The sequence below is a fragment of the Streptomyces sp. NPDC096048 genome (assembly GCF_044763415.1).
Taxonomy (GTDB): Bacteria; Actinomycetota; Actinomycetes; order Streptomycetales; family Streptomycetaceae; genus Streptomyces.
In genome coordinates, this window is record NZ_JBIWGG010000007.1 from 316,216 (window position 1) to 372,479 (window position 56,264).

The following is a 56,264-nucleotide window of genomic DNA, read 5'->3' on the forward strand; positions in this document are numbered from 1 at the left end:
TGACCCGACCGGCGACCCGACGGGCGACCCGACGACGCCCACGGACGACCCGACCGGCGACCCGACCGGTGACCCGACGGGCGGCACCGACGGCGGCGCGACCGGCGACCCGACGGGCGGCACCGACGGCGGCCCCACCGGCGACCCGGGCGGCGAGCCGGGCGGCGAAGGCTGACAGGCTGACCCGAACCGCTCCCGACGCGCGCGTGCGGCCCCGGAACGGGCTCCCCGCGCGCGTCGCGTTTCGGCAGGTCACAGAGAGCCGGCGGCGCCGTCCGTGAAGTGCACCGAGCCGAACCGCGGCTCGAGCCGCAGGTAGACCGGCTCGAACGGCACGCCGTCCACCTGGCGCGGCGCGGGGCCGAAGCGCTCGATCTCGGCGGCGCTCGGCTCATGGGCCTCGCACCGGCCCACGACCTGCACGGTCCACAGGCTCTCGCCGGGTCCGGCGGAACTCAGGTTGTCGGCGCCGTACGCGACGACGCTCCCGGCGCACACCTGGTGGTACCCGCAGCTCCTGGGCATGCGCAGCAGGACCCGGCCGTCGGCCACGATGTGCCGTGCGAAGGCGAGGAAGGGCAGGGCACGCAGGCTGGTGGCCGCACGGCCGTGGGCGGTGCGGCCGAGCAGGCCGACGGCGAGCTGTTCGTCGGAGGGCATGGCCCTACCGTGCGGGAGCGGGAGGCGACGGGAACAGAGTCGCCCGCCCCGCCATGAGGGGACGTAAGTCCCGAATAAGGCCCGGCTCGTGATTCGGACCGCGATTCGGCTCGTGATTCGGACCGCGTTTCGGACCGCGTTTCGGCCCGCGTCCCTCAGCGGTTCTCGGCCTGCAGCCGGGCCACGAACGCGGCCGCCTGCGAACGCCGCCGCATCTCGAGTTTCGCCAGCAGACTCGACACGTAATTCTTGATCGTTTTCTCGGCCAGGTGCAGTTGCTCGCCGATCGCGCGGTTGGTCAGCCCCTCGCCGATCAGCTCCAGGATGCGCCGCTCCTGGGCGGTGAGGCGGGCGAGCCGGTCGTCGGTCCGGGTGCCGCCGTCGCGCAGCCGCTCCATGACGCGCGCGGTGGCCGCCGGATCGAGCAGGGACTTCCCCCGGGCCACCTCCCGTACCGCGCTCAGCAGCTCGGCGCCCCGGATGTCCTTGAGTACGTAGCCGGAGGCGCCCGCCATGATCGCGTCGAAGAGGGCCTCGTCGTCGGCGAAAGAGGTCAGCATGAGGCACCGGACGGTCTCGTCCCCGGAGCGGATCTCGCGGCACACCTCCACGCCGCTGCCGTCCGGCAGCCGGACGTCCAGCACCGCCACGTCCGGACGGGTGGCCGCCACCCGGGCCGGCGCCTCGGCCGCCGTGCCGGCCTCGCCGACCACCTCGATGTCGGCCTCGCCCGCGAGCAGATCGTGCACCCCCCGGCGGACGACCTCGTGGTCGTCGAGGAGGAATACCCGGATTTTTCCGTCTTCGCGCACGGGCTCAGTCTCACACACCGACTCTTCCCGTGCCCGGGGTGGCCGGGATAACGTGCCGTTGTTCCGGCCCCCTGCGAGGCTGTGACCAGTAAAACTTCCGTACTTCGCCGATTTACTTGGAAATCCGAGTAAAAACGCAGGTCAGGTGGGGTTTCACAGAAATGTGGAGCACTGGGTAACGTGCTGTTCGCAGGGCGCTCGCCGGGGCACCTGTCACGCCTGTTCCCGATCGGGCCGCACCCACCCTTGTGCGACCTCCGGGCCGCAGGTGAGCCGCACTGGCTTCCGGCGAACCCGGGGGCCGGACCGACGGAGGAGCACACGTGACCGAGAGCACTGCCGCGCGCAAGCCGCGACGCAGCGCCGGAAGCAAGGCGACCGGTACCACCGGCACCAAGGCCGGCGCCACGGGCGCCAAGGCCGGCACCACCGGCACCAAGCGCACTACCCGCACCGCTGCCGCCAAGAAGGGCTCCGAGACGGAGCTGGTGCAGCTGCTGACCCCCGAGGGCGAGCGCGTCGAGGATCCGGCCTACGCCGAGTACGCCTCGCACGTCGCCGACATCACCCCCGACGAGCTGCGCGGCCTGTACCGCGACATGGTGCTCACCCGGCGCTTCGACGCCGAGGCCACCGCGCTGCAGCGCCAGGGCGAGCTGGGCCTGTGGGCCTCGCTGCTGGGCCAGGAGGCCGCCCAGATCGGCTCCGGCCGGGCCACCCGCGAGGACGACTACGTCTTCCCGACCTACCGCGAGCACGGCGTCGCCTGGTGCCGCGGGGTGGACCCGACCAACCTGCTCGGCATGTTCCGCGGCGTGAACAACGGCGGCTGGGACCCCAACAGCAACAACTTCCACCTCTACACCATCGTGATCGGCTCGCAGGCGCTGCACGCCACGGGCTACGCGATGGGCATCACCAAGGACGGCGCCGACTCCGCCGTGATCGCCTACTTCGGCGACGGCGCCTCCAGCCAGGGCGACGTCAGCGAGGCGTTCAACTTCGCGGCCGTCTACAACGCCCCCGTGGTGTTCTTCTGCCAGAACAACCAGTGGGCGATCTCCGAGTCCAACGAGAAGCAGACCCGGGTGCCGCTCTACCAGCGCGCCCAGGGCTTCGGCTTCCCCGGCGTCCGCGTCGACGGCAACGACGCGCTGGCCTGTCTCGCGGTCACCCGGTGGGCCCTGGAGCGGGCGCGGCGCGGTGAGGGCCCGGCGCTGATCGAGGCGTACACGTACCGCATGGGCGCCCACACCACCTCGGACGACCCCTCCCGCTACCGGCACGACGACGAGCGGGCCGCCTGGGAGGCGAAGGACCCGATCCTGCGCCTTCGCCGCTTCCTGGAGTCCGCGAACCACGCGGACGAGGGATTCTTCGGGGAACTGGAGGCGGAGAGCGAGACGTTGGGCAAACGAGTGCGCGAAGTGGTCCGTGCCATGCCGGACCCGGACCGTTTCGCCATCTTCGAGAACGTGTACGCGGACGGGCACGCGCTCGTCGACGAGGAGCGAGCCCAGTTCGCCGCCTACCAGGCGTCGTTCGCGGATGCAGAGGGGGTCTGACATGGCAGCGGAAAAGATGGCGCTGGCCAAGGCGATCAACGAATCGCTGCGCCGCGCGCTGGACTCGGACCCCAAGGTCCTGATCATGGGCGAGGACGTCGGCAAGCTCGGCGGCGTCTTCCGGGTCACCGACGGTCTCCAGAAGGACTTCGGCGAGGACCGGGTGATCGACACCCCGCTCGCCGAGTCCGGCATCGTCGGCACCGCCATCGGCCTGGCCCTGCGCGGCTACCGCCCGGTGGTGGAGATCCAGTTCGACGGGTTCGTCTTCCCGGCCTACGACCAGATCGTCACGCAGCTGGCGAAGATGCACGCCCGCTCGCTGGGCAAGGTCAAGATGCCGGTCGTCATCCGCATCCCCTACGGCGGCGGCATCGGCGCGGTCGAGCACCACTCCGAGTCCCCCGAGGCGCTGTTCGCGCACGTGGCGGGCCTGAAGGTGGTCTCCCCCTCGAACGCGGCGGACGCGTACTGGATGATGCAGCAGGCCATCCAGAGCGACGACCCGGTGATCTACTTCGAGCCCAAGCGGCGCTACTGGGACAAGGCCGAGGTCGACACCGAGGCGATCCCGGGCCCGCTGCACGCCGCGCGTGTGGTGCGCGAGGGCTCCGACCTCACGCTGGCCGCGTACGGCCCGATGGTGAAGCTCTGCCAGGAGGTCGCCGACGCGGCGGCCGAGGAGGGGCGGTCCCTGGAGGTCGTCGACCTGCGCTCGATCTCCCCGGTCGACTTCGACACCATCCAGGCGTCGGTGGAGAAGACCCGCCGCCTGATCGTGGTCCACGAGGCGCCGGTGTTCCTGGGCTCGGGCGCGGAGATCGCGGCCCGGATCACGGAGCGCTGCTTCTACCACCTGGAGGCCCCGGTACTGAGGGTCGGCGGCTACCACGCCCCGTACCCGCCGGCCCGCCTGGAGGAGGAGTACCTGCCCGACCTGGACCGGGTGCTGGATGCCGTCGACCGCTCGCTGGCGTACTGAGGAGAGGGTCGTGACGACGATGACCGAAGGGTCCGTACGCGAGTTCAAGATGCCCGACGTGGGCGAGGGACTCACCGAGGCCGAGATCCTCAAGTGGTACGTCCAGCCCGGTGACACCGTCACCGACGGCCAGGTGGTGTGCGAGGTCGAGACGGCGAAGGCCGCCGTCGAGCTGCCCATCCCCTACGACGGCGTGGTCCGCGAGCTGCACTTCCCCGAGGGCACCACGGTCGACGTGGGTACGTCGATCATCGCGGTGGCCGTCGGCGACGCGGCGGCGGCGCCGGAACCGGCGCAGGCACCCGTCGAGGGCGCCGCGGACACGGCGACCGCACCAGCGGCGCCCGAGGCCGAGGAGAAGAAGCCGGAGGGCCGCCAGCCGGTCCTGGTCGGCTACGGGGTGTCCACCTCCTCGACCCGCCGCCGCCCCCGCAAGGGGGTTCAGACCCCGGACCAGGAGGCCTTGGCCGCCTCCGCCGCGATCCAGGCCGAGATGAACGGCCACGGCTCCGCACCGGCCGCCCCGACCGGGCGCCCGCTCGCCAAGCCCCCGGTGCGCAAGCTCGCCAAGGACCTCGGCGTCGACCTGGCGACCGTGGTCCCGTCCGGCCCGGACGGCATCATCACACGCGAGGACGTGCACGCGGCGGTGGCCCCGGCACCGGCACCGGCCCCGGAGCCCGAGGCGGCGCCGGCGGCACCCGCCCCCGCGGCCCCCTCCCCGGCGACCGCGGCGTCGTACGACACGGCGCGCGAGACCCGTATCCCGGTCAAGGGCGTCCGCAAGGCGACGGCGGCGGCGATGGTCGGCTCGGCGTTCACGGCGCCGCACGTCACCGAGTTCGTGACGGTCGACGTGACGCGCACGATGAAGCTGGTCGAGGAGCTGAAGCAGGACAAGGAGTTCACGGGCCTGCGGGTGAACCCGCTCCTGCTGATCGCCAAGGCCCTGCTGGTCGCCATCAAGCGCAACCCGGACGTCAACGCGTCCTGGGACGAGGCGGCGCAGGAGATCGTGGTCAAGCATTACGTCAACCTGGGCATCGCCGCGGCGACCCCGCGAGGCCTGATCGTCCCGAACATCAAGGACGCCCACGCCAAGACCCTGCCGCAGCTGGCGGGGTCCCTGGGCGAGCTGGTGGCGACGGCCCGGGACGGCAAGACCTCCCCGGCCGCCATGCAGGGCGGCACGGTGACCATCACCAACGTCGGCGTCTTCGGCGTCGACACCGGCACACCGATCCTCAACCCGGGCGAGTCCGCGATCCTCGCGGTCGGCGCGATCAAGCTCCAGCCGTGGGTGCACAAGGGCAAGGTGAAGCCGCGTCAGGTGACCACCCTGGCGCTGAGCTTCGACCACCGTCTGGTCGACGGCGAGCTGGGTTCCAAGGTCCTCGCCGACGTGGCGGCGGTCCTGGAGCAGCCGAAGAGGTTGATCAGCTGGGCGTGAAGCCACGGATCGACTAGATTCATGACGGGAGGGGCGCCGCAAGTTCCAGTTGCGACGCCCCTCTTGTCGTGCCGGGCTCAGCTCCGGTTCAGCACGTACACCGGAGCCCCGTTCTCGGCCCCGCCCCGTGAGCGGATGCAGGCGTGGGCGCGCAGCAGCCGCAGGCACTCGTTGACCCGCCGTACGGAAAGCCCGGTACGGGCGGCGATCGACTCCAGCGGCTCCCGCAGCTCACCCTTCTCGACGAGCACCGGCGCGATGACCAGGGCGACCGTCCACACGTCCTCCGTCACGGACAACCGCTGCCGCCAGTCGGCCAGGACGGACTCCGTGGTGGGTTCCGGGGCGAGTCGGCCGACGGTTCCGCCCTGGTGGAGGACCAGGGTGTCGAACCGGTCCGCGATGCGCTCCAAGGCGTGCACCATGGCCTGTTGCACGGCGAGGGTGGCCTGCTGGGCGGCGAGGGTGGCCTGCTGCGTGGACAGCATCTCCTTCTGCAACGCGATCGACGTACGTTGGCCCTCGGCCAGCTCCTCGTCCAGCTTCAGATTGTGCGCCTCCAGCCGGACGATCGCCTCGGCCACCTGGTCCGGCATGGCGTAGGCGATGGGCGCGCCGGGCGCGGCGGGCTGCACCTCGGCCTCGTCCAGAGAGTACGAACCCTCGCGCTGCACGGTCTCGATGACCTCGGCGACCCACTGCTTGAAGGGGGCGCAGGCCGGTTTGGTGCAGGCGTTGACGAGGAGGATGAGACCTTGGAGATCGATGAGTTGTAGGTCTCGGCGCCAACTCCTACCTGCGGGAACGCCGAGACTGTGACTTCCAGTCACAGTCTCGAGATTGTCTCGATGCTCCTCCGGAACGTGATCGAGAAGCGCCTTGCGGGTCGTGGTGTATCCCAACTCTTTGCACACGTCCGCCGCCGGGAACCAGTGGCTTCCGTCGGGCATGGTCAGCCTCCGCACTCGGGCGCCGGTGGCCGCGTACACGAAATCGTTGACGTCGATCGCCTCGTGCCGCTCGGCGGAGTTCCGCCGCTTGCTGGGTTCGTTCATGTGAACCACCTCCGTCGCGGAACGTAGGGCCGGGCCGAGGGCATATGCCAGCGGTCTCCGGGATGTTCACGACTGCGAGCGAAAATGATCGAGAACCGCTGCGTCGACCGCTGGGCCGGGTGTATGGCGAAGGGGCCCACCGGCACACGGGTGAGCCCCTTCGGACGGCTTCGTGTCTGTCAGACCCTGCCGAACCCGTAGTTCATGAGCCGCGTCGCGTCCTTGGCGCGCTGGGCCGAGGACGAGGAGGTCAGGACCGTGCCGATGACGGTCTTGCCCTTGCGGGTCGCGGCGAAGACCAGGCAGTACTTGGCCTCCGGGCCCGACCCGGTCTTCACGCCGATCGCTCCGCTGTAACTGCCGAGCAGGGTGTTGGTGTTGGTCCAGGGCGCCATCGTGCGGGTGCCGCCCTTCTTGGTGACCGTCTTCGCCGTGTACTTCTTCGTCTTGACGATCGTGCGGAAGGTGGAGCTCTTCATCGCACTGCTCGCGAGCTTCGTCAGATCGCGCGGCGTGGAGTAGTTCTTGCCGTTGCCGATGCCGTCGAACGAGTCGAAGTGGGTGTTCTTCAGGCCGAGGCTCTTGGCGGTGGAGTTCATCTTGCCGATGAACGACTTCACCCGGGCCGCCCGCGTCTTGCCCGAGCCGAACCTGTCGGCCAGCGCGTACGCGGCGTCGCAACCGGACGGCAGCATCAGGCCGTACAGCAACTGCCGGACCGTCACCTTGTCGCCGACGATCAGACGGGCCGAGGAGGCGTTCTTCGAGACGATGTAGTCGCTGTACGCCATCTGGATCGTGACCTTGGCGTCCAGGTTCAGCTTCGGCTGCGAGAGCACGACCTTGGCGGTCATGATCTTGGTCGTGGAGCCGGTGGAACGCCGGGTGTCCGCGGCCTTGGTGTAGAGCGACTTGCCGCTCGCGTTGTCCATCGCGAAGCCGCCCTTGGCGACGATCGAGGGCGCGGCGGCGGCGGCTCGCGCGGGCGCGGCCTGTGCGGACGCCGGCTGCGCGGATGCGGCCTGCGCGGGCGCGGCCTGTACGGGCGCGGCCTGTACGGGCGCGGCCTGTACGGGCGCGGCCTGTACGGGCGCGGTGGAGAGGGCTCCGGTCGCGAGCACGGCGCCGCTGGTCAGGGCGACGGCGATGGCTCTGCGGAGACGGATGCCCTGAATGACGTTTATCAAGTCGAGTACCCCGATTGTTGTGAATTCCCCTGATGTGCGGCCGAGTTGTGGTCGAAGCGTCTCGGGCCGTGTCTGTGCGACACGTGAATAGCACGGATGGTTGTGCGGCGGTCGTCAGGGGGTGCCTGGTCCCCCTCACGGGTGGCCCGGCGTCCGGATGATGGACGGGGCGCCGCTTGCGTCCCTGTTGTATCTATCCTGTCGGCATGACCACGGCAGTGAAGCAACCACCGGCGGCGGACCGCGTCTACACCCACGTCAAGCAGGGCGTCCTCGAACGCCGCTACGAGGGCGGGACCCTGCTCACCGAGGGCGAGCTCGCCGAGGCCGTGGGCGTCTCCCGCACGCCGGTGCGCGAGGCGCTGCTCCGGCTCGAGGTCGAGGGCCTGATCCGGCTGTACCCGAAGAAGGGGGCGCTGGTCCTGCCCGTCTCCGCGCAGGAGATCACGGACGTGGTGGAGACCCGGCTGCTGGTCGAGGAGCACGCGGCCAGGAAGGCCGTACCCGCGCCGCACGGCCTCGTCGAACGGCTGGAGGAACTGCTCGCCCGGCAGAAGGAGCAGGCCGCCGCCGGCGACCTCGCCGGCGCCTCCGTCACCGACCGCTGCTTCCACGCCGAGATCGTCCGCAGCGGCGGCAACGAGATCCTGTCCCGCCTCTACGACCAGCTCCGCGACCGCCAGCTGCGCATGGGCGTCGCCGTCATGCACTCCCACCCCGACCGGATCGCCAAGACCCTCGCCGAGCACGAGGAGATCCTCGACGCGCTGCGTGCCGGGGACGCGGAGGCGGCCGTCGGAGTGGTCCACCGGCACGTGGGCTGGTTCTCGCACCTGGCCCGGGGGGAGGCCCGATGAGTTCGGCCACGTCGGCCGGAAAGACCCTGCCCGGCGACCCTCCCCCAGAGGGGACACCCCCAGGCGGTCGGCGCGCGATCGCCGTGTGGAGCATCGGCGTCGCCGTCTACTTCGTCGCCGTCATCTTCCGTACGTCCCTGGGGGTGGCCGGCCTCGACGCCGCCGACCGCTTCCACGTCAACGCCTCCGCGCTGTCCACCTTCTCCATCCTCCAGCTGCTGGTCTACGCCGGTATGCAGATACCCGTCGGCCTGCTGGTCGACCGGCTCGGCACGAAGAAGGTGCTGGGTATCGGGGCGGTGCTGTTCACGGTCGGGCAGCTGGGCTTCGCCTTCTCACCGTCGTACGGCATGGCGCTCGCCTCGCGGGCGCTGCTCGGCTGCGGGGACGCGATGACGTTCATCAGCGTGCTGCGGCTGGGCACCCGCTGGTTCCCGGCCCGGCGCGGGCCGATGGTCGCCCAGCTCGCCGGACTGGTCGGCATGGCGGGCAACCTGGTCTCCACCCTCGTCCTGGCCCGGCTGCTGCACGGCGTCGGCTGGACGGCGGCGTTCGCGGGCAGCGCGCTGGCGGGCGTGATCGTCTTCGTCCTGCTGCTGCTCTTCCTGAAGGACCACCCCGAGGGGCACGAGCCGGAGCCGCTGCCGCACCAGGGGGCCGCGTACGTACGGCGGCAGATCGCCACGTCCTGGCGGGAGCCGGGGACTCGGCTCGGGCTGTGGGTGCACTTCACCACCCAGTTCCCGGCGATGGTGTTCCTGCTGCTGTGGGGGATGCCGTTCCTGGTCGAGGCGCAGGGACTGTCCCGGGCCACGGCCGGCGGGCTGCTCACCCTCGTCGTGCTGTCCAACATGACGGTCGGCCTGGTCTACGGCCAGCTCATCGCCCGGCACCACGCGGCGCGGCTGCCGCTGGCGCTCGGCACGGTGGGCGCGACGGCGCTCCTGTGGGCGGCGACGCTCGCCTACCCGGCCGACCACGCGCCGATGTGGCTGCTCGTCGTGCTGTGCGCGGTGCTGGGCGCGTGCGGGCCGGCGTCGATGATCGGCTTCGACTTCGCGCGGCCGGCGAATCCGCCGGAGCGGCAGGGGACGGCGTCCGGGATCACGAACATGGGCGGTTTCGTGGCGTCGATGACCACGCTGTTCGCGGTGGGGGTGCTGCTGGACGCGACCGGGGACGACTACACCGTCGCGTTCTCGTCCGTGTTCGTGCTCCAGGCGGTCGGGGTGTCGCAGATTCTGCGGTTGCGGAAGCGGGCGGCCCGGCGGGAGCGGGAGCGGTTGGTGACGAGCCGGGTGGAGACGGTGCACGTGCCGGCGTAGGTGCCCGGCGCGGGTGCGGGCCTGGCCGGGGGCTGCCGCCCCCAGACCCCGGCTCCGGCCTGAACGGCCTCGTCCGCGAACGCCGGACGGGCTGGTCTCGTACCGGCGCTACCGCGTCACCGTGAAGTTCCGCAGGATCGCCGCCGTCAGGTCCTGGTCGCCCTCCGTCTTGATGCGGTCCGCCGCCGCTTCCGGGGTCACACGGCCGCAGGCCAGGCGGACGTAGGTCTCCCAGTCGAGGGTGAGGGTGGCGGCCGGGCCGAGGGCGGGGGCCGTCTCCAGGGTGCCGCGGCCCTGGATGTCGACGCGGATGGTGCGCAGGAACTCGACCGGGCCGTGGACGTCGAAGACGACGGCGGAGCTGCGGGGAGCGTCCGCGCGCTCGGCGACGACACCCGGCAGCTCGTCGAGCAGCACGTCACGGGCGACGTGCGCGCCGGGGGAGTCGAGGTTGCCGGGGCGGCCGAGGGCCGTGCGCAGGTCCTGTTCGTGTGCCCAGACGTCGAAGGCGTGCCGGCGCATCGCCTCTCCGAGGGTCAGCTCGGTGCCGAGCGGGCCGCGCACCTTCGTGCCGGGGTCGCGCGACTCGTTGCGCAGCTGGCGGTTGCGCCGGATGATCATGTACTCCAGCTCGGACGTCATCTCCGGCGCCGTGTGGTGGCGGCGGACGTCGACCTGCATCTCCATGTAGCGCTGGTGGTCGTTGGTGACGTGGAAGAGGTCGCGCGGGAGGGTGTGGATGGGGCGGGGGTCGCCGAGCATCTCGGAGTCCAGGCCGAGGACGTGGGAGACGACGTCGCGCACCGACCAGCCCGGGCAGGGGGTGCGGCGGTTCCACTCTGCCTCCACGAGGGGCTGGACCAGCTCGGATATCGCCTCGATGGAGTGAGTCCAGGCGTCGGCGTAGGGCTGGAGGGTGGGATGCAGACTCACGGAACGGGACCCCTCGGCGGTCGGTACACGGGCGGTTGTTTCGGCGGCGGTGCCTGTGGGAGGTGGCGGCGGTCAGTGGGCGTGTCGAGACGTTAAGTTACGCTGCTGTGCGGCACCCCGGCAGTGCTTTCGTGTGACGATCGTAGGCCGTGTGGACACCCTCGGGGACGGCCCGGATGGCAGGACGGTGGTAGCGTGCGCGCCTCTTTGATCCAAATCGCCGTGAACGCGGATGAATCCGTCGAAGCGCGCCGTCGGCGAGCGGCGGCGCTGGTACGGGATCAGGCGGGCGCCGATCTCGTCGTACTGCCGGAGCTGTGGACCACGGGCGCGTTCGCCTTCGAGGAGTTCGGCGCGTGGGCCGAGCCGCTCCAGGGCCCGACGTACGAGGCGATGGCGAAGGCGGCGAGCGACGCGGGCGTCTGGCTGCACGCGGGGTCGATCCCCGAGCGTGGCCCCGACGGACAGCTGTACAACACCTCTCTCGTCTGCTCCCCCTCCGGTGAGCTGGCCGCCTCCTACCGCAAGATCCACCGGTTCGGCTTCGACAAGGGCGAGGCCGTGCTGATGGGCGCGGGGCGCGAGCCGGTGACGGTCCGTCTGCCGGAGACGACCCTCGGCGTGGCGACCTGCTACGACCTCCGCTTCCCCGAACTCTTCCGCGCACTCGTCGACGCGGGTGCCGAGACCCTCGTCGTACCGGCGGGCTGGCCGGAGCGCCGCCGGTCCCACTGGACGCTGCTGGCCCAGGCACGGGCGGTGGAGAACCAGGCGTTCGTCCTCGCGTGCGGAACGGCCGGGACGCACGCCGGAGTTCCGCAGGCCGGTCACTCGATCGTGGTCGATCCGTGGGGCGAGGTGCTGGCGCAGGCCGGCGCGGACGAGGAGGTCCTCACGGTGGAGTTCGACCCGGCGAAGGTGGCGCGGACCAGGGAACAGTTCCCCGCGCTGAAGGACCGGGTGCTGGGCCTCGCGGCGCCGCGGCGCTAGCGAGGGCGCCCCCGGACAGACGGTGTGCCCTCCGGACACACGGTGTGAGGCCCCGCCCCCGCCCTAGACTCCCGCGCATGGCACCCACCGGTACCCCTGTCATCCGTCGTGTCCGGGTGGACCCCGCCGGCACCCACTTCGCGTCGGCGTTCGAGCTCCCGACCGCCGGACTGCCCCGGCTGACGCCCGAGCAATGGGCCCGCGCCAGCTTCGAGGACGTCCCGGCGGTGCTGCGTGAGCTGTTCCGGACGGGCTGGGCCGGCGTGCTCGGCCTGCGGCTGGGACCGCGGTCCTCGGCGCGGCACGTGGTCGGGTGGCGCATGCTGGAGTCCGGGCCGGACCGGCTCGCCCTGGAGGCCCGCGCCCCGTCGCTGACCGTCCGCAACGTATTGACCCTCGACGGCTCACGGCTGCTCTGGGCGACGTATGTGCGCTACGAGCGTCCGGCCGGCCGGGCGCTGTGGTCCCTGGCCGCACCGGTGCACCACCTGGCCGTGCCCCTGCTCCTGGGCCGCGCCGTCCGCCGCGCGGCGTGAGGCGCCGCCGGGCCCCCCGGGGCGTCGGGGCGTCGGCGGCCCGCGCCTGTCACTCGTCCTCCCGCTCCTTCTCCGCCAGGTGGATCACGCACACCGTCAGCGCGATCAGCAGCGCCGGGTCCGCGTCGTCCCGGACGACGTCCACGCCGTAGGTGTCCCGGAGGGTCAGCCACCGGCGCGAGACGACGGCCAGCAGCTCACCGTCGTACTCGATGGCGAACTCCCGGTCGAGGATCTTGCCGCTGACGTCCAGTTCGGTGCCGTCGGCCAGCGAGACCCGGTAGTGGTTGCGCAGCAGGGAGAGACGTTTCCGCTTGATCCGGGCCAGTGGCTCGTCGCCCCGCTCGATCACCATCGTGTCGCGCAGGGCGAACATCTTCTGGTGGATGTCGACGAGCACGCGCCCCTGGACGTCCTTCAGCTCCCAGGTGTCCCGCAGCCGCATCGCCTTGCCGTCGACGAGGTACACCTTGTTGCCGTTGTCGTCCTCGATCCAGTAGTCGTCGCCGAAGCCGAGGAGCCGGTCGTACACGAGGAATCTCATGGCGTGATCGCTTCCCCGGCGTCCGCTCCGAAACGCCGTCGGTAGGCCGACGGGCTGAGCCCGGTCTCGCGCCGCAGCCGCGCCCGGAGGTTCGCGGCGGTGCCCAGGCCGCTGCGGGCCGCCACCACGTCCAGGCGCTCCTCCCCGCGCTCGATCAGCCGTCGCGCGAGGGTCACGCGCTCGGCCGTCAGCCAGGCGAGCGGTGTCGTCCCCAGCTGCGTCCGGAACCTCCGGTGCAGGGTCGCCGGTGACATCGCCGCGCGGTCCGCGAGGTCCGTCACGGTCAGGGGCTGGTCCAGCCGCTCCTGCGCCCACTCCAGCAGGGGCGCGAGCGACTCGTCGGGTACGTGGGGCACGGGCCGCTCCACGAACTGGCGCTGCCCGCCGTCCCGGTGGGCGGCGAACACCAGCCGCCGGGAGACGGCGTTCGCGATCTCGGCGCCGTGGTCCTTGCGCCAGATGTGCAGTCCCAGGTCGAGCGCCGCCGCGCTGCCCGCCGCGGTGAGAAGTTCACCGTCGTCCACGAACAGCACGTCCGGCTCCAGCAGCACCCGCGGGTGCAGCCGGCGGAAGGAGTCCGCCCACAACCAGTGCGTGGCGGCCCGCCGCCCGTCCAGCAGTCCGGCCTCGGCGAGGGCGAAGCTGCCGGTGCACAGGCTCATCACGCGGGCGCCACGCGCGTGCGCGCGCCGGATGGCGTCCAGGACGGCCGGGCCGCGCGGTACGACGTTGTCCGGCCGGCCGGGGACGACGAGCGTGTCCGCCCCGTCCGCGGCCTCCAGACCGGGCACGTCGGTGAGCGTGAAGAACCCGTGGTTCATCCGGATCCCCGGCGTCGGCCCGCACAGCGTCACCTCGTACAGCGGTCCGGGCAGCCCCAGCTCGGGTCGCGGCAGCCCGAACAGCTCGGTGGCGCAGCCGACCTCGAACGGGTTGGTGCCCTCGTCGACGATCACGGCGACGCGGTGGGTCCGCGGGTACTGAGAGGATCCTTGCGGCATGTGCGATTTCTAGCACTCGTGCGGCGGACACGGCACCCCGCACGATGACGTCATGACAAAGGAACCCGTCTCCCTCGCCTCCGCCCTCGCGTCCTTCACCGAGCAGTGGAGTCCCCGCATCGTCACCTCCGTCAACGACTACGACGTCCGCATCGCCAAGGTCGAGGGCGAGCACGTCTGGCACGTGCACGACCACACCGACGAGTTCTTCCTGGTCCTCGACGGCGAACTGCACATCGCCCTGCGCGAACCGGCCGGGGAGCGAACGGTGGTCCTGCCCAAGGGTTCGGTCTTCACCGTTCCGCGCGGCACGGAACACAAGCCCTACGCCCCCGCCCCCGCGGCGATCCTGCTCCTCGAACCGACGGGGACGTCGACCGTGGGGGACCGGCACGACGAGGTGCCCGGCCATGTGGACGTGACGACGGGGCACGCCTTGACGTGATGTCAGCGGGGCTCAGGCACCGTAGCCGTTGTGGTACCCGTCCCGGGTGGGGTGGTGGGGCCGTTCCTCGACGACCGGGGTCGTCGGCGGCATCACGACGCGGCGGCGCCGGGCGATGCTGCTGAACGTCGCGACACCGATCAGGCCGACGATCATGAAGATGACGCCGACCAGGTCGAGGTTCACGCCCTGCATGTCCCAGTCGGTCGCGAACGTGAGGATGGCTCCCACGGCGATGAGGATGATGCACCCGCCGAGGCCCATGAGTGTCGCCTCCCTGTAGATCCGGTCGGTTCCGGGTCTCCGGTCGATCCGGTTCCGTTCGGGTACCCCCGGCCGGAACACACATGCGACACAGGGGTGTTCCGGCCGGGGCACGCTCGGGGACTCAGCCCTCCAGGAACGCCACCAGCGCGTTCGCCAGCAGGTGCGGGTCGTCGGCGCCGCACAACTCCCGGGCGCTGTGCATCGAGAGGATGGCCGCGCCGATGTCGACGGTGCTGATGCCGTGCCGGGCCGCGGTGATGGGGCCGATGGTCGTGCCGCACGGCATGGAGTTGTTGGAGACGAACGTCTGGAAGGGGACGTTCGCCTTCTCGCAGGCGGCGGCGAACACCGCGCGGCCCGAACCGTCCGTGGCGTAGCGGTTGTTGACGTTGACCTTGAGGATGGGGCCGCCGTTGACGCGCGGCTGGTGCGTCGGGTCGTGCCGCTCCGCGTAGTTGGGGTGGACGGCGTGGCCGGTGTCGGAGGACAGGCAGACCGTGCCGGCGAAGGCGCGTGCCCGGTCCTCGTACGAGCCGCCCCGCGCGAACACCGAGCGTTCCAGCACGCTGCCGAGGAGCGGGCCGTCGGCGCCGGTGTCCGACTGGGAGCCGGTCTCCTCGTGGTCGAAGGCGGCCAGGACCGGGATGTACGGGAGGTCCGCGCCGGAGGTGGCGACCGCGGCCAGGGCGGCCACGCCGGCGTGCACGGACAGCAGGTTGTCCATGCGGGGCCCGGCCACCAGGTCCCGGTCGCGGCCCAGGTACGCCGGGGGCTCCACCGAGTGGGTCATCAGGTCCCAGCCGGTGACCTCGCCGCGGGCGAGACCCGCCTCCTCCTCCAGGAAGGCGATCAGGTCGCCGTCGCGGACGGTGTCGCCCAGGCCCCAGACCGGCTGGAGGTGGCGCTGCTTGTCGAGCTTGAGGCCCTCCGCGGACACGTTGCGGTCCATGTGGATGGCGAGTTGCGGGACGCGGAGCAGCGGGCGGTCGACGTTGACCAGGCGGGTCGAGCCGTCGCGCAGCGTGAGCCGGCCGGCCAGGCCCAGGTCGCGGTCCAGCCAGGAGTTCATCAGCGGACCGCCGTAGATCTCCACGGCGACCTGGCGCCAGCCGTGCGCCCCGGTGTCCGGGCGGGGCTTCACGCGCAGGTTGGGGGAGTCGGTGTGCGCGCCGACGATGCGGAAGGGGGTGTGCGGGGCCGCGCCCTCGGGGACGTACCAGGCCACGATCGCGCCGCCGCGCAGCACGTACGTGCCGCCGGTCGTCCCTTCCCACGCGTCCGTCTCCGAGACCTGCCGGAAACCGGCCTTCTCCAGCCGCTCGGCGGCGGTGGCCACCGCGTGGTACGGCGTGGGGCCGGCCGCGAGGAAGGACATGAGGTCGTCGGTGTGGCCGCGGCCGAAGGTGAGAGGCGCGCGCGCAGCGCTCCGGGCAGAGGCGGCGGCGGGAGACGGGCGGGAGGGTGCGCTCATGGGATTCACCTTAACGACGTACGAGGGCCCGCTCCCCGTATGGCGGGAGCGGGCCCTCGTCAGGCTGTGTGGAATTGGTGGAGGAGGCGGACGGGTTCTAGAAGGCCGCCTCGTCCAGCTCCATCAGGTCCAGCTCGACACCCTGGGCGACCTTGCGGGCCATGGTGACGCCGGGCAGCACGTTGGCCGCGAAGAACTTCGCCGCGGCGATCTTGCCGGTGTAGAAGGCCTTGTCCTTGGCGGAGGCGGTCGGCAGCTTCTCGGCGGCGATCGCGGCGCCCTTGAGGAGCAGGTAGCCGACGATCACGTCGCCGGAGGCGAGCAGCAGGCGGGTGGTGTTGAGGCCCACCTTGTAGATGTTCTTGACGTCCTGCTCGGTGGCCGCGAGGTCGGTCAGCATGAGACCGACGATGGCCTCCAGCTCGACGGCGGCCTTGGCCAGGTGCTCGCGGGCGCCGGACAGCTCCTCGCCGCCGGTGCCGAGGGCGAGGAACTTCTTGATGTCCTCGGCGAGCGAGTTCAGCGCGGCGCCCTGGTTGCGGACGATCTTCCGGAAGAAGTAGTCCTGGCCCTGGATCGCCGTGGTGCCCTCGTACAGGGTGTCGATCTTGGCGTCGCGGATGTACTGCTCGATCGGGTACTCCTGGAGGAACCCGGAGCCGCCGAAGGTCTGGAGCGACTGGGCGAGCTGCTCGTAGGCCTTCTCCGAGCCGTAGCCCTTGACGATCGGCAGGAGCAGGTCGTTGAGGGCGTGCTCGGTGGCGGCGTCCTCGCCGTTCGCCTCCTTGACCTGGATCTCGTCCTGGACGGAGGCGGTGTACATCACCAGCGCGCGCATGCCCTCGGCGTACGCCTTCTGCGTCATGAGGGAGCGGCGGACGTCCGGGTGGTGGGTGATGGTGACCTTGGGGGCCGTCTTGTCCATGAAGTTGGCCAGGTCGGGGCCCTGGACGCGCTCCTTGGCGTACTCCAGGGCGTTGAGGTAGCCCGTGGAGAGGGTGGAGATCGCCTTCGTGCCGACCATCATGCGGGCGAACTCGATGATGCGGAACATCTGGCGGATGCCGTCGTGCTTGTCGCCGATCAGCCAGCCCTTGGCGGGGTGGCGGTCGCCGAAGGTCATCTCGCAGGTGTTGGAGGCCTTCAGGCCCATCTTGTGCTCGACGTTGGTGGCGTAGACGCCGTTGCGCTCGCCCAGCTCGCCGGTCTCGAAGTCGAACTCGTACTTCGGGACGAGGAAGAGGGACAGGCCCTTGGTGCCGGGCCCGGCGCCCTCGGGGCGGGCGAGGACGTAGTGGAGGATGTTCTCCGACATGTCGTGCTCGCCGGACGTGATGAAGCGCTTGACGCCCTCGATGTGCCAGGAGCCGTCCTCCTGCTGGACCGCCTTGGTGCGGCCGGCGCCGACGTCCGAGCCCGCGTCCGGCTCGGTGAGCACCATGGTGGAGCCCCACTGCTTCTCCACGGCGAAGGACGCGATGTGCTTCTGCGCCTCGTTGCCCTCCTCGAAGAGGATGCCCGCGAACGCCGGGCCGGAGGAGTACATCCACACGGCCGGGTTGGCGCCGAGGATCAGCTCCGCGTAGGCCCAGATCAGGGAGCGCGGCGAGGTGGTGCCGCCGATCTCCTCGGGCAGGCCCAGGCGCCAGTACTCGGAGTCCATGAAGGCCTGGTAGCTCTTCTTGAAGGACGCCGGGACCGGCGCGGTGTTGGTCTCCGGGTCGAAGACCGGCGGGTTGCGGTCGGCGTCGGCGAAGGACTCGGCCAGCTCGTTCTCCGAGAGGCGGGTCAGCTCCTCCAGGACGCTCTTGGCGGTGTCCGTGTCCATCTCCGCGAACGGGCCGGTGCCGTACACCTTGTCACGGCCGAGCACCTCGAAGAGGTTGAACTCGATGTCCCGGAGATTCGGCTTGTAGTGCCCCATGGCGACGGCTCCGTTGAGAGATCGGCGAGGCACTGGCTCCTCGCATCTGTTACACGTACCTACTTCACGTACCAACTAGTAGCTACGATGATGCTACCCGTCGGTAATAAGAAGCAACCCCGAGCGGGTCATCTGTGACTCGTTACTCGTTACTCTTTGCGGCATGTACGGCTACGACCAGACCGCGGGTCCTCAGCAGCAGCAGTACGCCCCGCCGCAGCAGCCGATGTCCGGCGGATACGGGCAGCAGCCGCCGCTGTACCCCGAGCCGTCCCCGCCCTCGCTCGCGGACGCGGTGCGCGCCTTCACCACCGGCCAGATGTCCGCCGAGGACTTCCAGCAGATCTTCGCGACCTCGAAGGTCTACTGCCCGCGCGGCGACAACCCCGGCTTCCTCGCGCTGCACAACACCCAGCAGCCGGTGATCCCCATGTTCACCGGACTCAAGGAACTGCGCCGGTACGCGGGCAAGGAGTCCAAGTACTTCGTGATCACCGGCGCGGAGGTGATCGACCTCCTGCCGACCGGCTACGGCTTCGTACTGGACATGGAGGGCGAGCACCGGATGGTCTTCGACGCGAAGGCCGTCGAACAGATGGTCGATTTCGCGATGCGCCGGATGTATGGCTAGACGCCAATGCCGCGCGCACGGCTGATCGGTGGCGCTCGACTCTGTGAGCCCGGGGGGAATGCCCTCCGGGCTTTCGCGGTTCTGGGTGACAAGAAGTTCAACGCTCAACTAAAGTGGGGCGCACGCCGCCCGAGGAGGACGACATGCCTGCCGTGACCGTCGAGAACCCGTTGACGCTGCCCCGCGTATCCGCACCCGCCGACGCCGTCGCACGTCCCGTGCTCACCGTCACGACCGCGCCCAGCGGTTTCGAGGGTGAGGGCTTCCCGGTTCGCCGCGCGTTCGCCGGGATCAACTACCGCCATCTCGACCCGTTCATCATGATGGACCAGATGGGTGAGGTGGAGTACGCGCCCGGTGAGCCCAAGGGCACGCCCTGGCACCCTCACCGCGGTTTCGAGACCGTCACCTACATCATCGACGGGATCTTCGACCACCAGGACTCGCAGGGCGGTGGCGGCACCATCACCAACGGGGACACCCAGTGGATGACGGCGGGCTCCGGTCTGCTGCACATCGAGGCGCCGCCGGAGCAGCTGGTCATGTCCGGCGGGCTCTTCCACGGGCTCCAGCTGTGGGTGAACCTGCCGGCCCGGGACAAGATGATGGCCCCCAGGTACCAGGACATCCGCAGCGGCTCCGTCCAGCTGCTCACCTCCCCGGACGGCGGCGCGCTGATGCGCGTCATCGCCGGTGACCTGGACGGTCACGAGGGGCCCGGCATCACCCACACGCCGATCACGATGATCCACGCCACGCTCGCGCCCGGCGCCGAGATCACCCTGCCCTGGCGGGAGGAGTTCAACGGCCTGGCGTACGTGATGGCCGGACGCGGGTCCGTGGGCGCCGAGCGGCGGCCGATCCACCTGGGGCAGACCGCCGTCTTCGGCGCCGGAGGCTCGCTGACCGTCCGCGCGGACGAGAAGCAGGACGCGCACACCCCCGACCTGGAGGTCGTGCTGCTCGGCGGGCAGCCGATCCGGGAGCCGATGGCGCACTACGGGCCGTTCGTCATGAACACCCGTGAGGAACTCCAGCAGGCCTTCGAGGACTTCCAGAAGGGCCGCCTGGGCACGGTTCCGGCCGTGCACGGGATGTCCGCGGCGGGGCCTGACGCCTGACGCCTGACGCCTGACGTCGGCTGACTGGGCGTCACGCTGACGCCGTGTCCCCCGGGCGGGCCGTCCGCGCAGGACAGCCCGCCCGGTGCGTGATCGGCTGGGAGCGTGCAGCTGCTTCCCGGTCCGGTCCGTCGGTTCGCCGCCTGGTGTGCCGTCATCCTGCTCGCCAGCGGTGTCGTCTACGTCGCGATCCGGCTCTGCGTCGAGTTCCGCACCGCGGTGACGCCGGCACTGCTCGCGCTGCTCGGGACCGCCCTGCTCAGACCGCTGCACCGGTGGCTGGTGAAGGCGCACGTGCAGCGGTCGCTGGCCGCCGGGCTCACCTGTGTCGCCGTCGTCGCCGTGGTCGGCGGGGCCGTGTACATCGTGGTGGCCGCGCTCGTCGAGACGGGCGACCAGATCATCGCCTCGCTGCGGAACGCGGCGCGGGACATCGCCGACCACTTCGGGGCGGCCGGGACCTCGCTGGACGACATGGCGTCCAACGCGAGGGAGCTGCTGGGCAAGTTCGGCGGTACGGCCGCCTCGGGGGTGGTCACCGGGATCAGCGTCGTCGGCGAGATGCTGGCCATGGCCGTGCTGGCGCTGCTGCTCGTCTTCTTCTTCCTGCGCGACTCCGACCGGGCCGTCGGCACGGTGCGCGCCATCGCCCCGCCCGGCGGCGCCGACATGGTCGAGGCGATGTCCCGGCGGGCCTTCGGGGCCGTCGAGGGCTTCATGCGGGGCACCACCCTCATCGCCCTCATCGACGCGGTCTGCATCACCGTCGGGCTGCTCGTCCTGCGTGTCCCCGGCGCCGTCGGGCTCGGCGCGCTGGTCTTCGTCGGGGCGTACATCCCCTACCTCGGGGCGTTCATCTCGGGAGCCGTCGCCGTGCTGGTCGCGCTGGCCGACCGGGGGTTCGTGATCGCGCTGTGGGCCCTCGGGGTGGTCCTGGCCGTGCAGGTGCTGGAGGGGCATGTGCTCCAGCCGATGATCCAGAGCCGGACCGTGCAGATGCACCCGGCCCTCGTGCTGCTCGCGCTCACCGCGGGGGCGTCGGTGGCGGGCATCCTGGGCATGCTGCTCGCCGTTCCGCTGACCGCGGCGGCGTTCGGGGTCGTCCACGAGGTCCAGGCGCGTTACGCCGCGTCGGGGTCGCCGACGGGGCCGAGGCCGTCTCCGGGGCCGTCCTCCGGTCCCGCGGACTCGTAGACCTCGTACCAGATGCTCTTGCCCTCGCCGCGCGGGGCGACTCCCCACGCGTCCGCGAGCAACTCGATCAGCATCAGGCCGCGTCCGGAGGACGCCATCTCCCCCGGCCGGCGCTTGTGCGGCAGGTCGTCGCCGGTGTCGGTGACCTCCACCCGGATCAGCCGCTCGCCCGGCACCCCGACGACCTCGGCGACCAGCAGGGCGTCGGCGTCGGTGTGCACGAGGACGTTGGTCAGCATCTCGGAGAGCAGGAGCACCGCGGCGTCCCGCTGCTCCTCGTTCGGCCAGTCGTGCAGCAGGTCGCGCAGATGCTGCCGGGCGGTGGCGATCCGCGCGGGCTCGGCCTGCGCGACCGTCAGCATCGTGCGGCGCACCGACGGCCTGGCCACGGTGCTGTCGCCGCAGCCGCAGCCCTCGCCCTGCCGGCACAGCAGCAGCAGGGCGATGTCGTCCTCCCGCCGGTCGGCCAGCGGGCCGGTGGTGTGGTGCGAGGAGGGCCCGTGCACCGCCTGGATCAGCGCGTCGGCCAGTTCCTCCAGACCGCCGTCGTGCTCCTCCAGGACGACGCGGAGGCGGTGCCAGCCGGTCTGCAGGTCGTGGCCGCCGGTCTCCACCAGGCCGTCCGTGCACAGCATCAGGGTGTCCCCGGGTTCCAGGGCGAGCCGCGTGGTCGGGTAGTCGGAGTCCGGGTCGATGCCGAGGGGCAGTCCGCCCGCCGTGGCGAGGATCAGCGCCGTCCCGTCCGCCAGGCGCACGACCGGGTCCAGATGCCCGGCGCGGGCGCTCTCCACGGTGCCGGTCGCGGGGTCGACCTCGGCGTAGTAGCAGGTCGCGAAGCGCGTGTCCCCGGGGTCGTCGTCGGACTGGGCGAGACCGTGGAAGAAGTGGGAGGCGCGGGAGAGCACCGCGTCGGGACGGTGGCCCTCGGCGGCGTAGGCGCGCAGGGCGATGCGCAGCTGGCCCATCAGCCCGGCCGCGCGTACGTCGTGTCCCTGGACGTCGCCGATGACCAGGGCGAAGCGGCCCCCGGGCAACTGGATCATGTCGTACCAGTCGCCGCCGACCTGGAGGCCGCCGCCGGTGGGGACGTAGCGGGCGGCGACGCCCATGCCGGGGATCTCCGGGCCGAGCACGGGCAGCATGGTGCGCTGCAGCCCTTCGGACAGCTCCCGCTGGGTCTCGGCGGCGCCCGCCCGGGACAGGGCCTGCGCCAGCATCCGCGCCACGGTGGTCAGCACCGACCGTTCGTCCGGCGTGAACGCGACCGGGTAGGCGAAGGCCGCCATCCAGGCGCCCATCGGGCGGCCCGCCACGGTCAGCGGCAGGAAGGCCCAGGAGCGGCGGCCGAAGCGCTCGGCGAGCGGCCAGGTGAGGGGGTAGCGGGCCCGGTACTGCGCGGGGGAGGAGAGATAGACGGCACGGCCGGTGCGGACCGCCTCGGCGGCCGGGTAGTCCGTGTCCAGCGGCATGTTCACGAACGGGTTCATGTCGTTCTGCGGCTGTCCGTGGTGGCCGATGACCGTCAGGCGGTCGCCGGAGACCCCGAACACCGCGAGCCCGTCCGGGGAGAACCCCGGCATCGACAGTCCCGCCGCGACCCGCAGCACCTCTTCGGTGGACCGGGCCTCGGCCAGTGCCCGGCCCGCGTCCAGGAGGAACGCCTCCCGGGAGCGGCGCCAGTCGCCGGTGACCGCGCTGCGCCCGGCGGGCGTGCCCGGCGTCGGCTCGGCGACCTCCTGAAGGGTGCCGATCAGCTCGTAGGCCTTGCGCACGCGGTCGAACGACGGCTTGGAGCGGCTGCGCACGATCCGGACGATGTGTCCCAGCTCGTCCATGATCCGGATCCGGACCTCGGCGAGGGTGCCCTCGGCGACGGCGAGCTGGACCACCCCGGTGATCTCGTTCCAGTCCACCGGATGCAACCGGGCCCGCACCTGGGCCTCGGTGAGGCACGCCGGTTCCGCGGGCAGCCCGAGCAGGCGGGCCGCCTCCGCGTCGACCGTGACCTCTCCGGCGGCGGTGTCCCAGCGCCACAGACCGGTCGCGAGAGCGGCAAGGACGTCCCCCACCTCGGGCAGGGGCTCTCCAGTGCGCATTTCCCCACTGTAAGAAGAGGAGATCGAACGCTGCCACCGGTCGGCCTCCCGCCGCCCTCCCGCCCGCCCCGTGCCCGCCCTGGCGCCCGCCCTCGTGTCAATGGGGAGGAAGACAGCTGTGGGTGCCCGGTACGCTGGGGTTGTTTCACGTGAAACGCGAAACGCCATCCCCGATCCACGAAGGCTGGATGAACGACGATGCATCGGTACAGGTCCCACACCTGCGGCGAGCTCCGCTCCTCTGACGTCGGCACCGACGTCCGACTGAGTGGCTGGCTGCACAATCGGCGCGACCTGGGCGGCATCCTCTTCATCGATCTGCGCGATCACTACGGCATCACGCAGCTCGTCGCCCGTCCGGGCACCGAGGCCTACGAGGCGCTGGACAAGCTGACCAAGGAATCGACCGTCCGTGTCGACGGCAAGGTCGTCTCCCGGGGCGCCGACAACATCAACCCCGACCTGCCCACCGGCGAGGTCGAGGTCGAGGTGGGCGTGGTCGAGCTGCTCGGCGCCGCCCAGCCGCTGCCCTTCACCATCAACGCCGAGGACGGGGTCAACGAGGAGCGGCGCCTGGAGTACCGCTTCCTGGACCTGCGCCGCGAGCGCATGCACCGCAACATCATGCTGCGCACGGCGGTCATCTCGGCGATCCGTCACAAGATGGTGGCCCTCGGCTTCAACGAGATGGCGACGCCCATCCTCACCGCCACCTCCCCCGAGGGCGCCCGCGACTTCGTGGTGCCCTCGCGCCTGCACGCGGGCCGCTTCTACGCTCTCCCCCAGGCGCCGCAGCAGTTCAAGCAGCTGCTGATGATCTCCGGCTTCGACCGGTACTTCCAGATCGCGCCCTGCTTCCGCGACGAGGACGCCCGTGCCGACCGCTCGCCGGGTGAGTTCTACCAGCTCGACGTCGAGATGAGCTTCGTCGAGCAGGAGGACGTCTTCCAGCCGGTCGAGCGGCTGATGACGGAGCTGTTCACGGAGTTCGGCGGCGGCCGCGAGGTCACCTCGCCCTTCCCGCGGATCCCGTTCCGCGAGGCGATGCTGAAGTACGGCTCCGACAAGCCGGACCTGCGCGCCCAGCTGGAGCTCGTCGACATCACCGACATCTTCGCGGGCTCGGAGTTCAAGGCCTTCGCCGGCAAGCACGTCCGCGCGCTGCCCGTCCCGGACGTCTCGGGCCAGCCCCGCAAGTTCTTCGACCAGCTCGGCGACTACGCCGTCTCGCAGGGCGCCAAGGGTTTGGCCTGGGTCCGCGTCGGCGAGGACGGCCAGCTGTCCGGCCCGATCGCGAAGTTCCTCACGGAGGAGAACGTCGCGGAGCTGACCAAGCGGCTCTCCCTGGCGCCCGGGCACGCGGTGTTCTTCGGCGCGGGCGAGTTCGACGAGGTATCGAAGATCATGGGCGCGGTGCGGGTCGAGGCCGCCAAGCGCGCCGGGCACTTCGAGGAGAACGTCTTCCGGTTCTGCTGGATCGTCGACTTCCCGATGTACGAGAAGGACGAGGAGACGGGGAGGATCGACTTCTCCCACAACCCCTTCTCCATGCCGCAGGGCGGCATGGACGCCCTGGAGAACCAGGACCCGCTGGACATTCTGGCCTGGCAGTACGACATCGTCTGCAACGGCGTCGAGCTGTCCTCCGGCGCGATCCGGAACCACGAGCCGGACATCATGCTCAAGGCCTTCGCGATCGCGGGCTACGACGCCGAGACCGTCGAGCGCGAGTTCGCCGGCATGCTGCGCGCGCTCCGTTTCGGCGCCCCGCCGCACGGTGGCATCGCCCCGGGCGTCGACCGGATCGTCATGCTGCTCGCCGACGAGCCCAACATTCGCGAGACGATCGCCTTCCCGCTCAACGGCAACGCCCAGGACCTGATGATGGGCGCGCCGACCGAGCTGGACGAGACCCGGCTGAGGGAACTGCACCTGACGGTGCGCAAGCCGCAGCCGAAGTAGTCCGCCTACGGCACGGCACAGGGGCCCGGCACCGGAGATCGATCCGGTGCCGGGCCCCTGTGCGTTCCGTCGCGGGCCTACCGCGCCACGAACTGGGTCAGGATCGCCTGGACCTCGTAGATGTCGACGCCCTTGGTGAAGGTCTTCTGGATGGGGGCCGGGGAGCCGGAGAGCCAGATCTTCAGTTCGGCGTCGAGGTCGAAGGTGCCGGCCGTCTCGACCGCGAAGTGCGTGATGCTGCGGTACGGGATCGAGTGGTACTCCGTCTTCTTCCCGGTGATGCCCTGCTTGTCGACCAGGATCAGCCGCCGGTCGGTGAACAGGATGGTGTCGCGGATCAGCAGGTACGCGGCGTGGACCTGCTCGCCGTGGCCGAGAAGGCGTGCGTACTCCTGCTGTGCCTGGGCCGGGTCGATGCTGTGTGCGTTGCCGAACAATGCCATTGGATGGTCCCCCCACGTGAGCCGGCTGCTCGTCCGATCCTCGCAAAGCGCGAGGCCCGGGAGAAGCTCTGCCTCTCCCGGGCCCCGTGCTGTAGCGAGCGCGTTACGCGGTCGGCTTCTCCTCGAGACGCGGGAAGAGCACCGCGCCCTTGGTGACCGTGGAACCGGCGGGCAGCCGGCCCCAGTAGCCCGCCTCCTGGACCTTCTGGTCCGGGAGACCGCCGAGGGACGCCTCGGCGCCGAGCGAGTCCCAGAGCTTCTGGGAGGTGTCCGGCATGATCGGGTTCAGGAGGACCGCCACCGCGCGGAGGGACTCCGCGGCCGTGTAGAGGATCGTCGCCAGGCGGGCCTTGCCCTCCGGTGAATCGTCCTTGGCGACCTTCCAGGGCTCCTGCTCGGTGATGTAGCCGTTGACCTGCTTGACGAAGTCGAAGACGGCGAGGATGCCGCCCTGGAAGTCCAGCTCCTCGCCGATCTTCCGGTCGGCCTCCGTGACGGCCTTGGTCAGGCCGTCGTGGATGGCCTTCTCGGCGTCCCCGTCCGCCGTGGCGGCCGGCAGCTCGCCGCCGAAGTACTTGCCGACCATGGCCGCGACGCGGGAGGCGAGGTTGCCGTAGTCGTTGGCCAGCTCGCTGGTGTAGCGGGCGGAGAAGTCCTCCCAGGAGAACGAGCCGTCCTGGCCGAACGCGATCGCGCGCAGGAAGTACCAGCGGTACGCGTCGACGCCGAAGTGCGAGGTCAGGTCCTGCGGCTTGATGCCGGTCAGATTCGACTTGCTCATCTTCTCGCCGCCGACCATCAGCCAGCCGTTCGCGGCGATCTTCCCGGGCAGGGGGAGGCCCTGCGCCATCAGCATCGCCGGCCAGATGATCGCGTGGAAGCGGAGGATATCCTTGCCGACCAGGTGGACGTCGGCCGGGAAGGTGGCCTCGAACTTCTCCGGGTTCTCGTTGTAGCCGACCGCCGTGGCGTAGTTCAGCAGGGCGTCGATCCACACGTAGATGACGTGCTTGTCGTCCCAGGGGACCGGCACGCCCCAGTCGAAGGTCGAGCGGGAGATGGAGAGGTCCTGCAGGCCCTGGCGGACGAAGTTCACGACCTCGTTGCGCGCGGACTCGGGCTGGATGAAGCCCGGGTTGGCCTCGTAGTGGGCGAGGAGCTTCTCGCTGTACTCGCTCAGCTTGAAGAAGTAGTTCTCCTCGCTGAGGATCTCCACCGGCTTCTTGTGGATCGGGCAGAGCTTCTGGCCCGCGTACTCGCCCTCGCCGTCGAGCAGCTCACCGGGGAGCTTGTACTCCTCGCAGCCCACGCAGTACGGGCCCTCGTAGCCGCCCTTGTAGATCTCGTCCTTGTCGTACAGGTCCTGCACGAACTCCTGGACGCGGTCGGTGTGCCGCTTCTGCGTGGTGCGGATGAAGTCGTCGTTCGCGATGTCGAGGTGCTCCCACAGGGGCTTCCAGGCCTCGGTGACGAGCTTGTCGGCCCAGGCCTGCGGGGTGACCCCGTTCGCCTCGGCCGTGCGCATGATCTTCTGACCGTGCTCGTCCGTGCCGGTGAGGTACCACACCTTCTCGCCGCGCTGGCGGTGCCAGCGGGTGAGCACGTCGCCTGCGACGGTCGTATAGGCGTGGCCCAGGTGAGGAGCGTCGTTGACGTAGTAAATGGGGGTCGAGACGTAGAACGCCTTCGCCCCCTGCTTCTCGTTTCCAGTGGCCGCCATGGTCGAAATCCTACTGGTCCGATGGAGATCGACTCACACGCGTTTCGGGGGGCGGACAGGGGTGACCTCCCCTGTCCGCCCCCCGTCGGGCGGTTCCGGTGCCCTGGTGTCCTACGGGCGCCAGGTGGCCAGTACGCCCTCGTAGAGCTCCTTGTCGGTGAGCTCCTTGGGGGTCTCGCCGGCGAGGAAGTGGGACGCGTTGCCCGTCTTGAGCTTGCGGAGGTAGTCGAAGGCCTTGTTCTCCGGGTCGCCGAAGGCGACGAAGGAGAAGTGGACGTTCGGGTGCTCGGCCGCCGCCTTGGTGAGGGACTGGGTGGCCGGGGTCTTGGCGTCGGGGGCGCCGTCGGTCTGGAAGACCACCAGGGCGGGGGTGCCGGGGGCCTCCTTCGCGTGGTGCGCGAGGACCGCGTCCACGGCGGCGTGGTAGCTGGTGCGGCCCATGCGGCCGAGCGCTGCGTGCAGCTCGTCGATCTTGTTCTCGTGGTCGGCCAGGGTGAGGTCGCCGGTGCCGTCCACTTCCGTGGAGAAGAACGTGACGTGGACCGTGGCCTCGGGGTCCAGGTGGGCGGCGAGCGCGAGCGTCTGCTCGGCGAGGGCCTGGGCGGAGCCGTCCTTGTAGTAGGGGCGCATGGAGGCGGAGCGGTCGAGGACCAGGTGGACCTTGGCGCGGGCGCCGGTGAGGTCGTGCTTCTTGAGGGCGGTGCCGGCGGCCTTGTAGGCGGTGGCCAGGCCGGGGGCGCGGGAGCGGAGGCGGGCCGCAGGTGTTGCCGGTTTTGCGGGCTCGGTCTCGCCGGGTGCGTCTGCCTCCGGCTGGGGGGTCGGTTCGGCCTCGGCTTCGCCTTCGGCCCCTGTGTTCCCACCCGCACCGCCCGTGCCGCTTTCGTCGTCGGGTGCGGGTGGCCCCTGGGGGGCTTCCTCGCCGTCGGCGGCTGCGGGTTCCGGCTGCGTCTCGGACTCGGACTCGGACTCGGGCTCGGGGGCCGGTTCCGGCTCCGCCTTGGGCTCGGGCTCGGGCTCGGGGTCGGGGTCGGGGGCCGGTTCCGGGGCCGCCGCCTCGGGCTTCGTTTCCGCCTCCGGCGTCGGGGCCGCCTCGGGTTCCGCTTCCGCCTCCGGCTTCGCCGCCGGCTCCGGGTCCGCGGTCTCCGTCGGTTTGGGGACCGCGATGTTGGCGAAGGCGGCCTTGACGAGTTCGTGTTCGTCGGAGGAGGTCGGGGGTGCCGTGCGGGGCTCGGGGACCTGGGCCGCCGCCTTGGGGGCGGGGGTGGGGGCCTCCGTCTGCTCCGGTGCCTCGGTCGGCTCCGGGGGTGCGGTGGGCTGGGACGGGAGCTTCGGCTCCGGCGCGGTGGCCGGCGGTGCCGTCTCCTGCGTCACACCCTCCGCCTGGGCGGCCCGTTCTTTGCGTGACCGGCCGAACACGTTCCGCAGAGAGGTGAGAATGCCCATGTGCGCAACCCTTCGCGTGAGTTGATGCCCGTCAATCCCTGGCCAGGACGGACACGTAAGGTTAGCGGCCCTGAATTGTGATCTTGTGCAGGGTCTGCCATGAAACCCCGGGCGCGTCAAGGTGGGATCGAGCCGCCGCGGTAATTCCCTTACCGCTTCCGCGGATTCACCCGCCGTTCACCGCGGCGCCCGTCTCCCGCACGTATGTGCACCTACGGTCGCGCTGATACCAAGGGCATCCAAGGGCTTCTCAGGGGAGAACACAGTGCGCAAGCTGCTGCCGTTGATCGGAACACCGTCCGGTTCGCATCCTGGCGGCCGGTCCGCCATGACCTGCCGTTTCCGGTGTGGAGACGCCTGCTTCCACGAGGTGCCCAACACCAGCTCCAACGAGTACGTCGGCGACGTGATCGCCGGTGCGCTCAGCCGCCGCTCCATGATGCGGGCCGCGGCCGTCGTCACCGTCGCCGCGGCGGGCGCCGGTGCCGTGGGTGTGGCCGGGGCGCCGTCGGCGCAGGCCGCGCCGGTGGCCGGGAGGGGGCACGGGACGGGGCACGGGAAACCGTCGACATCACGGGGTGCGCGTGGGCTGCGGTTCACGCCCGTCGCGCCCAACACCGACGACGCCGTCACCGTCCCGGAGGGGTACCGGCAGGACGTCGTGATCCGTTGGGGTGAACCCATTCTGCGCGGGGCGCCCGCCTTCGACCCGGAGAACCAGACCGCCAGGGCCCAGGCCGGGCAGTTCGGCTACAACAACGACTTCCTCGCGCTGCTGCCGCTGCGCGGTGAGCGCGGCCGGCAGGTCCTCGTCGCCAACCACGAGTACACCGACGAGATGCTCATGTTCCGCGGCTACGATCCCGACAACCCGACCCGCGAGCAGGTCGAGATCGCCTGGGCCGCGCACGGGCTGTCCGCCGTGGTGGTGGAGGAGGAGCGCGGGAGCGGGAAGCTGACGCCCGTCACGCGGCACCGTCTGAACCGGCGCGTCACCGCGACGACCGAGTTCCGGCTCACCGGCCCGGCCGCCGGGTCCGACCTGGTGAAGACCTCGGCCGACCGGTCCGGCCGCAAGGTGCTCGGCACCCTCAACAACTGCTCCGGCGGCACCACCCCGTGGGGCACGACGCTGCACGGCGAGGAGAACTTCAACCAGTACTTCGCCAACAGCGGCCGGGCGACGGACAAGCGGTACGGGGTCGGCACCGGCGCCACCGAGCGCAAGTGGGAGCGGTTCGACAAGCGCTTCGACGTCGCCCAGGAGCCGAACGAGGTGCACCGTTTCGGGTACGTCGTCGAACTGGACCCGTACGACCCGGAGTCCACCCCGCGCAAGCACACCCTGCTCGGCCGCTTCAAGCACGAGGCGGCGACCGTGCGGCTGACGCACGACGGGCGCCCGGTCGTCTACACCGGCGACGACGAGCGGTTCGACTACTTCTACAAGTTCGTCGGCAGCAAGCGGATGCGCCACGGGAACTCCCGCTGGGCACGTGAGCACAACCTGTCGCTGCTCGACGAGGGCACCCTGTACGTCGCCAAGCTCAGCGGCGACTCCCCGGCGATCGAGATCGACGGCACGGGCAAGCTGCCGTCCGACGGCGAGTTCGACGGCGGCGGCCGCTGGATCCCGCTGGTCACCGCCACCGAGGACGGCGCCGTCTCGCACGTCGACGGCATGAGCGCCGAGGAAGTGTGCGTGTTCACGCGGCTCGCGGGTGACAAGGTCGGCGCGACCAAGATGGACCGTCCCGAGGACATCGAGCCCTCGCCGACGACCGGCAAGGTGTACGTCGCGCTCACCAACAACTCCAACCGCGGCAAGGCCGGTTACGCCGGTCCCGACGAGGCCAACCCGCGAGGCAGCAACAAGCACGGGCATGTCCTGGAGCTGACCGAGCGCTGGAACCGGGCCGACGCCACCAGCTTCGCCTGGTCGCTCTTCCTCGTCGCCGGTGACCCGGAGGACCCGGCGACCTACTTCGCGGGCTTCCCGAAGGACCGGGTCAGCCCGATCTCCTGCCCCGACAACGTCGCCTTCGACGACCACGGCAACCTGTGGCTGTCCACCGACGGCAACGCGCTCGGCACCCACGACGGCCTCTTCGGCGTCGCGACCAAGGGCGACCGGCGCGGTGAGCTGAAGCAGTTCCTGACCGTGCCGACCGGTGCGGAGACCTGCGGACCGCTCATCCAGGACCGGCGCGTGCTGGTCGCCGTGCAGCACCCGGGCGAGGTCGACGGCGCCTCCGTGGACGAGCCGGCCAGCACCTGGCCCGACGGGCCCGGGACGCTCGTGCGTCCGGCGGTCGTCGCCGTGTGGCGCGCGGACGGCCGCGACATCGGCGTCTGAGCACCCCTTCCGAGCGCCCGCCGCGTCGTCCGTGGCCGGTGTCAGCCGGCCTCGTGCAGCGTGAGGTCGACGACCAGCGCGCGGTGGTCGGTGTCGGCCAGGTCCAGGAACCGGGCGCGGTGGGCGGTGAAGTCCTCCGACACCAGGACGTGGTCGATCTGCACGCCGAACGCCGGGGCGGTCCGGGCCGGCCAGGTGGCCGTCCGGTCGGCCCCGGCCAGCCGGGCCGCGTCGCGCAGTCCCGTGTCGAGGATGCGGCGGAAGGCGGCGTGGTCCTGGGAGGCGTTGAAGTCGCCGGCGAGGACACTGGGGGCCCCGCTGCCCCCGGCCTCGGCGGCGACGTCGCGCAGCGCGTCCAGCTCCGCGCGCCACAGGCCGACCTGGTCCGGCAGCGGCGGCATCGGGTGGGCGAGCTGGAGCCGTACGGCGTGGCCGCGCACGTCGGCGACGGCGCCGGGCATGCCCATGGTGCCGGGGACGCCGGGGGTGGCCTCCAGCGGGAACGCGCTCAGGATGACGGACCCCTCGGAGCCGCCGCCCTCGACGGCCTGCCGGTGGGGGTAGTCGGCGGCGAGGTCGCGCCGCAGCGCCGCGTCGCACGTGTACTCGCACTCCTGTACGAACACGATGTCGGGCTTCTCGCGCCGCACGGCGGAGATCAGCTCGCCGGTGCCCTGCCCGAACTCCACGTTCGAGGTCAGCACCCGCAGCTCGGCGACGGGCAGCCCGACGGGGTCGCCCGTCTTGCCGTACGGCTCGATGAACCACGCCAGCAGCCCGAGCAGCACCACCCCCCACACCGCGCCGGCCCACCACCGGGCGAGCAGCGTCAGCAGCAGCCCGGCGCCCGTCGGCACGAGCAGCCAGGGCAGGAAGGCGAGCAGCTGCGGGACGGGCGTGACGCCGTCGCTGTCGGCGAGGCGGCAGCCGACGACCACGCTCACCCCGGCGAACAGCAGTCCCGCGCACCAGGCCCCGAACGGCCGCCCGGCGCGGCGGGCCGCCGGCCGCTCCCGCGAGTCCGTCCACTCACCGGTCGTCGTGTCGGTGTCCGTGTTCAAGTCCCGGCCCTTCGCTCGCGGGTACGGTGCCTGCCTGTGCGATGCCCGCATCCTCCGTCCAAGACGGGAGCCGGGAGCCGAAAGTTGCGTACCGGGCGCCCTACGCCTCCGCGTGGAACTCCCGGACCACCTCGACGCGCCCCACGATGTGCCGGTTGAACTCCTCCAGCTCCTCCGCCGGGACCCACAGCTCCAGGATCGTCTCGCCGCCTGCCCGGCGTACCGGGTAGCGCTCCAGGAAACCGGCGTCGACCTCGAAGCGCGTGACGTAGCCCGAGCCGGACGCGGGGACGTTCCAGTCGCGGGCGATGCGGACGGCGTAGTCCTCGTTCAGGACCGGGTAGAAGATCGGCTGCTCGGGCAGGCGAGGCGGCCAGGCGGTCCAGCCGGAGGCCTCGACCAGGGCCGGCTCCTCGGGTCCGGTGGGGCGCCACAGGGTCGTCGTCTTGGGCATGGCCGGTGACCCTGGCCGCCCGGTCGGGAGCCCGGCGAAGGAATCACCCGGCGCCAGGCGGCTCGCCCGGTCAGAGCCGCGCCCGCGGCCGCCGGGGCGGTGCCGGGTCGGCGGCGGTCCCCGCCGGTGCCCGGCGCCGGCGCAGCAGATGTCCGTACCGGCCCGTGAGCCAGGAGGCCAGGGCGACCGTGAGACCGAGGGCGACCAGGAGCCAGGAGGCCGTGCGCAGGGTGTCGGTGAGGGCGTCGTAGACGGCGCCCGCCGCCGGCCCGTCCACCGCCCCGTCCACCGCGTCGGGGAGTTCGGCGACGGTGAACCGGCGGCCGACCACGACGGCGAGGGCGAGCAGCGCTCCGCCGAGGGCGGTGCCGATGCCGGCGGCCGTGACCGCGCGGCGGCGGCAGGCGGCGACGGCGATGCCGGTGACGGCGAAGACGACGGCCGCCAGCGGCAGCCACAAGGCGGCGACGTCGAGCACGTGGTAGCCCTTCCTGAGCCGGTCCGCCTCGTGGGCCGGGAGCACGGTGACCGCGGTGTGCCGGACCGGGATGCGCCGCGCGAACGGCACGTTGTCGTCGGTGAGCCGGTCCTTGACGCGGGCGGTGACCGGGGCCAGGTCGACGGTGACCGCGCGTCCGCGCGACCGTTCGTCCCGCAGGGCGCGCAGTACGGCGTCGTGGACGGTGCGGTTGGCCGCGTCCCAGCCCTCGCGGAAGGCCGCGGTCCGGGTGAAGGACCGTGCCGCGTCCCGCACGAAGAGCCGCACGGTGCCGCTCGCGGGACCGGCCGCGACCTGGTCCACGATCCCGTCGCCCACCGTGTGGCCCACCGCGTCGGCGACCGCGTCCCGTACGGCCGGATCGTCGGCGAGCGGCGACATGGCGGCGACGTACCGTCCGGTGTCGCCCGGTCCGTACGTCGCCCAGCCCGCCAGCGTGCCGCACGGCGCGAGCAGGCAGGCGAGGGCGATCAGGACGGCCGACAGGGCGTTCCGGTGGCGTGGCGACACCCTTCCAGGCAAGGCCAGGGGAGCGGCACGGGCGACCGGCGTGACTGCATATGGCCCACGCACGGCCCACATACGGCCCCCACGACCCATGACCCACGACCCACGACGAGCCGGACGGGCGTCCCGCCCGTCCGGCCGTGCGGCCGTGCGGGCCGTCAGGTGACCGGGTGTCCCCGCGCGTCCTCGTGGGTGTAGTAGCGGTAGAACAAGGTGGCGAACACCGCCGCCGCGAGCAGCAGGGACACGACGACGCAGGTGAACATGGCCACGCCGCTCTGCGCGTACAGGAACCCCAGCGCGCTGCCCGCGAAAGCGCCCCACAGGACCGCGTGGCCCTCGCGCGGCAGCCGCTGGGCGACTGCCCGGACCACGGCGAAGAGCACGACGAACGCGAGCGCGGTCATGAAGCCGAACAGCAGGTTCCAGCCGGTGACGGGGCCGCCGTGGCGGTTGATGGACGCGGCCCAGTAGCCGTAGACCAGCCCGACCGTGACGGGCACCGCCCATTTCGCCACCTTGTGGGCGCGCTCGCCGAAGACATCGGGCGGCGGCGTACGGCCGTGCGTGCCCGTCCCGGGGGCCGCCCCGGGAGCCGTTCCGGTGGATGTTCCGCGTGCCGGTACCGCGTGAGCCATGGCGCACTCCTCTCGCCTCGCCCCCGTATACCAGCGCACACCGGGGAGGGCCGACCGGCAAGTCAGGATGCGGGCCGCGATGGCGCGTGTTTCGCTGGGCCCCGTGTTCAGTCGCGACCGCAGGCCGGTGCGCGGCCGGTGGCGGCTGCTCGGCCGACTCGTCCAGGCCGCCGGCCGGGGCGACCTCGTGTCCCGGCACGAACTGCTCAGTGTCCGCGGGCACAGTGTGGCCTGGCTGTTCCCGTTGCTGCTGCTCGCCGGAATCTCGGCGGCCGACGTCACCACCGGCGCGTTCCACATCATCTCCTGGACGGTGCTCGTGCCCGGTGTCGCCGCGGCGATCTGCGGGGTGCGGTCCACGGCCCTGTACGCGGTGGCCGCCGTCGTCGTCTACGTCCTCGCCGACACCACCTGGCAGCATCGCGAGCAGACCGGGCTGCCCGGCCTGATCCTCGTCGCCCTGGGCGGCTCGATCGCCGTGCTGGCCGCCGCGCTCCGGGTCGGCGGCGAGCAGCGCATGCTGCACATGCGGGACATCGCCGAGACCACCCGCCGCACCGTGCTGCGCCCGCTCCCGGCGGGCTTCGGCGGCCTCGACCACGCCGCCGTCTATCTCTCCTCGGACACCGAGGCCCGCGTCGGCGGCGACTTCTACGACATCCAGCCCGGCCCGCACGGCACCCGCGTCCTCGTCGGCGATGTGCAGGGCAAGGGCCTGGGCGCGGTGGACACGGCCGCCGCGCTGCTCGGCACCTTCCGCGAGGCCGCCTACCACGAGCCGGACCTCGCGACGGTCGGCGAGCGCCTGGAGACCCGTATGCGGCGCCACCGCGCGCACACCGCGGCCCTCGGCGGGTCCGACGGTGACCGTTTCGCCACCGCCGTCCTGATCGGCTTCTCGGAGGACCTGCCCGACGCCGTGGACGCCGCCTTCTTCGGCCACGAACCCCCGCTGGCGGCCGGTCCCGAGGGCGTGCGGCCCCTGGCGGACGCCGGCGGGCTGCCGCTGGGCATGGGCGACCTGGCGTCCGGCCCGGCGGTGTCGGTGCGCCGGCTGGCCCTCGCGGCGGACGAGACGCTCCTCGTGGTCACCGACGGGGTGACCGAGGCCCGCGATGCCCAGGGATGCTTCTACCAGCACGCCGAGAACGTCACCCGCGCGGTCGCCGCCGACCCGTCGAACGCGGCGCCGTCGAAGCTGGTGGCGCTCGTCCGGGACGGCACGCTGCGGCACTGCCGGGGGCGGCTGGCCGACGACACCACGGTCTTCGCGGTACGGCGGACGGGCCGGCCGCCGCAGTGGCCGTAGCGCCTGTCCGGTGGGGGCCCGCCGTGGGGACCGGGGTCCGTCGTGGGGACCGGGCCCCGTCATGGAGACCGGGGGTCCGTCATGGAGACCGGGGGCCCCGCCGCGTCGACGCCTTGTTCCGCCTTGTGGCCGGCCGCACCGGACCCCGCTGACCGGCGTCGACCGGTCACCTCGCCTCCCGCGGCCTCGGCCGCCGGTCAGGCCCTACGTGCCCCGCTTTGCAGCCGCAGCGGTTACGGTGCTGCGGTACGTGATCGACAGGGGGAGGGGACATGCCCGGAACCGTGCTGCTGCTCGCGGCGTCGCCCGTGGGCAGGGGGTGCCTGGTGGACGCAGCCTCCGTGCTTCCCGTGCTCGCGGCCGTGCCGCCCGCCGTGCTCTCCGGCACCGACACCGCGAACGTCGTCGAGCTCGCCGACCCGCTGGAGCCGCAGGCCGTCCTCACCCGGCTGCGCGCCGCCGCGGCGGCCCCCGGACCGCTGACCGTCTACGTCGCCGGCCAGCTCCAGCTGGACCGGCGCCAGCGCCTGCCGCACCTGGCGCTGGCCCGTACGACACCGGCGACCGTCCGCTACACCGCCCTGCCCTGGCACTGGATCCGCGAGGAACTGCGGCTGCGGCCGAGCGGCGCGACGACGCTGCTGCTCGACCTGCACGCCGACCAGGAGACCTGGCAGTGGCTGCGGACCAGCCCGCTGGACTCCGGGCGCAACAACGCCGTTTACGGTCGCATCGCGCCGCCGCCGTCGAGACGGACGGTGGCGGCCCCGTCGTACATGCGGGCCGTCGCGACGATCCTGCGCAGCGGGCACCGGCCGCCGCCGGACCAGCTGCACCAGCAGGCGCTGGTCCGCGCCGCGGCCGATGCCGCGGGCAGCGGTGCGGCGGCCGGCGCGGAAATGGTGCTGACCGCGCCGGGGCCGGAGGCGGGCGACCCGCACGCCGTCATCGCCGCCGCCGTGCAGTCCGGGCGGCACGCGGACGCCGACGAACTCGCCGCCCGGCACGAGCGGGCCGCCGCCCACGCGCACGGGCCCGCTTCCGAGGACGCGCTGCACTGGACGGAGGTCCGCGCCGACCTGGCGATGTTCGCGGGCGATCCGGTGCGCAGCTGCCGGGCCTGGCTGACGGTGGCCGAGGCCCGGCTGGGCGCCGGCCAGCCGCCGCAGGCACCGGCGGTGGAGGCGGCCGTCGACCGGGCCCACCACCAGTGGGGGCAGGTCCGGGACGCCGGGCCGGCTCGGGAGCTGGGTGCGGCGCTCGCCGCGTTGCGGGGGCGGGTGCCGGGGCGGCGCGAGGGCGCGTTGGACCATGTGCGGCGGGAGCTGAGCCGGTTGCAGGTCCAGGGCTGAGGCTTCTGGGCGCGACGGCCCCGGTGTGCGCGCCCGCGTGCGCGTCACGGCAGCGGCGTACGGACCCTCCCCTGTGCGCGACAGCGGTGCCATGATGGTGAGTTATGGCTGAGGGGGACGGAGTGGTGACGCGCGGTATCCGTATTCGGCTGGACGGGTCCGCGAGCGAGAGCGATGTCGACGCCCTGCACAAATGGCTGGAACGGGAGAAACCGCTCGCCGACCTGGCCCGGATCGACCAGCTCCGCATCGACGAACACAGCCGGACCGACGAGGCCGGCGCCCCGATGGGCACCGGCATGGACATCGTCGTGGCGGTGATCGGGGGCGCCGCGGGCGCGATGTTCCAGGGAGTGGTGGACCAGGTCAGACGATCCGTGGAGGCCTGGCGGGCCAACCGCCGCGAGGTGGAGGACGGCGATCCGCCCGAGGCGCGCGTCGAGCCGGTGCGACCCGACGACAGGTAGGCGGCCGGTGACCGGTTACGACCCGCGGGGGAAGGCGAACCGGGCGCTGTTGGTCGGAGTGTCCGAGTACGACAACACGACGCCGCCGGACGGCGTGCCCGGCGACCTGCCGGCGGTCAAGCACAACCTGAACCGGCTGGAGGAGGCGCTCCGGCACGGCGGGGTCTTCGGTGAGCGGGAGATCACGGTGTGCCGCTCTCCCGACCAGGGCACCTTCGACCAGGAGCTGTGGAAGGCCGCCAATGAGGCCGACGGCGTCCTGCTGCTGTACTTCGCCGGGCACGGGGCGATCCCGAACGCGGGCGACGAGCTGTTCCTGCAGATGCGCAAGGCACGCGTGGTCGCGGGCGGGCACGCGGTCTTCCCCGGCGCGGTGCTGTTCAGTGTCGCGCAGGCGATGCTCGCCGCCAGTCCGGCCCGGCGGATCGTGGTCGTCCTCGACTGCTGCTTCGCCGGCAACGCCGCCTGGATCCGCCCGGAGCCCCGCGACAAGCGGCGGGTGCTGCTGCTGATGAGCGTGCAGGCCAACCACCGCATCGACGCGGGCGGTCCCGACACCCCGACGCCGTTCACCGCCGAACTCGCGGATCTGTTGGAGGCGGACGGCGACGTGTCGTTCCGCGCGCTCGTGCACGACCTGCGGTCCCGGATGTCCGCGGCGGGTCACCGGACGGTGCGCGGTGATGTCTGGGAGCCGGAGAGTCGCGCCGAGCCAGGGGTGGACGTACTCCTCGCCGCCCGGGCGGGGGCGACCGGAGGCCCTCCCGCGCCTCAGCCCGCGCCCGCCCCTCCCAGCGGCCCCGGCCCCGGCCCCGGGTCCGACCCCGGCCCCGGCTCCGTCCCCGGGCCTGGGCCCGTCCCTGGCCTCAAGGCGGAGCCCGTGCGCCGGGTCGGGGCTGTTCTGCTCGGGTTGCTGGGCGGGATGGGTGCGGCCGGTGTCGCGCTGGTCCGTCGCATGAGTGGCTCCGGGACCCGGGAGGAACGGGACGGCGACGGAGGCTCGGACGGGCAGGCCGGCGGCGAGGAAGGGAAGGGCAAGGGCAAGGGGAAGGGCGGAAGGAGGCGGGAGGGGCGGACGCGGCGGCTGGTCGCCGGGGGTGTCGTCGTGCTGGTCCTGGTCGGCGCCGCCCTCGGGTTCGGGGCCTACCGGCACCTCGTTCCGACCGGCGGCCCCTCCTCCTGCGCCCCGCCACTGGAGCTGCGCGTGCTCACCGACCCCGACCTGGAGCCGACCGTCCGGGCCGCCGCCGACGCGTATCTGACGTCGGAGGCGAACACCACCGGCGACGGCTGCCGGCGCAGCGGCATCACCGTCTACGGCGCGGGCGCCGCCGACGCGGTCACCGCCCTGCGCAAGCAGACCGGCGCCTGGCAGGAACCCCGCGAGGCCGACGCCAACCCGCAGCGTGACGTCGGCCCGCAGCCCGACGTCTGGATACCCGGCTCCCCGGCCGACGCCGCCCGGGTCGCCGCCGGGCAGGACACCGACACCGTGGCCGAACTCGACCCCGATCAGGAGCCCTTCGCGTACTCCCCGGTCGTGCTCGCCGTCCCGCAGGACATCGCCGCCGACGGACTCGACGACCGCACCGGTCCCCCGCTCACCCGGATGATCGACGACCTGCGCGCCCGGCACGCGGGCGCCGCGGTGCGCCGTCCCGACCCGGAGTTCACCGACACCGGACTGCTGGCCACGATCGCCCTGTACGGCACCCCGGGCGCGGCCGGCGCCCGTGACCCCCGCCGTGCCGAGGACCGGGTCGCCCAGTCCGGGCCGCCCGCTCCGACCGCCGCCGAGCTGCTGTGCGTGCTGCCCGACGACGACGCCGTCGACAACCGCACCGCGGCCCTCGTCCCCGAGTTCCTCCTGAAGAGCGGCGTCGGCTGCGACAGCGCGCGCCGCACCCCGCGCATGGCCCAGTACCCGGGCGACGTACCGGGTCTGGAGCCCCTCTTCGTCCGTGTCCGCTGGCAGGGCGCCGACCGCGACGCGGCCGACCGCGACCGCGAGGCGGACGCCTTCCGGGAGTGGCTCACCGGCGAGGGCGGCCGGGCGGCCTTCGCCCGGGACGGCTTCCGTTCGGCCACCGGCGACCGCGCCCTGCTGGACCCCACCGACGCCGAAGGGGTACTGAGGGCGCCGTCGCCGCTGACCGAGTCCGCCGGGCGGGACGCGATGGAGGCGTCCCTGGAGGGCTACCGGGGTGCGAACGGCCCCGGCCGGGTGCTGTTCCTGCTGGACAGCTCCGGCTCGATGGCCGGTCAGTGGGAGGGGCCCAGCGGTGGGCCCGGGCTGCTGAAACAGTCGTTGGGCGGGCTCGGCGACCGGGACGAGTACGCCGTGTGGGCGGTGTCGGACACCGGCGGGGACACCCACGAAACCCTGCTGTCCTTCGGCCCGCACACCCGCAAGGACGCCGAGCGCGCCATCGACCGCGAGGCCGGGGTCCGGGACGCCGAGGCCGACCCCGGCGGGGCGCTGCGGGCCGCGCTCGAAGCCATGGAGGTGCGGGACGCCGCCGACGAGCGTCCCGGCCTGATCGTCTTCGTCACCGACGACGAGGACGCGGACCGGCTCGCCGACGACGGCTACGCCGACCTTCTGGCCCTCGCGCGCGCGAGACACGTGCCGATCGCGATGGTCTCCCTGAAGGGCGGCGGCTGCGACGAGGGGAAGCCGGACGCCCGGATCTCCGAGGCGAGCGGCGGCCGCTGCCTCGACGCCGACGACGATCTCGGCGCCGCCCTGCACGACGAGGTCGCCCGCACCGGAACGGGGGAGGCGTGATGCGCGGAGTACCGCTCCGAAGACACCGGAGACAGCCCCGGCGACGGCCGGCGGTGCTGCTGGCCCCGCTGTTCCCGCTGTTCCTGCTCGTGCCGACCGCGTGCACCGGTGGTGGCGGCGACGGGAGCGGGCCCGCGGCCTCCCCCTCCGCCGACGTGCCCGGCGACATCGTGGTCGCCAGCGGCCGGGACGTCACCGGCAAGAACGGCATCCGCCAGCGGCTCATCGACGCCTGGAACACCGAGCAGGAGAAGGCCGGCACCGGCTACCGGGCCCGGCTGGTCGAACTCCCCGGCAACGCCGACGAACAGCGCAGCCAGCTGCTCGGCGCGCTCCAGTCCGGCAGCGCCGCCTACGACGTGGTCAACCTCGACGTCACCTGGGTCCCGGAGTTCGCGGCCGCGGACCTGATCAGTCCGCTGTCGGGGACGCTGCTCGACGAGGACGTCATCGCGCCCGTCGCGAGCACCGCCCGCTGGGACGGCAAGGTGTACGCCGCGCCCTTCAACAGCGACGTCGGCCTGCTCTACTACCGGCGTGACCACCTGAGCCAGGCGGACGTCGAGCAGACCGACCTGACGGGCGGCCTGGACTGGCCGGAGCTGAAGAAGCTGATCAACGCCGTGGGCGACCACAAGCCCGACGGCTACGACAAGGGCTGGACGACCCAGCTCGCCGCGTACGAGGGGCGGACGGTCAACGCGGTGGAGGCGTTCGCGTCGGCCGTACCGGACTTCGCCCTCACCGACGAGGACGGGGACTACGACGCCACCGTCGAGGAACTGACGGAGGGGATCACCGAGCTGCGCCGCCGTACCGAGGCCTCGTACGTGCTCCCGGACGCCTTCCACTCCGACGAGGCGGCGTCCCTCGGCGACTTCGCGGCCGGCCGCACCACCTTCCTGCGGCACTGGCCGTACGTGTATCCCGCCCTGCACCAGTCGTTCCCCGACGGCGACCGGCTCGGGGTGACCGCGTTGCCGGGGCGGGCCGTGCTCGGCGGCCAGAACCTCGCCGTGACCGCGGCGTCCCAGCGGAAGACCAAGGCGACCGACCTGATCCGGTACCTGACCGGCAAGGAGAGCGAACGCTGCCTGCTGGACGCCGGTTTCGCGGCGACGCGCACCTCCGCCTACACGGACGACGCCGTGACGTGCGCGGTGGGTGCCGCGACACCCTCCGCGGCGCCCACCGGGGAGAGCGCCGACACCGTGCCCCGCGACGCGGCCGGCCGCCCGGAGTACGCCCGCGACATCCTGCTCCCCGTCCTCCGGAATTCGGTCCACCGCCCGCGTACGCCGCTGTACGGTGCCTTCACCCAGACCTTCACCACCGAGCTGGGCGCCCTCTTCGCCGACGACCCGCCGGGTGACGCGGAACTGGCACGGCGACTGGACGAGGCGCTCAGACGCGCCCTGCCGGACTGACCGCCCTGCGGGACTGGCTGCCCTGCGGCGCTGGCCGCTCTGCGGGGCTGGCCGCTCTGCGGGGCTGGCCGCTCTGCGGGACTGAACGTCCTGCGGGACTGAACGTCCGGCGGCGCGGCGCCGCACCGACGCCTCAGCGGCTCACGGTGACCAGTGAGTCCGTGACCGATGCGTCCGTGACCGAGGTCGTGTCCCCCGCCGGGGCGGGCGCCGGCCGGTGTGCCGTGTCCGTCGGTCCCGCGTTCGCGGCCAGCAGCAGGCAGGCCACGGCGGCGACGGCCGCGGCGAGGGCTCTGGCGTAACGTTCGGCGGTGCGTGTGCGTTCGGGCACGGTGTCCTCTGCGGGGGCGTACGGGATTGTGTCAAGCACTGTTAAGCGCGTTTAATCCGCGGTTTAACCTAGAGCCGTCGGAGTCGAACGGCAAGAGTCGCATGGGGAGTTGGCAGTGGGGGACCGTGACGACCAGGGGGCCATCGGCCGCCGGGTGCAGCGACTGCGGGCCGAGCGCGGGATGACCCAGCGCCAGCTCGCGGAACCGGCCTACACACCCGCCTACATCTCCACCCTGGAGGCCGGCCGCGTCCGCCCCTCCGACGAGGCGCTGCGGCACCTCGCCGAACGGCTGGGCGTCGGCTACGAGGAGCTGGTCACCGGGCGTCCGGCCCGGCTCGCCACCGATCTGCGGCTCAGGCTCACCGAGGCGCGGCGCACGCTCGCCACCGACGGCGCCGAACACGCGGCCGGGCAGTACGCCGAACTGCTCGCCGAGGCCGAGACCCACGATCTGCCCGAGGAACGGGCCACCGCGCTGCTCGGGCTCGGGGAGTGCGCCGTGGAGACCGGCGAACTGACCGCCGGACGCCAGTACTTCGAGCGGGCCGAACAGTGCCTCGCCGACGCCGGAGCCCCGCTGCCCGCCCGCGTCCCGGCCCTGCGCGGACGCGCCCTCGCCCACTACCTCGCCGGTGAACTGCGGTACGCCGTCTACCTCCTGGAGACCACCCTCGACGAGCTGAACCGCGGCGGCCTGCACGACCCCGACGCGCTGCTCCTGCTCTACGCCAGCGCCATCGGCCCGTACATGGACATGGGCGCCCACGCGCGCGCCGCCCAGGCCGCCGAACTCGCCCTCTCCCTCGCCCCCAGCGCCGGCGACCCCGCGCTGGTGGCCCGCATGCACCGCTCCGTCGCCCGCACCCTGCTCGCCGAGGGCCGCCTCGCCGAGGCCGACGCCTCGCTCGCCAAGGCGGCCGAGCTGTACCGCACGCTGCAACTTCGGACCGAACTGGCCAACTGCCACTGGATGCGCGGCTACGTCTGCGCCCAGAACGGCGAACTCCCGCGCGCCGAGGAGGAGATGCGGGAGGCCCTCGGCATGCTCTCCGCCACCCGCGCCGCCCTCTACAGCAGCCAGGTCGCCGTCGAGCTGGCCGACGTACTGCACCGGCGCGGCAAGTCCGAGGAGGCCGCGGAACTGCTGCACGGCGTACTGGACGACCTCTCCTCCGAACGCGGCGCCGTGCACTCCGCGGGCGCGCACCGGCTGCTCGGCATCATCGCCGAGGACGCCCGGGACACCGAGGCCGCCGAGGAGCACTACGTCCGCGCCCTCAGTCTGCTGGAACGGGCGGGCGCGGCCGGGGACCTGGCCGACCTGTGCCGGCTCCTCGGCGACCTGCTGCGCCGCACGGGCCGGGTGGAGGCGGCCCTCGACGTCTACCGCACCGGCCTCGGACACCGCACGGCTCCCGGCACGACGACCCTGGGCCCGGCGCCCGCACAGCCACCGCTGTAGGGAATCCTGGGCGGTGCACAGGGGCGCCGGTCAGTGTGCTCGCGGGGGCAGAGACGAGCGGGGCGAGGAACGTGGACGACCGACGAACCGTGGCCGACGGTGTGCGGCTCGCCGTGCGCGCGCTGGTGTACGCCGTGCTCGGCGGCGCGGCGCTGCTCGCCATCGCCACCGTGGTCTCGGTACTGGGCCCGGCCCTGGCGCTCGACCTGTACACGCCCCCGGTGGCGGCCTGGTGGACGGTGTTCACCGCCGTCGTCGTCCAGGGCGTGCCCTTCCTGCTGCTCGGCACGGTCGTCTCGGCGGCGATCGGGGCGTTCGTGCCGGAGCGCGCCTTCAGCCGACTCCTGCCCCGCAGCCAGGCCCTCGCCGTGCCCGTCGCGGGTGCGGCGGGGGTGGTGCTGCCCGGTTGCGAGTGCGCGTCGGTGCCGGTGGCCGGGAGCCTGATGCGGCGCGGGGTCGCCCCGGCGGCCGCCCTCGCGTTCCTCCTGTCGGCGCCCGCGATCAACCCGGTGGTGCTGGTGGCCACGTCGATCGCGTTCCCCGGACAGCCCGCCATGGTCGCCGCCCGCCTGCTCGCCTCGCTCTCGGCCGCGGTGGTGATGGGCTGGCTGTGGGTCCGGTTCGGGAAGGACGAGTGGTTGCGGCTGCCGAAGGGCCGTCCGGCGCCCGGAGCGGCGTCGTACGGCTGGACCGGCTTCGTCTCCGGACTGCGCCACGACTTCCTCCACGCGGGCGGCTTCCTCGTCGTCGGCGCGGGCGCGGCGGCCGCCTTCAACGTCGCCGTGCCCCGGTCCGTCCTGGACGTCTTCACCGACTCCGTCTGGCTGTCCGTGCTGCTGCTCGCGGTCCTCGCGGTGGTGCTGTGCGTGTGCAGCGAGGCGGACGCGTTCGTCGCCGCCTCGCTGAGCGGGTTCTCGCCGACCGCGCGGCTGGCGTTCATGGTGGTGGGGCCGATGGTCGACCTGAAGCTGATCGCGCTCCAGACCGGCACCTTCGGCCGGGCCTTCACGGTGCGGTTCGCGTCGGTGACCTGGGTGGTGGCCGTGGCGAGCAGCGTGCTGGTGGGGTGGTGGCTGCTGTGAGGCGGTACGGACCGGCGGTCCTGCTCGCGCTGACCGGCGCGGCGGTGCTGCGCATCTCGCTCTTCGGCGACCTCTACCTGCGGTACGTGCAGCCGGGGCTGCGGCCGTACCTGATCGTGTCCGGGGCCGTGCTGGTGCTGCTCGCGGCGGCGACGGCGCTCGCCCGGCGCGGCCATGAGGACCCGGACGGGGACGCGGACGAGGGGACGGGTGGGGAGACGGACAGGGAGACCGGCGAGGGGACGAGCGGGGAGACGGAGGCGGGCGCCCACGGCCACAGCCACGGCCCCGCCGGCCCCCGCGTCGCCTGGCTCCTCTCCCTGCCCGCCCTCGCCCTGCTGCTGTTCCCGCCGCCCGCGCTCGGCTCCTACAGCGCCGGACGCGAGGCGGCGCAGCGTGCGGCGCAGGGCGTCGGCACCTTCCCGGCGCTGCCGTCCGGGGACCCGGTGGACCTGACCCTCGCCGAGTTCGGCTCCCGCGCGCTCTACGACAGCGAACGGTCGCTGACCGGCCGCACCGTCCGCCTGACCGGCTTCGTCACCCACGGCGAGGACGGCACCTGGTACGTCACCCGGCTCCTCGTCTCCTGCTGCGCCGCCGACGCCACCACCGGCAAGGCCGAGATCCGCGGGGCCGGCGCGCCGCCCGTCGACACGTGGGTCACGGTCACCGGCCGCTGGCATCCGGAGGGCGGACTCGGTTCGGACGCGGCCTGGCCGCCGGTCCTCGACGCCACGGACGTACGCCGGGTGGAGCAGCCCGCGAACCCGTACGAGAAGCGCTGAGCTCCCGGTTCACGACCCCCGGCCCGCCTTGGTTTCCCCTAGTCGGGCACGGGTAGTCGAGCCTGCGGCCGCGTGAGTGAAGGAGGCGGTGCGCGTGCGGCCCAGCGACGAATCCGGATGGTCCTCGGACGGGGCGCGCGCCGCCGAGTCGATCGCCGCGGAGGTGCGGGGCACTCCGCCGGGCGAGGTGCCGGGACGCCTGTGCGAGACGGCCGTACGGCTGCTGCCGGTGACCGGCGCGAGCGCGTCGCTGCGCGGCGACGGCGTGCCGGTACGGCTGTGCGCCAGCGGCGACCGGGCGACGTACCTGGCGGAGCTCCAGGCCACGCTGGGCGACGGTCCGTGTGTGAGCGCCGCCGAGTCGGGCGCTCCGGTGCTCGCCTGCGATCTGACGGCCACTGCCGACGCCGGCCGGTGGCCCGTCTTCGCCCAGCAGGCGACGGCCGTCGGCGTCCGGGCGGTGTACGCCCTGCCGTTGGGCGGCGACGCCGGGTGCCTGGGCACCCTCGACCTCTACCGGGACACCCCCGGCCCGCTGACCGGTCCGCAGCTGCGCCTGGCGCGACTCGTGGCGGGCGTCATGACGACGGCGCTGATGGCGCTGCCGCGCGGGGAGGAAACCTGGCTGGACCGGCTGGCCGGTGAACACGACGAGGTCTACCAGGCCGTCGGCATGATCATGGCCCAGCTGGGAGTCGGCGCCGACGAGGCCCTGGCCCGCCTGCGCGCCGACGCGTTCGTACGCGGCCACACCGCCCACGACGTGGCCCGCGACGTACTCGCCCACCGCCGGCGCCTCGACCGCGACGACTGGTAGGCGGTGCCCCGGCGGCACTGTCGTCGGCCGTCGGTGGACGGTGTCCCCAGCGGCGTCGTCGCGGTCGTCGCTAGACCTGTGCCCGCCCCTGCCGCCGGGCTTCCGTCAGCCGCTCTGTCCCCGCCTCGACGGCCGTCCAGGTGGCGTCGTCGGCCGGTTCGCCCAGGGCGCCGTTGGTGAGGCTGATCGCGTCGTCGCCCACGCGCACGGCGACGAGGTCCACGGTGAGGACGGCACCCTCGGCGTCCACCGTCACCCGCAGGCCCTGCCGGGCGTCCCCCGCCTCCGGTGTGGTCAGGTCGGTGACCCGGACGTCCAGGGCGGTGCCGCGGGCGGCCCGGGCCGTGAACCGCCCGCACGTGTCCGGCAGCGTCCCGAGCCAGGTCAGCACCCTGTCGATGTCGGCCGCGCGGTACGAGGTGACCCGGTAGTGCAGCTGGGCCCCGCCGGCCGCGTCGTCCAGGGCGGTCATGGCCCTGGGGACGATGGCGGCGCCGAAGAGCTCCTCGGTGTAGAGGACGTCCAGCAGCCGCCCGCAGTCGGGCCGCTCGGCGGTGGCCTTGAGCACCTGGTCCCGCCAGGTCGCGGCACCCCGCGTCGGCACCCACGCCTCCCCCAGGTCGGCCTCCGTGATCAGGGCCGCCCGCGCCTGCCCCCGGGTGAGCGCGGGCGGCACGGCGGGCGAGGGAAGCGTGGCCGGGGACTGCGCGGTCGCGGGCGCGGTGCCCGCGGGCCGCTCCGTCGCCCGGCCGCCGGCGGAACAGGCGGCCACCGCCAGCGCCAGCGCCGCCGAGAGCGCGGGGACGAGCAGGGGACGGGCGGCGGGGGCATGCTGCACAGGTGCCTCCTGGCGGGCCGGGGCGACCGGCGCCGTTCCGGATCGGTCGCACCCTCCACGGCACCACCGCCCCCGCCCCACCACCAGCGTGCGGGGCCGTCCGGGTGAGGCGCCCGGCGTAAAACGGCTCGCGGCGGCGTCCGCCCGCGGGTACCGTCGCGTCCATGAAGCGCGCCCGCCATTTCCTGATGACGACGCCGGGGAGTGTCCCGGCGCGCTGACTGCTGAGCAGATTCCGAAGCCCCGGGGCGAGCGCCCCGGGGCTTCTTCGCGTGGTGCTCGTCCTCCGTCTTGAGGAGACCCCGTGCACGACCAGGACCAGAACCAGAACCAGAACCAGAACCAGGACCAGGACCAGAACCACGACCGAATCCCCGCCCCCGCCCCCGGCCCCGGCCACGACCACCGCCGCCTCGGCCGCGAACTCGGGCTGTTCGACACCGACCCCCTGATGGGCGCGGGCCTGCCGTACTGGCTGCCCGACGGGGCGGTCGTCCGCCACACCCTGGAGGAGTACGTCCGCGAGGCGGAGCGCCGGGCCGGCTACCGGCACGTGTACTCGCCCGTCCTCGGCAAACGCGAGCTGTACGAGATCTCGGGTCACTGGGAGCACTACCGCGACGACATGTTCCCGCCGATGGAGCTGGGCGCGGAGGAGGTCGTGCTCCGCCCGAGTCTGTGCCCCCACCACGCCCTGGTCTACCGCTCCCGCTCCCACAGCTACCGGGAACTGCCCCTGCGGATCGCCGAGCTGGGCGCCATGTACCGCTCCGAACCGTCCGGCGTGCTCGGCGGTCTGACCCGTGTGCGGGCCATCCACCTCAACGACGCGCACATCTTCTGCACCCCGGACCAGGCCGCCGCCGAGGCCCGCGCCGCCCTCGGCCTCATCCGCCGCGCCCACGCCGACCTCGGCATCCGGGCCGCCCGCTACCGCCTCTCGCTGCCCGGCCCGGGCGGAAAGTACGTCGCCGACCCGGAGCTGTGGCGGCGGGCCACCGCCCTGCTGGAGGAGGCCCTGGACGGGCTGCCGTACGAGGCGGTGGAGGGCGAGGCCGCCTTCTACGGACCCAAGATCGACGTGCAGGTCGCGGACGCGGCCGGGCGCGAGGCCACCCTCTCCACCGTCCAGATCGACTTCCACCAGCCCGAACGCTTCGGCCTGCGCTACACCGGCCCCGACGGTGCCCGGCACCGCCCGGTCATGGTGCACCGCAGCGTCATCGGCAGCGTGGAGCGGGTGGTCGCGCACCTGATCGAGGCGTACGGCGGGGCGTTCCCGGCGTGGCTGGCGCCGGTGCAGCTGGTGGTGCTGCCGGTCGGTGAGGCGCAGCAGGACCCGGCGTACGACCTCGTACGGCGGGCCGGTGAGCACGGACTGCGCGCCGAGGTCGCCGGACCGGAGCAGGGCACCCTCGGCGCCCGCGTCCGGGCGGCGCGGAAGGTGCCGTACCAGGCGGTGATCGGCGCGCGGGAGGCGGCGGGCGGCGACCTGGCGGACGTACGGCTGCGGGACGGGCGCCGGCCCGGGCGGGTGCCCGGCGCGGAGCTGCTGCGGCGGATCGCCGGCCGGGTCCGGGCGCGCGGCCCCGAGCTGTGGGAATCCGCGTGAGCCCGCGTAGGGTCACCGGGACCCGCGCCCCCCACTGAGCCCGAGGAGTCCCGCCGTGACGACCGACCCCGGCCGGCAGACCGTTCCGGTGATCATCGACTGCGACACCGGCATCGACGACGCGCTGGCCCTGCTGCTGGCCGTCCGCCACCCCGGGCTCGACCTGCGCGCCGTCACCTGCGTGGCCGGGAACACCGACGTGGAGGGGGTCGTACGGAACACCCTGACCGTGCTGGAGCAGGCCGGCGCCCCGGACGTCCCCGTCGCCCGGGGTGCCGAGCGCCCGCTGATCGAGGGCGTACGCACCGCCCGGCACGTGCACGGGCACGACGGCATGGGCGACCTCGGTCTGCCCGCGCCCACCCGCACCCCCGTCGACGTGGACGCGGTGACCCTGCTGCGCCGGGAGATCCTCGCCTCTCCCCGGCCGGTCACCCTGATCCCCACGGCTCCGGCGACCAACATCGCGCTGCTGCTGCGCACCCACCCGGAGGTCACCGCCCACATCGAGCGGATCGTGTTCATGGGCGGCGCGGTGGCCACCGGGAACGCGACGCCGGTCGCCGAGTTCAACGTGTGGCACGACCCGGAGGCCGCCGCGATCCTGCTCACCGCGGGAGTGCCGATCACGATGTACGGGCTGGACGTGTTCCAGCGGGTGATCGTCCCGGGACCGGACGTGCGCCGTCTGCGGGCGAGCGCCGAGCCCGGCACCCGGCTCGCCGGTGAGCTGCTCGCCCACCGCGGCCCCGCCACCGACGAGTCGGACCCCGGCGGCGGCCTCGGCGACGCGGGCGCGGTCTGCGCGGTGCTCGACCCGCAGGGCCTGACCACGCACCGGCTGCCCGTCGAGGTGTCGCTGGCACCGGGACCGGCCCGCGGCCAGACCCTCGTCGACCGCCGGATCCGCCCCGGCGAGTCCGAGCTGCACGAGGGAACCCGCGAACAGCCGCTGGTGGACGTCGCGTTGGACGTGGACGTGGCGCGGTACGTGAGGCTCTACCTGGGGGCGGTCGAGCGCACCGGCGGGTAGCGCACCGGCGCGTCGCGGGCGCGCGGGTTCGCTTTTCGGGTGATGTGGACAGATCTATTCGTGTCGCCCGCACGCATCGCGAAGGAGACCGCGTGACCGTACGCAGCACCACCCGCACGCCCGACCTGTCGTCCAAGGACCCCAACTGGTGGCGGCAGGCCGTCATCTACCAGGTCTACCCCCGCAGCTTCGCCGACGCCGACGGCGACGGGCTCGGCGACCTGCGCGGCATCACCCAGCGCCTGACCCATCTGGCGGCCCTGGGCGTCGACGCCCTGTGGCTCAGCCCGTTCTACCCGTCCGAACTCGCCGACGGCGGCTACGACGTCGACGACTACCGCGACGTCGACCCGCGTCTGGGCACCCTGGACGACTTCGACGCGATGGCCGCCGAAGCCCACCGGCTGGGCCTCAAGGTGATCGTCGACCTGGTCCCCAACCACACCTCGCACCGCCACGCGTGGTTCCGGGAGGCTCTGGACGCGGGCCCGGGTGCCGCGGCCCGCGACCGCTACGTCTTCCGCGACGGCCGCGGCGAGCGAGGGGAACTCCCGCCCACCGACTGGCAGTCCGTCTTCGGCGGCAGCGCCTGGGAGCGGGTGCCCGACGGACAGTGGTACCTCCACCTCTTCACCCCCGAGCAGCCGGACCTGAACTGGGAGAACGAGCAGGTCCGCGCCGACTTCCGCACCACGCTGAAGTTCTGGTGCGACCGGGGCGTCGACGGCTTCCGCGTCGACGTGGCGCACGCGCTGGTCAAGGACCTGACCGAGCCGCTGCGCGACCTCGGCTCCCCCGAACTGAGCAGCGAGGCGGCGCTCGCGGAGTTCGCCCCCGGCACCCACCCGTTCTACGACCGCGACGACGTCCACGAGGTCTACCGCGACTGGCGCAAGATCCTCGACGCCTACACCCCGCCCCGCATGGCGGTGGCCGAGGCGTGGGTGCCGGGCGCCCGGCGCGCGCTGTACGCCCGCCCGGACGAGCTGGGGCAGGCGTTCAACTTCGAGTACCTCCAGGGCGGCTGGGACGCGGCGGAGCTGCGCGAGATCATCACCGGCTCGCTGGCCGACGCGCACGCCGCCGGCGCCTCGGCGACCTGGGTGCTCTCCAACCACGACGTGGTGCGCCACGCCACCCGCCTGGTCCTGCCGCCGGGCACCGACACCGACGCCTGGCTGCTGTCCGGCGGCCACGCACCGGCCGTCGACGCGGCGGCCGGCCTGCGCCGGGCCCGTGCGGCGACACTGCTGATGCTGGCGCTGCCCGGCTCGGCGTACGTCTACCAGGGCGAGGAGCTGGGCCTGCCCGAGGTGGCCGACCTGCCCACCGAGGTGCTCCAGGACCCGATCTGGGAGCAGACCGGGCACGTCCGCAAGGGCCGCGACGGATGCCGGGTGCCGCTGCCGTGGACGACGGGCGGGCCGTCGTACGGCTTCGGCGCGGGCGCGGCGTGGCTGCCGCAGCCGCCGGACTTCGCGTCGTACTCCGTCCAGGCACAGGACGGAGTGGAGGGCTCGACCCTGGAGCTGTACCGCACGGCCCTGCGCCTGCGCCGCAAGCTGCTCGACGGCGAGTCGCTGACCTGGGCGGACGACGTCCCGGCCGGGGTCCTCCGGTTCGACCGCTCGGACAGGTGGCGCTGTGTCACCAACCTCTCCGGCACGACGGTCGACCTGCCGGCCGGGGAGGTGCTGCTGAGCAGCGCACCGCTGGACGACGGCCGCCTGGGCCCCGACACGACGGTGTGGCTGGCGCTGTAGGCGGCCCGCGGGGATGTCCGGGGCCGGCGGCGGGCGGTCGACGACCGCCGGTCCGCGCGCGGTGGTGCCGAGCCGGCGGCCCCGTCCTCGACGCGGGGCCCGGGTGTCAGTAGCGCACGGCCCGGGCCACCACCGCGCGCACGTCCCCGGACAGGTCGTGGCTGCTGCGGGCGGTGGCGCGGGCGGACTTCCCGGCGGGGACGTCGGGGACGGTCACGACGGCCGTGTCGAGCAGCGTGCCGCCCGGGTCCGTGTAGTCGACCTGCACCGCGAAGGACTTCGTCGAGTCGGCGGTGTTGCGGACGGTGACCTCGACGGTGGTGCGTCCGTCGGCGTCGGTCTCCGGGCCGCCCAGTCGCACGTCGCCCTTGACGTCGGCGCCCTCGCGGATGTCCTCCAGCCACCGTCCGGCCTCCGCGGTGGCCGACGCCACGGCGTCCGCGCCCTGGGAGGCCAGCGAGGAGGCGGCCGACGCGGCCCGGCTGGCCGCCACGCTGCCGGCGTCCGACGGCACGTCACCGTCGCCGCCGCCGTCGGAGCAGCCGGTCAGTACGACACCCGCCAGCACCACCACGCCGACTGCCCCACGCACGCTGTGACCGGTCATGCCGCCTCCAGGGACCTGGTGAGTACACGTCCCGCGAGAGCACGCGGGTCCCCTTCAGTGAAGGTCGGCGGAGGCCGGCGCGCACACCGGCGTCAGGCCGGACGGAGGAATCCCGCCGGCCCACAGGCTGCCCGCTCCGGGCGGGAGCCCGTGGTGCGGCCGGGTCACACGTGTCCCGATCCGCCGCTGCCGAAGGCTCCGCTCGATCCCGGCAGCCAGCGGCGGCGGTTCTGGTCCTCGCCCCGGCGGCTGCCCGAGTGGTGGAGCTGGTACGGCATGAGCCGTGGGCTTCCGTCCGCCGCGAGCGGGATCTCGTCGGGTTCCCGCGCCTCCCGTTCCTCGTGGACGGCGCCGGTCGCGGGGAGTCGGCCGTGCTCGTCGGCGTGGGGGCGTTCGGACTCGCGTTCCATGACCCGCAGGCCCATGCGTACGGCCCAGATCAGCGCGCCGGCGATGACCAGCCCGCCGATGAAGGCGATCGTCACGTTGAGCGCGTGCGAGGACGCGGCCAGCAGTTCATACGTTGCCGTACTCATGTTCTGATTATGTACCCCCAAATGAGATAAAGCGCCAGGAATGTCCGTAATGGTCTCCCGGAGGGTCCCGAGGGGTCCCGAGGGGCGCCCGCCGTGATTGAAGGCGGCCGGTCGCTGGTACCCGGCACACCGCGGCGGCGCCGTTCCCGAGCCCGCCGCCCCTCGCACCGCCGGTGGAAGGAGCGCCCCATGACCGCGCCGTTGACGGCCGACGCCCATGAGTACGGCCTGGCCGGGGACGGCACCGCCGACGACCGGCCGGCGTTGCAGAAGCTGGTGGACGCGCTGGGCGACGCCACCGCCGCCGACGGGCGGCCGCGCACCGTGCGGGTGCCCGCCGGGCGGTACGTGATCCGGGACCGGCCCGTGCTCTGGCGCAGCGGCGTCTCACTGATCGGCGCCGGACGCGGTGCCACCTGCTTCGCGCTCAGCAACCCGGGCGCCCCCACGCAGCCGGTCCCGCTGGCCTGGTTCACCACCGCCCAGCACGGCGCCGGGCGGGACAACCACATCGCCGACGTCACCTTCGCCCGCTTCGAGATCGACGGCTCCGGGGTCGAGACCGAGGAGTACGAGGTGCTGGCCAAGGGGCTCGGCCTGCAGTACGTACTGCGCGGGCGCTTCACCGACCTGTACATCCACGACACCGCAGCCACCGGCTTCGGGTGCGACTTCCTCCAGGACACCGTCGTCGAGGGCGTGCTGGCCGAACGGTGCGGACGGCAGGACCCCGGCGAGGCCATGGGCGGCGCGGGCATCGGGATCGGGGTCGGCGGCTGGGGTCCGGTCGAGCGGCTGGCGGTGACCGACTGCACGGCCACCGGGAACGGCACCAACGGCATCTTCCTCGAACTCCAGCAGGACGCCTGGATCCCGCCCCGCGGCATCCGCCTCACCGCCTGCCACACCGAGGGCAACCGCTACGGCATCTCCGACTGGGGCGCCGACGGCCTGCTGGTCACCGGCTGCACGATGCTCGGCAACCACGTCGCCGGGTTCGACGTGTCGGCGCAGGGCACGACGAGCGTCGGCGGGCGCGGCGGCATCGTCACCGGGTGCGTGATCGACGGCAACGTGGGCGACGGGATCGCGCTCGGCAACACCCCGGGCCCGTACGCCTTCCGCGGCAACCGCGTCAGCGACAACGGGCGGTACGGCTACTGGCAGCACAACCTGGCCGGCGGCGACCAGGAGCCCGCCACGGACATCGTGCTGGAGTCCAACGACATCCACGACAACGCCCTGGACGGCATCCGCGTCGACGCCCCGCTGCAAGAGCCGGCGATCTTCGGCAACCGGATCCGCGACAACGGCCGCCGCGCCGCGCCGGCGTCGGAGGGCGGCGGCGAGGGCGTGACCTGCGGCCCGCTGTCCCTGACCGACCCGCACGCCGACTGGCTCCCCGGCGGCCACCGCGGCAAGACGCTGACGGTGGGCGCCCCGGACGCCGAAGCCGACGCCGAGGTCACCGCCGTGGTCACCGACAACTCCGCGACCGGACTCACGCTCGCCCCGCGGCGCCCCGGCGCACGGACCGCCTGGCCGTCCGACGCCGTCCCCGGGACCGGCGCCGCCTACCGCCTCCCGGATTCCCCCGCCCCGCGCACCGGCCTCACCGCCGCCGCGGCCGTCACCCACCCGTACGTGCACGGCAACCGCGTCCGGGACGACGGGCACCCGCGCACCCAGACGCACGCCCTGTGGATCGCGCACGAGGCCACCTGGACCGGCGGCCGGGTCTCCGGCAACGACTTCAGCGGCAACGCCTCGGCGGCGACCCGCTTCGACTCGGCGCCGAGCGGCGGCCGCTGGCGCGACAACGACGGCTGACGCCCCCGCCGTTGTCGCCGCCGGGAGGGACCACCCGCCCGCCGCCTCACGGTGCCCGCAGCGCGTCCACCGCGATCCGGGCCGCCGTGCCGATCACCGCGTCCGCCGCGGGGAGGACGGCCGCGGTGTGGGCGGTGCGGGTGAAGACGGCCACGGCGTAGCGGCCGCCGTCGGGGTATTCGACGACGCCGATCTCGTTGCGCAGGGTCGGCAGGCTGCCGGTCTTGCCGGCCACGTGGACGTCGTCGAAGGGGAAGCCCGAGGCCAGGCGGTGCGGCCAGACCTGGAGGCCCATGACGCGGCGCGCGGCGGCGCCGTACTCGGGCGGGCAGGCCTCGTCCCGCCAGAGGGCGGTGAGCAGGCGGGTCATGTCGCGGGGGGTGCTGCGGTTGGTGCGGGCCGGGTCCAGGGCGCGGAGCCGGGTGATGACGTGCGGGTCGGTCAGCGCCCGGGTACCGGCGGGACCGGCGTCCTCGCGCATGAGGGCGAGCATCTCGCCGAAGCCGGACACCGCCCGCGTGCGGGTGAGGCCGAGCCGGTCCGTGGTGCGGTTGACGGCGTCCAGGCCGACCCGGCGCAGCAGCAGGTCGGCGGCGGTGTTGTCGCTGACGGACATCATCAGGAACGCCGCGTCGCGCAGCGACAGCCGGACCGGGTCCAGCATGGCCGCCAGCCCGGTGGGCCCCGGGGTGCGTCCGGCCGGCGGGCACTCGACCTGCTCGGTGAGGTCCAGCACCCCGGCCGCCGCCAGCTCGTGCAGCGTCACCAGCACACACACCTTGTGGACACTGGCCGTGCACACCGGCTGGTCCGCCCCGGCCCCGATCTGCGCACCGGAGTCGATGTCGACGGCGTGCAGCCACCCGGTGACCCCGGCGTCGGCGAAAGCGGCCTGGAGGCGTCCGGTAACGATGTCGGTCACAGCCAGAACTCCGATGCCGGGCGAAGGTGCAGTGGCCGGGCGGGTGCCTCCGAGCGGGCGCCGGCCGTGGTGCGCAGGGCGTGCGTGGCCGCGTCCGCGAAGGCGCCGACGGCGGCGTCGCCGCGCCCCTTGGGCCAGGCCACGGAGTGCCGCCAGGCCAGCGGGGCCCCGGTCAGCGGGCGCCACACCAGGTCCCCGTCGGCGGGGGCGGCGAGCTGGGTGTCGCGGGGGCCGAGGGCGACGGCGCCGGACGACAGCACCAGGCCGCGTACGAAGCTGGCGCCCTGGCCGTGCCGTACGGCGGCGGGCGTGTAGCCGCCCCGCGCGCAGGCGGTGAGCAGGTCGTCGTAGACGGCGGGGGCGCCGGCACGCGGGAAGAGGACCAGGTCGTATCCGGCGAGGGAGGCGAGCGGCACCTCGTCCAGCTCCGCCTGGGCGGCCCCGCGCGGCAGCAGCACGCCGAGGTCGCGGCGCAGGACCGGGCCCAGCTCCAGGCCGGTGACGTCGCAGGGATGGTGGATGAGGCCGACGTCCAGCTCGTGGGCGGCGAAGGAGGCGAGCTGCTGGGCGGTGGACAGCTCGTGCAGCTCCAGCTCCAGGCCGGCGTGCCGGCGCCGGAAGTCCGCCAGCAGCGCGGCGACGGTCTCGCCGGAGATGTCGGGGGACAGGGCGGCGCGCAGCAGGCCGGTCTCGCCGTCCCGGATACGGCGCGCGGCGGCCCGGAAGGACTCGGAGCGGGCGAGCAGCTCACGGGCCTCGGCGAGCAGCAGCGTGCCCGCCTCGGTGATCGCCACCTGGCGGCTGGTGCGCTCGAAGAGCCGGACGCCCAACTCCTTCTCCAGCCGCTGGATGCGCTGCGACAGGGGCGGCTGCGCCATGCCGAGGCGGGCCGCGGCACGCCCGAAGTGTGACTCTTCTGCAACAGCCACGAAGCACTCCAGGTGCCGCACCAGGTCCACGACCAGTAATCATATCGGGGATTGATCGATCCGACATTCATATCAATCTTGGACAGGGGCCCGGTGGGGTTGCTGTCCTCGGGGGCATGCGCTCCTTCCGTGACCTCTCGCTCCGCCCGCGCCGGTGGCCCGCCGCGCTCGCCCTCGCCCTCGCCCTCCCCCTGGCCGGCTGTGCCACCGAGTCCGGTGGCCGGGAGTCCGGAAGCCCGGAC

At 72.8% G+C, this 56,264-nt stretch carries 51 protein-coding genes (1 of these 51 running past the window's edge); 27 read left to right on the plus strand and 24 right to left on the minus strand.

What is annotated here, in order from left to right:
• Window positions 1-252: 252 nt before the first annotated feature.
• Window positions 253-660 (minus strand): pyridoxamine 5'-phosphate oxidase family protein, encoded by a 408-nt coding sequence (locus ACIQ6R_RS21405; protein ID WP_404222861.1) that lies wholly within the window; start codon window positions 658-660, stop codon window positions 253-255.
• A 155-nt stretch (window positions 661-815) separates the two neighbouring features.
• On the minus strand, window positions 816-1,472 hold the full coding sequence (locus tag ACIQ6R_RS21410) for a response regulator (protein WP_404173093.1): 657 nt from the start codon (window positions 1,470-1,472) through the stop codon (window positions 816-818).
• A 323-nt stretch (window positions 1,473-1,795) separates the two neighbouring features.
• Here ACIQ6R_RS21410 and pdhA point away from each other — a divergent pair, with 323 nt between their 5' ends.
• The 3 genes from pdhA to ACIQ6R_RS21425 are packed head-to-tail and all read left to right on the plus strand — an operon-like array spanning window position 1,796 to window position 5,469.
• Window positions 1,796-3,037, plus strand: a complete 1,242-nt coding sequence (gene pdhA / locus ACIQ6R_RS21415) for a pyruvate dehydrogenase (acetyl-transferring) E1 component subunit alpha (RefSeq protein ID WP_404222862.1) — start codon at window positions 1,796-1,798, stop codon at window positions 3,035-3,037.
• Between the two features lie 16 nt (window positions 3,038-3,053).
• Window positions 3,054-4,019 (plus strand): alpha-ketoacid dehydrogenase subunit beta, encoded by a 966-nt coding sequence (locus tag ACIQ6R_RS21420; protein WP_404173758.1) that lies wholly within the window; start codon window positions 3,054-3,056, stop codon window positions 4,017-4,019.
• A gap of 10 nt (window positions 4,020-4,029) precedes the next feature.
• Window positions 4,030-5,469, plus strand: coding sequence for a dihydrolipoamide acetyltransferase family protein (locus ACIQ6R_RS21425; RefSeq protein WP_404222863.1), 1,440 nt, complete (start codon window positions 4,030-4,032; stop codon window positions 5,467-5,469).
• A 77-nt stretch (window positions 5,470-5,546) separates the two neighbouring features.
• Here the strand turns inward: ACIQ6R_RS21425 and ACIQ6R_RS21430 are convergent, their stop codons facing one another.
• Together ACIQ6R_RS21430 and ACIQ6R_RS21435 are read right to left on the minus strand one after the other, a co-directional pair.
• Window positions 5,547-6,524 (minus strand): Bro-N domain-containing protein, encoded by a 978-nt coding sequence (locus ACIQ6R_RS21430; protein WP_404222864.1) that lies wholly within the window; start codon window positions 6,522-6,524, stop codon window positions 5,547-5,549.
• A 179-nt stretch (window positions 6,525-6,703) separates the two neighbouring features.
• The gene (locus ACIQ6R_RS21435) at window positions 6,704-7,711 is read right to left on the minus strand and encodes a D-alanyl-D-alanine carboxypeptidase family protein (RefSeq protein WP_404222865.1); all 1,008 of its coding nucleotides are present in this window, start codon (window positions 7,709-7,711) and stop codon (window positions 6,704-6,706) included.
• Window positions 7,712-7,917: 206 nt separating this feature from the next.
• Here ACIQ6R_RS21435 and ACIQ6R_RS21440 point away from each other — a divergent pair, with 206 nt between their 5' ends.
• Together ACIQ6R_RS21440 and ACIQ6R_RS21445 are read left to right on the plus strand one after the other, a co-directional pair.
• On the plus strand, window positions 7,918-8,568 hold the full coding sequence (locus ACIQ6R_RS21440) for a GntR family transcriptional regulator (protein ID WP_404173108.1): 651 nt from the start codon (window positions 7,918-7,920) through the stop codon (window positions 8,566-8,568).
• On the plus strand, window positions 8,565-9,893 hold the full coding sequence (locus ACIQ6R_RS21445; protein WP_404222866.1) for a nitrate/nitrite transporter: 1,329 nt from the start codon (window positions 8,565-8,567) through the stop codon (window positions 9,891-9,893). The genes ACIQ6R_RS21440 and ACIQ6R_RS21445 overlap by 4 nt, the downstream gene beginning before the upstream one ends.
• Before the next feature lie 108 nt (window positions 9,894-10,001).
• Here ACIQ6R_RS21445 and ACIQ6R_RS21450 read toward each other — a convergent pair whose 3' ends face one another.
• Window positions 10,002-10,826, minus strand: coding sequence for a maleylpyruvate isomerase family mycothiol-dependent enzyme (locus ACIQ6R_RS21450; RefSeq protein WP_404173114.1), 825 nt, complete (start codon window positions 10,824-10,826; stop codon window positions 10,002-10,004).
• Window positions 10,827-11,021: 195 nt separating this feature from the next.
• Here ACIQ6R_RS21450 and ACIQ6R_RS21455 point away from each other — a divergent pair, with 195 nt between their 5' ends.
• A complete protein-coding gene (locus ACIQ6R_RS21455) occupies window positions 11,022-11,816 on the plus strand; it encodes a carbon-nitrogen family hydrolase (protein WP_404222867.1) in 795 nt (264 codons plus the stop codon).
• Between the two features lie 77 nt (window positions 11,817-11,893).
• Window positions 11,894-12,352: a DUF2867 domain-containing protein gene (locus ACIQ6R_RS21460; RefSeq protein WP_404222868.1), complete on the plus strand. Its 459-nt coding sequence runs from the start codon at window positions 11,894-11,896 to the stop codon at window positions 12,350-12,352.
• Window positions 12,353-12,401: 49 nt separating this feature from the next.
• Here ACIQ6R_RS21460 and ACIQ6R_RS21465 read toward each other — a convergent pair whose 3' ends face one another.
• Both ACIQ6R_RS21465 and ACIQ6R_RS21470 read right to left on the minus strand, forming a co-directional pair.
• Window positions 12,402-12,896, minus strand: a complete 495-nt coding sequence (locus ACIQ6R_RS21465; RefSeq protein ID WP_375924637.1) for an LURP-one-related/scramblase family protein — start codon at window positions 12,894-12,896, stop codon at window positions 12,402-12,404.
• On the minus strand, window positions 12,893-13,897 hold the full coding sequence (locus tag ACIQ6R_RS21470) for a GlxA family transcriptional regulator (protein WP_404222869.1): 1,005 nt from the start codon (window positions 13,895-13,897) through the stop codon (window positions 12,893-12,895). The genes ACIQ6R_RS21465 and ACIQ6R_RS21470 overlap by 4 nt, the downstream gene beginning before the upstream one ends.
• 52 nt (window positions 13,898-13,949) lie before the next feature.
• Here ACIQ6R_RS21470 and ACIQ6R_RS21475 point away from each other — a divergent pair, with 52 nt between their 5' ends.
• The gene (locus ACIQ6R_RS21475) at window positions 13,950-14,342 is read left to right on the plus strand and encodes a cupin domain-containing protein (RefSeq protein ID WP_404222870.1); all 393 of its coding nucleotides are present in this window, start codon (window positions 13,950-13,952) and stop codon (window positions 14,340-14,342) included.
• 12 nt (window positions 14,343-14,354) lie between these two features.
• Here ACIQ6R_RS21475 and ACIQ6R_RS21480 read toward each other — a convergent pair whose 3' ends face one another.
• The 3 genes from ACIQ6R_RS21480 to ACIQ6R_RS21490 form a co-directional block, all read right to left on the minus strand.
• Window positions 14,355-14,606, minus strand: a complete 252-nt coding sequence (locus ACIQ6R_RS21480; RefSeq protein ID WP_404173126.1) for a DUF6458 family protein — start codon at window positions 14,604-14,606, stop codon at window positions 14,355-14,357.
• 124 nt (window positions 14,607-14,730) lie between these two features.
• Window positions 14,731-16,080, minus strand: coding sequence for a M18 family aminopeptidase (locus ACIQ6R_RS21485; protein ID WP_404173129.1), 1,350 nt, complete (start codon window positions 16,078-16,080; stop codon window positions 14,731-14,733).
• Between the two features lie 97 nt (window positions 16,081-16,177).
• Window positions 16,178-18,004: an acyl-CoA dehydrogenase gene (locus ACIQ6R_RS21490; protein WP_404222871.1), complete on the minus strand. Its 1,827-nt coding sequence runs from the start codon at window positions 18,002-18,004 to the stop codon at window positions 16,178-16,180.
• A gap of 163 nt (window positions 18,005-18,167) precedes the next feature.
• Between ACIQ6R_RS21490 and ACIQ6R_RS21495 the strand changes: the two genes are divergently transcribed.
• The 3 genes from ACIQ6R_RS21495 (at window position 18,168) to ACIQ6R_RS21505 (ending at window position 20,950) form a co-directional block, all read left to right on the plus strand.
• Window positions 18,168-18,635: an SseB family protein gene (locus ACIQ6R_RS21495; protein ID WP_053134171.1), complete on the plus strand. Its 468-nt coding sequence runs from the start codon at window positions 18,168-18,170 to the stop codon at window positions 18,633-18,635.
• 143 nt (window positions 18,636-18,778) lie between these two features.
• Window positions 18,779-19,756, plus strand: coding sequence for a pirin family protein (locus ACIQ6R_RS21500; protein WP_404222872.1), 978 nt, complete (start codon window positions 18,779-18,781; stop codon window positions 19,754-19,756).
• Between the two features lie 105 nt (window positions 19,757-19,861).
• Complete coding sequence (locus ACIQ6R_RS21505; protein ID WP_404222873.1) at window positions 19,862-20,950, plus strand: AI-2E family transporter; 1,089 nt, start codon at window positions 19,862-19,864, stop codon at window positions 20,948-20,950.
• On the opposite strand, the gene ACIQ6R_RS21510 is transcribed toward ACIQ6R_RS21505, so the two are convergent.
• Window positions 20,878-23,046: a SpoIIE family protein phosphatase gene (locus ACIQ6R_RS21510; protein ID WP_404222874.1), complete on the minus strand. Its 2,169-nt coding sequence runs from the start codon at window positions 23,044-23,046 to the stop codon at window positions 20,878-20,880. The genes ACIQ6R_RS21505 and ACIQ6R_RS21510 overlap by 73 nt on opposite strands.
• A 198-nt stretch (window positions 23,047-23,244) precedes the next feature.
• On the opposite strand from ACIQ6R_RS21510, the gene aspS reads away from it, so the two are divergent.
• Window positions 23,245-25,008, plus strand: coding sequence for an aspartate--tRNA ligase (aspS, locus tag ACIQ6R_RS21515; RefSeq protein WP_404222875.1), 1,764 nt, complete (start codon window positions 23,245-23,247; stop codon window positions 25,006-25,008).
• A gap of 77 nt (window positions 25,009-25,085) precedes the next feature.
• Here the strand turns inward: aspS and ACIQ6R_RS21520 are convergent, their stop codons facing one another.
• The 3 genes from ACIQ6R_RS21520 to ACIQ6R_RS21530 all read right to left on the minus strand — a co-directional run bounded on the left by ACIQ6R_RS21520 (window position 25,086) and on the right by ACIQ6R_RS21530 (window position 28,614).
• Complete coding sequence (locus tag ACIQ6R_RS21520) at window positions 25,086-25,451, minus strand: PH domain-containing protein (RefSeq protein ID WP_404222876.1); 366 nt, start codon at window positions 25,449-25,451, stop codon at window positions 25,086-25,088.
• Between the two features lie 103 nt (window positions 25,452-25,554).
• Window positions 25,555-27,171 (minus strand): methionine--tRNA ligase, encoded by a 1,617-nt coding sequence (gene metG, locus ACIQ6R_RS21525; RefSeq protein ID WP_404222877.1) that lies wholly within the window; start codon window positions 27,169-27,171, stop codon window positions 25,555-25,557.
• 111 nt (window positions 27,172-27,282) lie between these two features.
• Window positions 27,283-28,614, minus strand: coding sequence for a VWA domain-containing protein (locus tag ACIQ6R_RS21530; RefSeq protein ID WP_404222879.1), 1,332 nt, complete (start codon window positions 28,612-28,614; stop codon window positions 27,283-27,285).
• Window positions 28,615-28,879: 265 nt separating this feature from the next.
• Between ACIQ6R_RS21530 and ACIQ6R_RS21535 the strand changes: the two genes are divergently transcribed.
• Window positions 28,880-30,970, plus strand: a complete 2,091-nt coding sequence (locus ACIQ6R_RS21535; RefSeq protein ID WP_404222880.1) for a PhoX family protein — start codon at window positions 28,880-28,882, stop codon at window positions 30,968-30,970.
• A 41-nt stretch (window positions 30,971-31,011) separates the two neighbouring features.
• Here the strand turns inward: ACIQ6R_RS21535 and ACIQ6R_RS21540 are convergent, their stop codons facing one another.
• The 4 genes from ACIQ6R_RS21540 to ACIQ6R_RS21555 form a co-directional block, all read right to left on the minus strand.
• Window positions 31,012-32,031 (minus strand): endonuclease/exonuclease/phosphatase family protein, encoded by a 1,020-nt coding sequence (locus ACIQ6R_RS21540; protein WP_404222881.1) that lies wholly within the window; start codon window positions 32,029-32,031, stop codon window positions 31,012-31,014.
• A 100-nt stretch (window positions 32,032-32,131) separates the two neighbouring features.
• Window positions 32,132-32,485: an ADP-ribosylation/crystallin J1 gene (locus ACIQ6R_RS21545; protein ID WP_404222882.1), complete on the minus strand. Its 354-nt coding sequence runs from the start codon at window positions 32,483-32,485 to the stop codon at window positions 32,132-32,134.
• 70 nt (window positions 32,486-32,555) lie between these two features.
• A complete protein-coding gene (locus ACIQ6R_RS21550) occupies window positions 32,556-33,494 on the minus strand; it encodes a hypothetical protein (RefSeq protein WP_404173161.1) in 939 nt (312 codons plus the stop codon).
• Window positions 33,495-33,649: 155 nt separating this feature from the next.
• Entirely contained in the window at window positions 33,650-34,129 is a 480-nt protein-coding gene (locus ACIQ6R_RS21555; protein WP_404222883.1) for a hypothetical protein, read from the minus strand.
• 67 nt (window positions 34,130-34,196) lie between these two features.
• Between ACIQ6R_RS21555 and ACIQ6R_RS21560 the strand changes: the two genes are divergently transcribed.
• The 5 genes from ACIQ6R_RS21560 to ACIQ6R_RS21580 all read left to right on the plus strand — a co-directional run bounded on the left by ACIQ6R_RS21560 (window position 34,197) and on the right by ACIQ6R_RS21580 (window position 41,472).
• Window positions 34,197-35,438 carry a PP2C family protein-serine/threonine phosphatase gene (locus ACIQ6R_RS21560; protein WP_404223023.1) on the plus strand — a complete coding sequence of 414 codons (1,242 nt, stop codon included), beginning with the start codon at window positions 34,197-34,199 and terminating at the stop codon, window positions 35,436-35,438.
• Between the two features lie 272 nt (window positions 35,439-35,710).
• Window positions 35,711-36,790: a hypothetical protein gene (locus ACIQ6R_RS21565; protein ID WP_404222884.1), complete on the plus strand. Its 1,080-nt coding sequence runs from the start codon at window positions 35,711-35,713 to the stop codon at window positions 36,788-36,790.
• A gap of 104 nt (window positions 36,791-36,894) precedes the next feature.
• On the plus strand, window positions 36,895-37,257 hold the full coding sequence (locus ACIQ6R_RS21570) for a hypothetical protein (protein ID WP_404173170.1): 363 nt from the start codon (window positions 36,895-36,897) through the stop codon (window positions 37,255-37,257).
• Window positions 37,258-37,264: 7 nt separating this feature from the next.
• Window positions 37,265-40,045 (plus strand): substrate-binding domain-containing protein, encoded by a 2,781-nt coding sequence (locus tag ACIQ6R_RS21575; protein WP_404222885.1) that lies wholly within the window; start codon window positions 37,265-37,267, stop codon window positions 40,043-40,045.
• The gene (locus tag ACIQ6R_RS21580; protein ID WP_404222886.1) at window positions 40,045-41,472 is read left to right on the plus strand and encodes an extracellular solute-binding protein; all 1,428 of its coding nucleotides are present in this window, start codon (window positions 40,045-40,047) and stop codon (window positions 41,470-41,472) included. The genes ACIQ6R_RS21575 and ACIQ6R_RS21580 overlap by 1 nt, the downstream gene beginning before the upstream one ends.
• A gap of 133 nt (window positions 41,473-41,605) precedes the next feature.
• Here ACIQ6R_RS21580 and ACIQ6R_RS21585 read toward each other — a convergent pair whose 3' ends face one another.
• Window positions 41,606-41,803, minus strand: coding sequence for a hypothetical protein (locus tag ACIQ6R_RS21585; protein ID WP_404222887.1), 198 nt, complete (start codon window positions 41,801-41,803; stop codon window positions 41,606-41,608).
• A gap of 115 nt (window positions 41,804-41,918) precedes the next feature.
• Between ACIQ6R_RS21585 and ACIQ6R_RS21590 the strand changes: the two genes are divergently transcribed.
• The 4 genes from ACIQ6R_RS21590 to ACIQ6R_RS21605 all read left to right on the plus strand — a co-directional run bounded on the left by ACIQ6R_RS21590 (window position 41,919) and on the right by ACIQ6R_RS21605 (window position 45,952).
• Window positions 41,919-43,268 carry a helix-turn-helix domain-containing protein gene (locus ACIQ6R_RS21590; protein ID WP_404222888.1) on the plus strand — a complete coding sequence of 450 codons (1,350 nt, stop codon included), beginning with the start codon at window positions 41,919-41,921 and terminating at the stop codon, window positions 43,266-43,268.
• Between the two features lie 71 nt (window positions 43,269-43,339).
• Complete coding sequence (locus tag ACIQ6R_RS21595) at window positions 43,340-44,350, plus strand: permease (protein WP_404222889.1); 1,011 nt, start codon at window positions 43,340-43,342, stop codon at window positions 44,348-44,350.
• Window positions 44,347-45,135, plus strand: a complete 789-nt coding sequence (locus ACIQ6R_RS21600) for a TIGR03943 family putative permease subunit (RefSeq protein WP_404223025.1) — start codon at window positions 44,347-44,349, stop codon at window positions 45,133-45,135. The genes ACIQ6R_RS21595 and ACIQ6R_RS21600 overlap by 4 nt, the downstream gene beginning before the upstream one ends.
• 88 nt (window positions 45,136-45,223) lie before the next feature.
• Window positions 45,224-45,952 (plus strand): GAF and ANTAR domain-containing protein, encoded by a 729-nt coding sequence (locus ACIQ6R_RS21605; RefSeq protein WP_404222890.1) that lies wholly within the window; start codon window positions 45,224-45,226, stop codon window positions 45,950-45,952.
• A gap of 70 nt (window positions 45,953-46,022) precedes the next feature.
• Here ACIQ6R_RS21605 and ACIQ6R_RS21610 read toward each other — a convergent pair whose 3' ends face one another.
• Window positions 46,023-46,790 carry a hypothetical protein gene (locus ACIQ6R_RS21610; RefSeq protein WP_404222891.1) on the minus strand — a complete coding sequence of 256 codons (768 nt, stop codon included), beginning with the start codon at window positions 46,788-46,790 and terminating at the stop codon, window positions 46,023-46,025.
• 370 nt (window positions 46,791-47,160) lie between these two features.
• On the opposite strand from ACIQ6R_RS21610, the gene thrS reads away from it, so the two are divergent.
• The 3 genes from thrS (at window position 47,161) to ACIQ6R_RS21625 (ending at window position 51,198) form a co-directional block, all read left to right on the plus strand.
• Window positions 47,161-48,402: a threonine--tRNA ligase gene (gene thrS, locus ACIQ6R_RS21615; RefSeq protein ID WP_404223026.1), complete on the plus strand. Its 1,242-nt coding sequence runs from the start codon at window positions 47,161-47,163 to the stop codon at window positions 48,400-48,402.
• Window positions 48,403-48,457: 55 nt separating this feature from the next.
• Window positions 48,458-49,435, plus strand: a complete 978-nt coding sequence (locus ACIQ6R_RS21620; protein WP_404173195.1) for a nucleoside hydrolase — start codon at window positions 48,458-48,460, stop codon at window positions 49,433-49,435.
• Between the two features lie 92 nt (window positions 49,436-49,527).
• A complete protein-coding gene (locus ACIQ6R_RS21625) occupies window positions 49,528-51,198 on the plus strand; it encodes a glycoside hydrolase family 13 protein (protein WP_404222892.1) in 1,671 nt (556 codons plus the stop codon).
• A gap of 106 nt (window positions 51,199-51,304) precedes the next feature.
• Here ACIQ6R_RS21625 and ACIQ6R_RS21630 read toward each other — a convergent pair whose 3' ends face one another.
• Together ACIQ6R_RS21630 and ACIQ6R_RS21635 are read right to left on the minus strand one after the other, a co-directional pair.
• A complete protein-coding gene (locus tag ACIQ6R_RS21630) occupies window positions 51,305-51,805 on the minus strand; it encodes an FxLYD domain-containing protein (protein WP_404222893.1) in 501 nt (166 codons plus the stop codon).
• A gap of 164 nt (window positions 51,806-51,969) precedes the next feature.
• A complete protein-coding gene (locus ACIQ6R_RS21635) occupies window positions 51,970-52,341 on the minus strand; it encodes a DUF6479 family protein (protein ID WP_404173204.1) in 372 nt (123 codons plus the stop codon).
• Between the two features lie 189 nt (window positions 52,342-52,530).
• Between ACIQ6R_RS21635 and ACIQ6R_RS21640 the strand changes: the two genes are divergently transcribed.
• Window positions 52,531-54,171, plus strand: a complete 1,641-nt coding sequence (locus tag ACIQ6R_RS21640) for a right-handed parallel beta-helix repeat-containing protein (protein WP_404222894.1) — start codon at window positions 52,531-52,533, stop codon at window positions 54,169-54,171.
• A 46-nt stretch (window positions 54,172-54,217) separates the two neighbouring features.
• Here ACIQ6R_RS21640 and ACIQ6R_RS21645 read toward each other — a convergent pair whose 3' ends face one another.
• A complete protein-coding gene (locus ACIQ6R_RS21645) occupies window positions 54,218-55,093 on the minus strand; it encodes a serine hydrolase (protein ID WP_404222895.1) in 876 nt (291 codons plus the stop codon).
• Window positions 55,090-56,022 (minus strand): LysR family transcriptional regulator, encoded by a 933-nt coding sequence (locus tag ACIQ6R_RS21650; RefSeq protein WP_404222896.1) that lies wholly within the window; start codon window positions 56,020-56,022, stop codon window positions 55,090-55,092. The genes ACIQ6R_RS21645 and ACIQ6R_RS21650 overlap by 4 nt, the downstream gene beginning before the upstream one ends.
• 116 nt (window positions 56,023-56,138) lie before the next feature.
• Between ACIQ6R_RS21650 and ACIQ6R_RS21655 the strand changes: the two genes are divergently transcribed.
• On the plus strand, window positions 56,139-56,264 hold the beginning of the coding sequence (locus ACIQ6R_RS21655) for an alpha/beta hydrolase family esterase (protein WP_404222897.1). It continues 930 nt past the right edge of the window; the window shows 126 of its 1,056 coding nt (coding positions 1-126); it begins with the start codon at window positions 56,139-56,141; its stop codon lies off the right edge, out of view.

Coding starts and splice junctions, on each gene's coding strand:
- ACIQ6R_RS21445 (WP_404222866.1), top strand. CDS start 8,565: ATGAGTTCGGCCACGTCGGCCGGAAAGACCCTGCCCGGCGACCCTCCC.
- ACIQ6R_RS21565 (WP_404222884.1), top strand. CDS start 35,711: ATGCCCGGAACCGTGCTGCTGCTCGCGGCGTCGCCCGTGGGCAGGGGG.
- ACIQ6R_RS21430 (WP_404222864.1), bottom strand. CDS start 6,524: ATGAACGAACCCAGCAAGCGGCGGAACTCCGCCGAGCGGCACGAGGCG.
- ACIQ6R_RS21580 (WP_404222886.1), top strand. CDS start 40,045: ATGCGCGGAGTACCGCTCCGAAGACACCGGAGACAGCCCCGGCGACGG.
- ACIQ6R_RS21640 (WP_404222894.1), top strand. CDS start 52,531: ATGACCGCGCCGTTGACGGCCGACGCCCATGAGTACGGCCTGGCCGGG.
- ACIQ6R_RS21500 (WP_404222872.1), top strand. CDS start 18,779: ATGCCTGCCGTGACCGTCGAGAACCCGTTGACGCTGCCCCGCGTATCC.
- ACIQ6R_RS21635 (WP_404173204.1), bottom strand. CDS start 52,341: ATGAGTACGGCAACGTATGAACTGCTGGCCGCGTCCTCGCACGCGCTC.
- ACIQ6R_RS21460 (WP_404222868.1), top strand. CDS start 11,894: ATGGCACCCACCGGTACCCCTGTCATCCGTCGTGTCCGGGTGGACCCC.
- ACIQ6R_RS21495 (WP_053134171.1), top strand. CDS start 18,168: ATGTACGGCTACGACCAGACCGCGGGTCCTCAGCAGCAGCAGTACGCC.
- ACIQ6R_RS21490 (WP_404222871.1), bottom strand. CDS start 18,004: ATGGGGCACTACAAGCCGAATCTCCGGGACATCGAGTTCAACCTCTTC.
- ACIQ6R_RS21545 (WP_404222882.1), bottom strand. CDS start 32,485: ATGCCCAAGACGACGACCCTGTGGCGCCCCACCGGACCCGAGGAGCCG.
- aspS (WP_404222875.1), top strand. CDS start 23,245: ATGCATCGGTACAGGTCCCACACCTGCGGCGAGCTCCGCTCCTCTGAC.
- ACIQ6R_RS21475 (WP_404222870.1), top strand. CDS start 13,950: ATGACAAAGGAACCCGTCTCCCTCGCCTCCGCCCTCGCGTCCTTCACC.
- ACIQ6R_RS21480 (WP_404173126.1), bottom strand. CDS start 14,606: ATGGGCCTCGGCGGGTGCATCATCCTCATCGCCGTGGGAGCCATCCTC.
- ACIQ6R_RS21555 (WP_404222883.1), bottom strand. CDS start 34,129: ATGGCTCACGCGGTACCGGCACGCGGAACATCCACCGGAACGGCTCCC.
- ACIQ6R_RS21440 (WP_404173108.1), top strand. CDS start 7,918: ATGACCACGGCAGTGAAGCAACCACCGGCGGCGGACCGCGTCTACACC.
- ACIQ6R_RS21520 (WP_404222876.1), bottom strand. CDS start 25,451: ATGGCATTGTTCGGCAACGCACACAGCATCGACCCGGCCCAGGCACAG.
- ACIQ6R_RS21405 (WP_404222861.1), bottom strand. CDS start 660: ATGCCCTCCGACGAACAGCTCGCCGTCGGCCTGCTCGGCCGCACCGCC.
- ACIQ6R_RS21420 (WP_404173758.1), top strand. CDS start 3,054: ATGGCGCTGGCCAAGGCGATCAACGAATCGCTGCGCCGCGCGCTGGAC.
- ACIQ6R_RS21530 (WP_404222879.1), bottom strand. CDS start 28,614: ATGGGCATTCTCACCTCTCTGCGGAACGTGTTCGGCCGGTCACGCAAA.
- ACIQ6R_RS21465 (WP_375924637.1), bottom strand. CDS start 12,896: ATGAGATTCCTCGTGTACGACCGGCTCCTCGGCTTCGGCGACGACTAC.
- ACIQ6R_RS21570 (WP_404173170.1), top strand. CDS start 36,895: ATGGCTGAGGGGGACGGAGTGGTGACGCGCGGTATCCGTATTCGGCTG.
- metG (WP_404222877.1), bottom strand. CDS start 27,171: ATGGCGGCCACTGGAAACGAGAAGCAGGGGGCGAAGGCGTTCTACGTC.
- ACIQ6R_RS21485 (WP_404173129.1), bottom strand. CDS start 16,080: ATGAGCGCACCCTCCCGCCCGTCTCCCGCCGCCGCCTCTGCCCGGAGC.
- ACIQ6R_RS21560 (WP_404223023.1), top strand. CDS start 34,197: ATGCGGGCCGCGATGGCGCGTGTTTCGCTGGGCCCCGTGTTCAGTCGC.
- ACIQ6R_RS21630 (WP_404222893.1), bottom strand. CDS start 51,805: ATGACCGGTCACAGCGTGCGTGGGGCAGTCGGCGTGGTGGTGCTGGCG.
- ACIQ6R_RS21510 (WP_404222874.1), bottom strand. CDS start 23,046: ATGCGCACTGGAGAGCCCCTGCCCGAGGTGGGGGACGTCCTTGCCGCT.
- ACIQ6R_RS21470 (WP_404222869.1), bottom strand. CDS start 13,897: ATGCCGCAAGGATCCTCTCAGTACCCGCGGACCCACCGCGTCGCCGTG.